Here is a 55,565-nt window from a genome sequence, read left to right on the forward strand (position 1 = left end):
GCAGCTATATGGTTTCTGGTATCTGGAAGATGCTTTGGCAAAGCTGTAGCATTTGCTAGCGCCGCTTTGTTTGTTTTCAATGCCTTAGCACGGCCACCCCTTTCCCCGGCGGAAGACCTCAATTCGCTTTTCGTCGTGCTTTTTTGAAGCTCTTTTGTCAGGCGATCATTGGTCCATTCGCCGCCTTCGACGGTGAAAAATGGTTCAATATCGGCGCGCATCGCCTTCCATTTTTTGATTGACAGGCAAGCGCAACGCGACAGTTTGGCGTCGTCATCTGGCAGGCTGCCGCCAGCGTTCCACATGGTCATGAGCAGCAGCAGGTAGGCGCCGTGCTGCTCGCAGGACAGGTGGCGCGTGTCTCCCAGGTAGTCGGAGACGTAGAGTTGCATGAAGGGGCGTTCGCTCATGAGTTGTCCCTTATCGATGAGTGCGCAATCGAGCACCAAAGGCGGACATCGCTTGTCTCGCCGTTGCGGTTCTTGCGGATGAGAAATTCCATAGCCCAGCGTGCGTCTGCGAGCCGGTTAGGATCGGCGTCGGGGTCTTGGCCGAGGTAATAGGCGTCTCGGTACAGAAACCCGATCACATGGGCGTCCTGCTCGATCTCACCGGACCAGCGAAGGTCTGACATCACCGGGCGCTTGTCATCGCGCTTCTCGACCTCGCGGGAGAGTTGGCAAAGCAGGACCACACAGCAATCGAGTTCCTTGGCCAATGCGCGCGCCCTGCCCGACACTTCACCGGCCTCGGCAACCTTGTTGCCCGCATAGCGATCAGAAGGCGTTACGAGCCCCATATGGTCGATACAGATGACGCCGAGCGTGATGCCCTCCGCGGCCATCTCTGCCTTGAGGCGGCGGGCTTTGACCGCGATCTGGGCGAAGGTCAGGCGGGCGCTATCATCGATGTGGAATGGCAACCGCGAAAGGGCCTGCTGTGCGGCCCCGATCAGGTCATCATGCTTTGGGTCACTCATGCCTTTGAGCAAAGCGCCGAAATGCGGTGCCGAGGTCGCGTCGCAGGCGTCGGACACCATGCGCGCCGCAATCTCCTGCTTGGTCATCTCCAGCGAGAAAATGGCAACCCCGGCGCCGCCTTGTGCGGTGCGCCAGAGCGAGGAACACATGTAAGCGGACTTGCCCATGCCAGGGCGGCCGGCGATCACATAGAGCTGGCCCCGGCGATAGCCGTTTAGCTTGCCGTCAAGAATGCGAATGCCAGTGGTTGCGCCCTTCGGAGCGTCTGGGTTGCGCATGTCATCGAACAGTGCCTCAGTCGCTTGCCGGAGGCTTGCACCGGCCTTTTCCTCGCGGACCTCCATCAAGGCGTCCAGATCGGCAAGACAGGCGGTGGCGACCTCATAAGGGTCAGCCTCGAATGTCTCAGTTTCGGTTGCTTTGCGAGTGCTCATTTAGTCCTCCTTTGGAAAAACGGTATCGATGTGCACAAAGTCATAGGAGCGACGGCCAAAGAGGCGCGGCTCATGCTCGGCAACACGGCGTTCGATATGATCGGGGTTAGCTCTCCGGCCCGCTCGGCGGCTGGGCTGGCTGGTTCGGCAGATGCTCGCTCTTGCGGGCCAACCGGCGCTGCCAGAAAAGCCGCAGCCTCCTCAACAACAGCCCTGCCAGCCTCCGAAGTAACGAGGGCGCGGGTGATTGCGATTTCGTGGGCAAGATGCGCCTCCTGGCTTTGGACTTCGGCCGCAACAGCCAGTTCAAGCTTTTTGTAAAGGTCAGCCCAAATGCGCTTCGGTTTGCGGTAGCGCAGCGACCACAAGAGGCTTTCGGGCAGTTTGTGCTTACGGGAGGCGCGGGACCGAGCCGCCTCGACGGTATCGCCGGGGCCGCGATGTTCTCGCTGCTCAAGCCAATCGGCCCAGGTGCTGGCCTCATCAACAACAGACATGTCAGTCATTGGCGTTTGCTCCGGGAGCAAAGAATATTTGCGCATGCGTCAATCCGTTCTCGTTGGGGTCAAAGCCAACGAGAGACGGATCGAGCGAAAGGCGCAGGTTGAGATGATGATCGATGTCAGCCCGGAATTGAGAGCTTGGCTGACAAGGAAGGGATTGAGCGCCGGATCGGCGGGAACCGATGAAGGCGCTGGAATGAAAAGGCTGGCGAGCGACAGTGAAGCGCTCGGCCAGCAAGTGACGAAAAGCCCGAGGGAGGAGGAGGATTCCGGCCTTCCGAACGTACCCAGCCCGAGGCGTCAGACCCGGCCTGTCTTGCGCGTAGTCAACGGCAAGGGAGGACGCACACATGGCGCACGAGTTGCCCCGCTCGGTGTGCGCCCTTCTTTGACGTTGGTGATTGGCGGCAAGGTTTGACCCCGCCACCAATCGAGCCGCGCATGCCATTTCAACGGCTGACCAAGCGCGGCCATAGATGGGCGAAAGCGCAGAAGCCATCACTCAAAGCCCCCGACGATCATCATGGCGTGCATGGCAAACAGCACGAGAGCGAGCCCGTAGACCATTGCCCAGAGAACCGGCGCGATATCGATTGAAGGGCGACGGGCGCGGGTCATCACTCGTAATCCGCAGCCGGGATCATGCCGAGAGCGCCCATGTAAAGTTCAAGGATCGCCTCTTGCTCCTCGTAGGGACGCGAGAGCGGCTCGCAATGGACCTGCTGCTTTACACTGGGCTGAGGCGTGGGGATTTGGTTCAGTTGGGTCGGCAGCACGTGCGCAATGGCGTCATACGCTATCGGGCAACGAAAAATGGCGTCGAGATCGTATTGCCGATGCTTGGCGTTCTGCAGGAGACTATCGACGCCGGGCCAACTGGCGACCTCACGTTCCTTGCGACCACGAAGAACACCCCGTGGAGCAAGGAGGCTTTTGGAACTTGGTTTGCTAAGGCATGCAAAGAGGCAAAAGTGCCAGGCCGTGCCCACGGGCTACGAAAAGCAGGCGCGACGTTTGCAGCCGAAAATGGCGCCTCAGATCACCAGTTGATGGGTATTTTTGGCTGGACGAACGCGGAACAGGCAGCCGTCTATACGCGCACCGCGAGCCGCGCGAAAATGGCAGCTGCGGGCGTTGGCATGCTGATACCAGGGCCAGAACACGACGACGAAACGAGAACATCTATTCCCGCACCTATCGATCCGGTGCGGGGTTTAGGCGTAAAATCGCAATGATTACAATGGCCGAAACTGTATGTTGCGATCCTCCCGGGATCGCCATATGCTTTCGGGTGTCGCCTAATTCCCGCGCGCTATCTAGCCCGTCCTTACCACTCCAGTACAATCTTGCCCTTCTCGCCGGCCGCGGCGAGGGAGAAGGCTTCGGCGTAGTCGGTGGCGGGCATGCGTTTGGTGATGACTTTGCGGACGTCGAGGCCGGATTCGAGCATGGCGAGCATCTTGTGCCAGGTTTCGAACATTTCGCGGCCGTAGATGCCCCGTAGCGTGATCATGCGGAACACGATCTTGCCGAGGTCGAAGTTAAAGCTCTGCGCCGGGACGCCGAGCAGCGCGATGCGGCCGCCCATGACCATGTGGTCGATCATCTGATCGAGCGCGGCAGGCGCGCCGGACATTTCGAGGCCGACGTCGAAACCCTCCTTCATGCCGAGCTTGTTCATGACATCTCGCAGGTCTTCCGTCGCGACATTGACGGGCACGACATCTGCGACTTCGGCGGCGAGCTTGAGGCGTTCGGGATTGACGTCGGTGATGACAACGTGGCGGGCGCCGACATGGCGGGCGACGGCAGCGCCCATGATGCCGATGGGGCCAGCGCCGGTGATCAGGACGTCTTCACCGACGATGTTGAACGCAAGCGCGGTGTGGACCGCGTTGCCGAGCGGATCGAGGATGGCGCCCATTTCGTCATCAATGCTGTCGGGCAGCGGGATGATATTGAAGGCGGGGATTTTGACATATTCGGCGAAAGCGCCAGGCAGGTTGACGCCGATGCCCTTGGTGTTGGGATCGAGATGGAACTTGCCGGCCCGGCTGGCGCGACTGTTCATGGTGACGACGTGGCCTTCGCCCGAGACACGCTGACCGATCGTCAGATTGGTAACCTTGGCACCCACGGCGGCGATGACGCCGGAATATTCGTGGCCGGTGATCATGGGAACCGGGACCGTCTTGGCGGCCCATTCGTCCCATTTGTAGATGTGGATATCGGTGCCGCAAATGCCGGTTTTGTGGACCTTGACCAGAACGTCCTCGGGCCCGATTTCGGGCACAGGACGATCTTCCATCCATATGCCCGGTTCGGCCTTGGCTTTGACGAGTGCCTTCATGGTCAAATAATCCCCAGCTCGCGCCCGGCATCCTCGAAGGCGCCAATGGCAAAATCGATATCGGTGTCGTCGAGCGCCGCCGACATCTGCGTGCGAATGCGCGCCTTGCCCTGCGGTACGACGGGAAAGAAGAACCCAGCGACATAAACGCAGCGTCGGTCGAGAGCCTTGGCGAGATCCTGCGCGCGGGTGGCTTCGCCGAGCATGACAGGGATGATCGGGGTTTCTCCTGGCAGCAGCTCGAACCCGGCCTTGCTGAGGCCGTCGCGGAAGCGTCTGGTGTGGCGCATCAGGAGGTCACGGCGGTCATCTGCGGCCTTGGCGATTTCAATGGCTTTGAGGGAGCCAGCGGTGACGGCGGGGGCGAGTGCGTTGGAAAAGAGGTATGGGCGCGCGCGCTGGCGCAGTAGGTCGATGACGGGTTGCGGGCCGGTGATGAAGCCGCCCATGGCGCCGCCCAGCGTCTTACCAAAGGTGCCGGTGATGATGTCGGGCTCAGCGCCAGTGAGGGCACCGCTCCCCCTGCCCTGCGGACCAAGATGGCCAGTGGCGTGGCAATCATCGACGGCGATGATGGCGCCGTAACGATCGGCCAAAGCGCGGATTTCCGGCAGCTTGGCAACATATCCATCCATGGAGAAGACGCCATCGGTGACGATCAGCTTGAAGCGCGCGCCATCAGCGTCGGCCTGCTTCAGTTGGGTCTCGAGTTCGTCCATGTCGCTGGTGGCGTAGCGGTAGCGCTTTGCCTTGGAGAGGCGCACGCCATCGATGATCGAGGCGTGGTTGAGCGCGTCGGAAATGATAGAATCTTCGGGGCCAAGCAGGGTTTCGAACAAGCCGCCATTGGCGTCGAAACACGCGGCGAAGAGGATCGCGTCGTCCTTGCCGAGATAGGCGGCGACGGCGCGTTCCAGCTCGCGATGCAGGTCCTGCGTGCCGCAGATGAAGCGGACCGAGGCCATGCCGAAGCCGTATTGATGCAGCGCCGTTTCGGCGGCTGCGATGATCTCGGGATGGTCGGCCAGGCCGAGATAGTTGTTGGCGCAGAGATTGATCAGCGTTCTGTCGCCAACCGCGATACGGCCACCCTGCGGCCCGGAAATCTCGCGCTCACGCTTGTAGAGCCCGGCAGCCTCGATTTGGGAGAGGGTCGAACGAAGATGGTCGAGAAAGGCGACAGTCATAGCAGTTCCTCCATTGTGGAATAAAATCCGCTATAACGGACTTCCTGTCAATCCACGGCTGAACTATCTTGGCGGGACCCGATGACCGGGTTAGGAACGGCGCAACGGGGAGAAAAACACGGTGGACGCACCCAATATCGGTCCGATTATCCAGCGCGAGCGCAAGGCGCGGCATTTGACGCTGGATCGCCTGGCGGCGCTATCGGGCGTGTCACGCTCCATGCTGAGCCAGATCGAGCGCGGCGAATCCAATCCCACCTTTGCGGTGCTGTGGGGACTGACGCAGGCGCTCGGGATCGAGCTGGGCGACCTGATCAATGGCGGAATCGCGCAACGACAGGCTAATCCTGTCGATGTGGTGACGGTGGCCCATACCCCCGAAATCAAGAGCCCCGAGGCCCAGTGGCTGTTGCGGATCTTAAGCCCGACGACGATGGCGGGACGGGTGGAGTGGTATGACGTCGAGATTGCACCGGGCGGCAAACTAACCAGCTCGCCCCATGCCCCGGGCACCCACGAGCACCTGACCGCGCGCAGCGAGGGACTGTCAGTGCGGACGGCACTGGGGCAGCAAAGCCTCAAGACCGGCGAAACGGCACGCTATCGGGCCGATGTGGAACACGAGATCACCAATGGCAGCGCCAAGCCGGCTCGGGCGCTGATGGTGGTGGTGTACGAGACTTGAGGGCATTCGCTGGGGTTTTCGCTCAAGACAGCTCCAGCATGGCGGCGACGAGGTCGACCGTATCATCGAAGCTTCGTTGCCCGTCGACCGTGAGGGACGGCAGTTCAAGCTTGCGCAATTCTCCTTGCAGCCTCTCCGTAAACATGGCGTCGCGTTCAAACAGATTGCGCAGCGCATCGGGCGGACGGCTGGTTTTGCCGGCAATGTCCCACAGGGTACCGCGACGCTCGAAAGCCACCGCACGAAACTCCGGCGTCGGCAGCAGCCAGAGTGCCTGCGTCGGTCGGGCAAGATGCGGTGCAACAAGGTGCGGCAGCAAGCGCAGACCTTCAACGAGGACAGGTTTGGACCTGGGATAGGCGCGCAGATCGCGCAAGATGAGCTCGAACGCTTCCCCCTCAAACCAGTGAAAGCTCTCCAACATGTCGCGCGGGTCGCGGGTGAGCCAACGCTCGTCCATGGACATGCGTTTGAAGCGCTCCAGTTGCGGCGCCTCTTCAGTTGTCGACTGCTCTGCATGGGTGAGCATGGTGGTATCGGTGGGATAGAGCGCTATGCCAAAACGCTCCGCGAGACGCGCAGCAATCGTTGATTTGCCACCGCCACTGCCGCCGCCAATCCAATAAACCTGAGCGAACTCTTCTGAAGTAGCGGCGGTCATGGAATGGTTCCGGTGGGTTCGAGACGAGGTCACAGATCACCACAATCTTGCAGATCGCACTACTCAACTGTGACTGAGGGTCGCTCCGGAAGTGACTCTTCGTCGGCCGACACGGACGGCCATCATAAGCGCCAAGCCGAGAATTAGTCCGTCATAAGATGACCTATGATCGAAGCCACGTACCGGACTTCTTTCTTATCCACGATAGCGAGTGTTCGCCGGATGTAGACTCTTCACCGGAATTCACATGGTCGGGGAAAGACCGCATTTTATGGATTAAATTCTTACTTGGTTCGTCGACTCCCTCCAGACCGGCGGCATGAATACCAATCGCCGAAAATTCTCCCGACGCCCCGTTGATATCAAGGCCACCGTAGTTGGCGATTCAGGGATGTCCAGGCTGGCCGCCGCCGTGCTCGATCTGTCCGAGAGCGGGGTTCGCGTGCGGCTGGTTGAAGAGGAGCTAATTCCTACAGAGTGCTACATTCTGTTCGGCAATCGTATGGAGCCCTGCCGACTTGTCTGGCAGACGAGCCGATCGGCCGGACTGGTTTTCACCGCGTAGCGCGCTGTGGTGCTTCAGTTCAGATCGCGGGTCAGATCCTTCACGAAATCCAGAAATACCCGCATCTTGGCGGGCATCATGTCGTTGGGGCGATAATACATATAGAGCGGGAAACGCTCTTCCGCCCAATCGGGCAGTAGCTGAACAAGGCGACCGTCATTGACGTAATCACGCGCGTAGAGTTCGAGCGGCTGGGCGATGCCCAGGCCGCCCAGACAAGCGCCAAGCAAGGCCCCAGTGTCGTTGACCATCAGACCACCCCGCGCGGGGACGTCCACGACCTCCTTGCCCTGGTGAAACTGCCAACCAAACGGTCCGCCGTGGCTGGGGTCGCGCATCAGGATGCATTGGTGGCCGGAGGTCAGTTCAGAGGGATGCGTCGGCGCTCCGTGCGCCGTAACGTAGGACGGTGCTGCACAAGTCAGCACGCGCGTCCGCAGGAGCAGATGGCTGCGCAGCGATGAGGGTTCGGGCTCGCCAAAGCGGATCGCAACATCAAATCCCTCGGCGACCAAATCGCCCATTCGATCACGCACAGCCAGATCAACCACCAAGTCGGGGTAGCGGGCGAGGAATGGCTGCAGCCTCGGGGCCAGAAAATAGCTACCGAATGCGGTATCGACATTAATGCGCAGACGGCCACGAACCACACTCGTGGTGCCAGCAGCCTCGGTCGCCGCATCCTCGATGCCTGCCAGGAGTGGCGATACTTCCTCAAAGAAACGTCGCCCCTCCTCGGTCAGAACGACAGAGCGCGCTGTGCGATGAAACAGCTTGATGCCCACGCGCAGTTCAAGCCGGGCTACGGCGCGACTGACACCCGATTGGGTCAAGCCCAGAGCCTCGCCCGCGCGAACAAAGCTGCCCGCCTCGACCACGGCGGCAAGCACGCCGATGCCGTTGAGCAAGCGACCATCAAAAGCCATATCTAGGCCGATTATTTGTCATCATAAGCTCGATCTATATGCGTTTTGGTACCGCATTGGAAAGGCCTACATATGCTTCGACGCAAACAGACGGCTCATTGGGAGCCGACAGCGCCAAGGAAAGGCCCTGAAATGTCGAGTACCCAAACTAAGACTGCCATCGTAACCGGCGCTTCGCGCGGGATCGGCGCGGCCATTGCCGAACGGTTGGCGCGCGATGGCTTCGCTGTCGTCGTCAACTACGCGGGCAATAAGGAGGCGGCAGATGCGGTCGTCGCCAAGATTGTGGGCGCTGGCGGCAAGGCCATAGCCGTGCAGGCTGATGTGGCAAATTCCGCTGACACCAAACGCCTATTTGCCGAAGCCGTGAGAGCTTTTGGCGGCGTCGATGTGTTGGTCAACAATGCCGGTATCTTGAGCCTCGCCAAGATTGGCGAGAGTGACGATGCGCTGTTTGACCGCCAGGTCGCGACCAACCTCAAGGGCACGTTCAACACATTGCGCGAAGCTGCGGCGCATCTGCGCAATTGCGGACGCATTATCAACTTCTCGACCAGCGTCGTCGGACTGAAGCTAGAAACATACGGCGTCTACGCAGCGACCAAGGCGGCTGTCGAGACGCTGACCGCAATCATGGCCAAGGAAATGCGCGGACGCTTGATCACTGTCAACGCCGTTGCGCCCGGACCGACGGCAACCGATCTGTTCCTCAACGGCAAGTCGGACGAGTTGGTCGACCGCATGTCCAAAATGAACCCACTGGAACGCCTCGGCACGCCAGAGGACATCGCCAGCGCCGTGTCGTTCCTCGCGGGCCCCGACGGCGGCTGGATCAATGGTCAGGTTCTACGCGCCAACGGCGGGATGGTTTGAGGTCAGGCGCTCTGTTGACGGGAAATGCGTCTTAGAAGTCGAAGCCCATCTGGGAGACTGCCTTTGGAGCGGCAGGCACTTGTTCGGCACTAGGCGTTGGTTTCGGGGCTCTTGGAGCTTTAGACTTTTTGTCTGCGGGCGCCGCGACAGCTGGGGTGGGCTCAGCAATGGGCTCAGGCGCGACAACCGGAACCTCGGTGGCAATCACCGGCGCTGCCTCTGACTCAACCACAGCAGTCTTGGACGGCGGCGTAATTTCTGCCAGCCAATCGGCGACCGGACGCAGCTTGGTGGGGTGCAGCGCGTAGCGGTTTTCGCGGCCGCTCTTTTTCTCGCTGATCAGACGCGCCTGTTTGAGCACGCGAAGATGCCGGGAGATGGCAGGTCGGCTGATCTTGAACGATCCCGCCAGCGTGTGGACCGGCTGGGGGCCATCGCGCAGGATTTCGATAATGCGGCACCGCGTTGGATCGGCAAGCGCGACGAGAACGTTGATCGGTGGCATAGTGGCTCCAACAGATGTGCATCTGCAGTAGTAACGGCCATGTTACCCGTCAAGCGCCAAGCCCTTGCGGACAAGGGTTATTCACCAAAGGAATTGCAAGGAACAGCCCGCGCCGCGCGTTGAACAACGCAACGCAATAATATGGACAAGAAGCTGTCGCAGGATCGGCCCGAAGGAGATTGCCGTGCCCGATACGAAGTCCAGCTATTCATGGTGGAGCCGCCAACACCGCCCCTACTCCGTTGGAGAGCTGGTGGCCGATGGCATAGTCCATGGCCTGGGCCTCTTGGTGGCGATTGCGGCTGGGTCGGTCCTACTGGCTTATGCGGTGTTCGTGACGGCGCCCGAGGCGGTGCCAGCGCTGCTGGTTTATCTCGGATCGCTGCTGGCGGTGCTTGGCGTCTCGATGGCCTATAATCTTTGGCCGGTGTCCCCGGTCAAAAAAGTGCTGGCGCGGTTCGATCAGGCCGCCATATTCCTTTTCATCGCAGGGTCCTACACGCCGTTTCTCGCGGTAATGGGCGGAACAACGATTGGCACGATCATGACCACATTCGTGTGGGGCGCGTCGCTGATCGGTGTTGCGCTGAAGCTGATCGTGCCGGAGCGCTTCGGGCGACTGGCTATCGTCTTGTATCTAGCGATCGGCTGGAGCGGCATTCTGGTGTTTCAGTCGCTAGCGCAGTCGCTGCCGCCAACCACGATGTGGCTGGTACTGGCAGGCGGCGTCACCTACTCGCTCGGCATCATTTTCCACTTGTGGGAAAAGCTGAAATTCCAGAACGCGCTATGGCACGTGTTTGTGGTGGCGGGGGCGAGCCTTCACCTGTGGGCGGTAATCGACTTCATGGTCATTCACCGGCTGTAGTCAGTTGGCCTTGGGCACAACGCGCGGATGATCCATCGTGTCGCCGGCCTTGAGGCCGATTTCGACCGAGCGGCCCCCGGGGATTTCCAGCACGAACTGCACCGGGCCATCGGAGGGAATCGAGGTCGGGTCCTGCGGACGCGCGTTGACGTGGATGTTTTTCACCACGCCATTGGCATCGATAAAGATCATGTCGAGCGGGATGAAGGTGTTGCGCATCCAGAAGGCGACCGGGCCCTGCTCCTTGAAATCGAACAGCATGCCAGCGTCGTCGGCCAGTTCGGTGACGAACATCAGGCCCTTGGCACGGCTTTCAGCGGTATCGACCACTTCAACGTTGAAGCTGTAGTCGCCCGTTGCCGAGTGCAGCACCAGCTTATTGTCGTCTGCCAAGGCCGAGAGCGGCATGGCCAGAGCGGCCACAGCAATGATCGCACCGGCGCGGCGCAGCACTGGAGCAAAGCCTTGGGCAAACAACATCATATGAGATTTCCTAGTGGGAGGACGGCGCGTCGCCCCAACCATCGGGCCGGATTTCGGCGACCATAAGGCCTTTCGGGCCATTGCCGTAGCGCACCAGCACATATTGGCCTGGGCGAAGTTCGGTGATGCCGAAGCGGCGCAGCGTTTCCATATGCACGAAAATGTCCGGAGCACCTTCGCCCGCCGACAGGAAACCGAAGCCACGAATGCGGTTGAACCACTTTACCTCAAGGCGAACCATGCCCGAGGTCGCTTCGACCACGACATGGGTGCGCGGCGCAGCCATCTGGGCTGGGTGGCGGGCGGTCGAATCATCCATAGAGACGATTCGGAAGGCCTGCAGACCGCCGGGGCGATTGAGCGCCTCAACAACGATGCGCGAACCTTCATAGGCCGTCTGGTAGCCGTCGCGGCGCAGGCAGGTGACGTGCAGCAACACATCGGCCATGCCGTTATCGGGCACGATAAAACCGAAGCCCTTGCCGGCATCAAACCACTTGATTGAGCCTGAAACCTCAATGGTATCGAGGCCAGCGTCTCCCGCATGAACGTCAGCATGGCCCTCCGCCCCTGTCTCCCCAGACAGATGCGCAGCCTCGTCGCCATCGCCAGTGTGCTTGGCCCCCATAGTCCCCAAAGCCCTTCGTACTCGCCCCGCCGCCGCGAGGTACTCCACATTACAGAGCCACACTGTGTCCGATTCAAAGGCAGTTGTTAAGAGTCTGTTTGGATTTGGCTCGGTTGCCCTCAAGGACTGCGCTTGCTAGGCCACACTACATCCAATTTCAGGAAGGATATTTGTCATGAAGTACCTGCACACCATGGTTCGGGTGACCAATGTCGAGGACAGCCTCAACTTTTATTGCAAGGGCCTGGGTCTCGAAGAGGTGCGTCGCCGCGAAAATGAGAAGGGTCGCTTCACGCTGATTTTCCTCAAGGCGCCGGGCGATGAGGGTGGTGAAGTTGAGCTCACCTATAACTGGGATGCCGAGGCCTATTCCGGCGGGCGCAATTTTGGCCACCTGGCCTACCGCGTCGCCGATATCTATGCGCTGTGCCAGCACCTGATGGATATGGGCGTCACCATCAACCGTCCGCCACGCGATGGGCACATGGCTTTCGTGCGCTCGCCGGATGGCATTTCGGTCGAACTGATTCAGGATGGCACTCTGCCCCCGCAGGAACCCTGGGCTTCCATGCCCAATACCGGCCAGTGGTAGTTTTCCACTGATGATAAGGTAACTTTTCGCTAACCGTGGCGCTTAGCGCGCGGTTAGCGAAACCGATCGTATTTTAGCGACTTCAACCCACTGACCAAGTTTTGTTGCGAAAACGCAACACCGGTCGTTTGGAAGCCGCTCATGCGTACCACTTTTCGCTCCATAATTGCTGTTGCCGTCTGCGCGCTCTCGCTGGGCGCCTGCGTGCCCATGGCAATGTTCGCCAGTTCCAGCGGCTCGGGCTATGCGGGCAAGAAGAATGACTGGGGCACCATCGTCGCCAGCAATGACGTCAACGCCTTCTGCATCTCGCCCAAGCTGCGATTCCTGATTTGGGAATTTGAGGGCGAGTTCGGCCGCAAGGTCGTGATGCATTCCGGTTATCGCGATGGACAGCATAATGCGGCGGCCGGCGGGGCGGACAATTCCTATCATACCAAGTGCATGGCGGCGGACTTCTATATACCCGGCGTCGACAAGCAGCGTCTGATCGCCTTCGCCATGCGCACCAGCAGCGTTGGCGGGCTTGGCTGCTATCCGGGCCGCCCCTTCATTCATGTCGACGTTCGCGACCGTCCGCGCGGCTATAATCGGCCGGTCACTTTCTCGGGCTGTTGAAAACTTCAGGTTGGCGAAAAAATTTGCGCAAATGGGTTGCGCATCTGAAATCCCCCAACTATACGACCACCAGCGCTTAGGCGCCCTTCGTCTATCGGTTAGGACGGCACCCTTTCACGGTGCAGAGAGGGGTTCGATTCCCCTAGGGCGTACCAATCTTCCTTGCTAGCGGAAGAGCTGCAGCTAGCACCTAATCCTGCCCCAGAGCCTAATCTCTGGGGCAAGGATTACGAACCAGAGTTCTCTGCCAGCCAGACACTCCGGCGCCGGGGATGGAAGACCCATCACCTCCCCTAGAACACGTCCGATGGTAAGTTGATGCGGCTTTAATATCGCATCTGCAGGATTTGGTTACGCGCCCATCGTCTATCGGTCAGGACGGCACCCTCTCACGGTGCAGAGCGGGGTTCGATTCCCCGTGGGCGTACCAAACCAATCTCTCCTTCCACTCCATATGTTGCACGCGATTCTTCACGTTGCGAATTATCGTCGTCGCATGGCGTTTGCGTGCGCTGCCAGATCGTGCCCAGTCCTCATTGATCGTCACTAGACGATAGAATGATGGGGCGCGACGATATTTCGGGTTGCGAAAAACCGTTAGTCAGTTGAAAAGCAAAGCAGAGGCGCTCGAAACGCCTTTTCCGATTCATAATCACGCCATTGAAAGGTCACCCCTGCGACAATGACGTCATCCGTATTGCTAACGCTCGTTTTAGTATTGCCGTTTGTTGCCAGCTTGCTGGCGGCCGTTTTGCCATCAAACGCTCGAAACGCTGAAGCCTGGTTAGCCGGCACGGTTGCATTGATTGGCCTGGGCGTGATGATCTGGCTGTTCCCCCAAGTGGCGGACGGCGGCGTGGTTCGTCACGAGATCGAATGGATCCCGGCACTGGGGCTGAACCTCGTGCTGCGACTAGACGGGTTCTCCTGGCTTTTCGGTGTTCTGATCACCGGCGTTGGCTTCCTGGTGGTGCTTTATGCGCGCTACTACATGTCGCCAAAGGATCCGGTGCCGCGTTTCTTCGCGTTTTTCCTCGCCTTCATGGGCTCTATGTTCGGCCTCGTCGTTTCGGGCAACATCATCCAGCTGGTGGTGTTCTGGGAACTGACCTCGATCACCTCGTTCCTTCTGATCGGCTACTGGTTCCACCTGTCGCAGGCTCGTGACGGCGCGCGTATGGCGTTGACGGTCACTGGGCTTGGCGGCCTTGGCCTGCTGGTGGGCATGCTGATTATCGGCAATATCGTGGGCAGCTACGATCTCGACGTGGTGCTGGCATCCGGCGATTTGATTCGTGAGAGCTCGCTCTATTTGCCGGCGCTGCTACTGGTGCTGCTGGGTGCACTGACCAAGTCGGCGCAGTTCCCGTTCCACTTCTGGCTGCCGCACGCCATGGCTGCCCCGACACCTGTGTCGGCCTATCTCCATTCGGCAACGATGGTGAAGGCGGGCGTGTTCCTTCTGGTGCGATTCTGGCCCGTGCTGGCCGGGACCGACGCCTGGTTCTGGATTGTAACGACAGCGGGGCTCGCAACGCTCATCTTCGGGGCATATGCCGCGATATTCCAGACGGACCTCAAGGGTCTGCTGGCATATTCGACGATCAGCCACCTCGGTCTGATTACCACCCTGCTGGGCATGTCCAGCCCGCTGGCCACCGTGGCCGCCATCTTCCACATCGCCAACCACGCCACCTTCAAGGCGTCGCTGTTCATGGCAGCGGGCATTATCGACCATGAAACCGGCACGCGAGATATTCGAAAACTCAGCGGGCTCTTCAAGTTCATGCCCTATACGGCGACCCTTGCCATGGTCGCAAGTGCGGCGATGGCGGGTGTTCCGCTGCTGAACGGCTTCCTGTCAAAGGAAATGTTCTTTGCCGAGACCGCAGTTCGCGACGCCAATCCATTCGTCAATTTTGCGCTGCCTGTTGGCGCGACACTCGCAAGCATGTTCGCGGTGGTCTATTCGCTGCGCTTTGTGCACGGCGTGTTCTTCGGACCGCCACCGGAAGGCCTGAGCAAGGTTCCGCACGAACCCCCTGCCCTGATGCGCCGCCCGATCGAAATCCTGGTGCTCGCCTGCCTGCTCGTCGGCATCATTCCCGGCATCACCATTGGGCCTTATCTGGCTGCCGCCGTTGTCTCGGTGACGGGCCCAGATACGCCTTACTATAGCCTTTCGGTCTGGCACGGCTTCAACTTCGCCCTCGCCATGAGCGGCGTGGCATTGGTTGGCGGCGTACTGCTTTATCTGGCTCTGTTCCGTTACCTGGCACGCGGCATTGATGGACCTCCGATCATTCGCCAGCTCAAGGGCCAGCGTATTTTCGAGCGCGTCATGCTGACCGTGACGTCCAAGTGGTCGCGTTCGCTCGAGCGCATCCTCGGCACGCGTCGCTTGCAGCCACAGTTGTTCCTGCTGTTCTTTGCAGCCATCGTCGCGGCGATTGCAGTGACGACAGGTCGTCTGGGCACCATCAATCTGTCGCTGGCAGGCTTTGACCCGGCATTCGCCCTGCTCTGGCTGGTTGGTATCACCTGTGCTGTGATGGCAGCGCATCAGGCCAAGTTCCACCGTCTTGTGTCGCTGGTTCTGATGGGCGGCACCGGCATCGTGACCTGCGTCACTTTCGTCTGGTTCTCGGCTCCAGATCTGGCCGTCACGCAGCTGCTGGTGGAAATCGTGACCACCGTGCTGATCCTCTTGGGTCTGCGCTGGCTGCCCAAGCGCGTCGAAGACATGCGCAACGAGAAACTGGTGCGGCAGGCCCGTGTCCGTCGCTATCGCGATTTCGGCCTCGCCGGCGTTGCTGGCCTCGGCATGGCGGTGCTGTCCTATGCGGTGATGACCCGTCAGATTCCCGAGGGCATTTCGGCGTTCTTCCTCGAAAACTCATACAGCCTTGGCGGGGGCACAAATGTGGTCAACGTCATGCTGGTCGATTTCCGTGCCTTTGACACGATGGGTGAAATCACCGTGCTGGGCATTGTCGCGCTGACAGTGTTCGCGGTGCTGCGTCGTTTCCGTCCTGCAGCCGATTCCATTGACAAGCCTGAACAGCAGCGCATCCAGAATGCGTTCGATGCACGGTCGCCCGAGCGCGAACTTGGCTCGACCGTCAATGACTACCTGCTGATCCCATCGGTCATCATGCAGTGGATGTTCCCCGTGATCATCGTGCTGTCGGCCTACCTGTTCCTGCGGGGCCACGATCAGCCCGGTGGCGGCTTTGCGGCTGGTATCGTGATGTCGATCGGCTTTATCCTGCAATACATGGCCGGTGGCACGCGTTGGGTCGAAGATCGCCTGCGTATCCTGCCAGTGCTGTGGATTGGCACCGGCCTGCTGTTGGCGCTGTTTGTCGGCGTTGGGTCGCAGATACTGGGCTATCCGTTCATGACGACGGCGTTCCAGTACGCGGAGATCCCGTTCATCGGCAAAGTGCCGATGGCGAGCGCTCTGTTCTTTGATCTGGGCGTGTTCAGCCTTGTGGTTGGCGCAACCGTGCTGATCCTGATCGCTCTGGCTCACCAATCGGTCCGCTCGCCAAAAGTGCAGCGCCATGCGGTGCAGCCCGTTCGGGCGGCCGAAGTGTCGTCCGACGCACCGGTGGAGACACGCTGATGGAACTCGTTCTTGCAATCGGCATCGGCGTTATCTGCAGCTGCGGCGTCTATCTGATGCTGCGTCCGCGCACCTTCCAGGTGATCATCGGGCTGTCGCTGTTGTCCTACGCGGTCAATCTCTTCATCTTTGCGATGGGGCGCCTGACCATGAATGGCGCACCGGTGACCGGCCAATATGGCGTCGACGCAAGTCACTACGCCGATCCGGTGCCGCAGGCACTGGTGCTGACAGCCATCGTCATCGGCTTTGCCATGACGGCGCTGTTCCTTGTGGTGCTGCTGGCCGCGCGCGGCCTGACCGGCACTGACCATGTTGATGGTCGGGAGCGGCCCTGATTATGACTAGCCTTTTTGACCACCTTGTCGTCTTCCCGATCCTGCTTCCACTGGCGGCGGGCGCCATCATGCTGTTCATCGAAGATCGCCGTCGCACGGCGAGGGCAATGATCAGCGTTTTCACGACGGGGCTCCTTGTTGCCCTGTCGGTGATGCTGGTGATGCAGGCCTCCAATGATGGCAGCGGCGCCGCCGCCGTCTCCGCCTATCCTATCGGCAATTGGCCGGTGCCTTTTGGCATCGTTCTGGTCGCCGACCGCTTGTCGGCCATGATGGTGCTGCTGACCTCGGTGCTGGCCATCGCTGCGCTGATCTATTCGCTAGCGCGCTGGCATGCGGCTGGCCCGAGCTTCCACAGCCTGTTCCAGTTCCTGTTGATGGGTCTCAACGGCGCATTCCTCACCGGCGACATTTTCAATCTCTTCGTGTTCTTCGAAGTGATGCTCGCTGCATCCTACGGTCTGGTGCTGCATGGTGTCGGCGTGGCCCGCATCAAGGCGGGGCTGCACTACATCGCCATCAACCTGGCAGCGTCGTTCCTGTTCCTGATCGGCACTGCGTTGATCTATGGCGTCACGGGCACGCTGAACATGGCTGACCTCGCAGCCAAGGTTGCGCTGGTGCCAGAGCTCGATCGCGGGCTGCTGGATGCCGGCGCCGTCATCCTCGGTCTCGCCTTCCTGATCAAGGCTGGCATGTGGCCACTCGGCTTCTGGCTGCCGACGACCTATTCGGCCGCGAGCGCGCCGATTGCGGCGGTCTTTGCCATTATGACCAAGGTCGGCATCTACGCCGTACTGCGTATCTCGACATTGGCGTTCGGCGCCGATGCCGGCGCGTCGGCAGAGCTTGGCCAGACCGTGTTGCTCATCGGCGGCATGGCGACGATTGCCTTTGGTGCCATCGGCGTATTGGCATCGCAGACCACAGGACGCCTGGCCGGCTATCTCGTGCTGGTCTCGTCGGGCACTTTGCTGGCCGCCATCGGCATGGGCAATCCTGCCGTGACCGGTGGGGCAATGTTCTATCTTGTGGTCTCGACCTTGGCGATCAGCGCGTTCTTTCTGCTGGTGGAACTGCTCGAACGCGTGCGTATCGAGGGCGGCGACGTCCTTGCCGTCACGCTCGAAGCCTATGGCGATGACGACGAAGGAGCCGAGCAGGACGAAGTGGGTCTGGCCGTTCCGGGCGCGCTGGCCGTGCTCAGCATCAGCTTTGGCATCTGCGTGCTGTTGCTGGCTGGCTTCCCGCCGCTGGCCGGGTTCCTCGCCAAGTTCGCGATGATTTCGGCCATGTTCAATCCGGCTGGACTGGCTGATACGACGCCGATCAGTGCCTCTGCCTGGTGGCTTTCGGGCCTGCTGATCTTTGCCGGCTTTGCTGCATTGGTGGCACTGACGCGTACTGGCATAAATACCTTTTGGGTGGCAGTTTCGGAAACACCGGCACCCGTCCGCGTCGTTGAAATCGCGCCTGTGCTGCTGCTACTGACGCTGACGATCATCTTGACGATCATGGCCGGTCCAGTGACCGACTATATGCAGGCGCTAGCCAATTCGCTCTATGCGCCAAACGCCTATGTCGGGGATGTGCTGGCCACGCCGCTGGTTGTTGAAGTTCAGGGGGCCACGCCATGAGCCGTATCCTGCCCTATCCCCTGCTGGCGCTGTCTTTGCTCATCATGTGGCTGTTGCTGCAGCAATCTTTCAGCGTCGGCAACATCCTGCTCGGCAGCGTTCTGGCGGTACTAGCCAGTCGCGCCATGGCAGCGCTGCGGCCCGATCCCGTCAAAATCCGCAAGCCGCTCAAGATGGTGCAACTGTTTGCCATCGTGGTGGCAGACGTGGTGCGGTCCAATATCGCGGTCGCGCAGATCATTCTGCAGGGCCGTAAGCGCGAGCAGACCTCGGGCTTTCTGACGTTGCCGCTAGAACTGCGCGACAAGTCTGCACTTGCCATTTTGGCCTGTATTCTCACCGCAACGCCGGGCAGTGCCTGGCTTGAATATGACACGCGGCGAAACACAGTCCTCATTCACGTGCTGGACCTCGTCGACGAACAAGCCTGGATCGACACCATCAAGAATCGCTACGAAAAGCTGCTGCTGGAGATTTTCCAATGAGCGGAGAAATTCTCTTCTGGTCCCTGCTGCTGTCGCAGTTCCTGCTGGGCCTCGCCATGGTTGCAGCGACCTATCGCATGATCCGTGGCCCACGTGCGCAGGACCGCATTCTGGGGCTCGACGCGTTCTACGTCGCGGCGATGTTGATGCTGGTGTTGTTCGGCATTCGCATGGGCACATCGGTCTATTTCGAGGCGGCATTGGTCATCGGCATTCTGGGCTTTGTCGGCACGGTCGCTTTGGCCAAATTCCTGATGCGCGGCGAGGTGATCGAATGACCGAGATTCCAGTCTGGCTTGCGGTCCTCGTTGGCCTGCTCTCCGTCATCGGTGCGTTGGCGACGCTGCTTGGCTGCATTGGCCTGGCACGCTTTGAGAGCTTTTACGAACGCATCCACGCCCCTACTTTGGGCACGAGCTTCGGTAGCGCGGCCATTCTGGCGGGCTCGATCCTCTACTTCTCGGTGATGGGCCAGCGTCCAGCTGTGCATGAAGTGCTGATCCTGATCTTTGTGACCCTGACCACACCGGTTACACTGATGCTGCTAGCCCGCGCTTCGCTCTATCGAGACCGCGCCGAGCAGAATGGCGCCGTGCCGCCATCCTATGGGCAGGACATCGTGGCCGACATGCAGGCCGAACGGGACGGGCAACAGGCTCCGAACAATAGCTGATCCCGCCGCGTTGCTAGGCGCATATTCCTAGTGACGGCACGCTCTGCTGCAAAATTGCTCTAGGTGACTGATCGCGCCATGCGGTAAACCTCTGTAGCGCGATTAGCGTGCGCGTTGAGATCAGCAAGCATGTCAGACTTTCCCAAGAATGGCGGCCGAATGGGCGAAGCCATCCGCGCCTATCCCTGGACAACACGCCGCTTGGTCCGATCGACAGCTGGCCGGTTTCGCTGCGCTCAATTGTGCAGATGATGGTCAACCAAAAGCAGGGCATGTGCCTGTTCTGGGGACCTGAGCTGACTATGCTCTATAACGAAAGCTACGCGCCAATGCTGGGCGGCCTCGAGCCTCGGGCACTTGGCGGTGCGTTCAAGGAGGTCTGGGCAGACGTCTGGACCGCTATTGAGCCATTCGTCAAAACCGCTCTGTCCGGTGAAGGCACATTCTCAGAAAACCTACGCCTGATCATGGACCGAAATGGTTTCGAGGAAGAGACCTTTTGGACGTTTTCCTACAGCCCAGTCTACGACGACCACGGTGAGATCGCCGGCATTCTGAACGTTACCATCGAGACGACACAGATCGTCGTCTCCAAGCGCTCGCAGGCAACGATGCAGCGCGAGCTGGTACACCGGGTGAAGAACTCCCTGGCCGTCACGTCGGCCATCGTCAACCAGTCACTGCGCAGTGCGGTTAGTCTCGAAGAGGCGCGCGACACCATTTCCCGCCGCATTCAGGCACTTGGCGACGCGCAAAGCCTGTTGGCCACCTCCGCGGCCGAAACCGACATTGGATCGGTCGTTAAAGAGGCGCTGCGCCCGCATATCGACCGGGTTGGCCGAGCTGTCGCCAATGGATCGCCGTTGCGTATAAGCTCCGAGCAAGCCGTTGGGCTTTCGATGGCGGTCTATGAGCTGGCGACCAACGCCATCAAGTATGGTGCGCTATCGTCCGAGGCCGGCACCATTTCGGTAAACTGGGAAATCCAGGACGACGGCACCTTCCGCTTCAAGTGGCAGGAAGCTGGTGGGCCAGAAGTGCAGCCCCCTGCCCGCAACGGCTTTGGTTCCAAGTTGACCAACCGGATCGTCGGCACCTATTTCTCAGGTCAAGGCGCGACGGAGTATCATCCTGAAGGCGTGCGCTACGAGCTGGTTGGCCGTCTCGATGTGGACAAGCAGCACGACTAGCTAAGCGAGTGCCTTGGCCGCGATGTGATGGCGACCGATGGGCACGATCATCGGCGTGTCGGACACCGGATCAATCACAACGCGTGACGCCATGCCGAAGACATCGGCAACAACGGCTTCGGTCATGACATCGACCGGCCTGCCCTGCGTCACCAGTTGCCCCGCTTTCATGGCGACGATGTGGTCAGCATAGCGGCAGGCGAGATTGAGGTCATGGAGTACCACGACGACCGTGCGGCCATTGTTCTTGACCAGATCAGTCAGCAGATCGAGCACTTCGACCTGGTGGTTGATGTCGAGGAATGTGGTCGGCTCATCAAGCAGCAGGAGGTCAGTCTGCTGCGCCAAAGCCATGGCAATCCAGACCCGTTGGCGTTGCCCGCCGGAGAGTTCATCCACCGGCCGGTCGGCAAGTTCGAGCGTATCGGTCGCGCGCAGGGCCTCGGCAACTGCGGCGTCATCTTCAGGTGTCCAACGGCGGAACCAGCCCTGATGCGGATAGAGTCCGCGACCAACCAGATCGGCAACCACGATGGCGTCGGGAGCGATGGGCGATTGCGGCAGGACACCAAGGATGGTTGCGACCTCGCGTGTGGCCATCTGGTGGATGGGCTTGCCGTCGAGATAGACCGCGCCCTTGGTGGGCGCCAGCAGTCGCGCGAGGCCGCGCAGCACCGTCGACTTGCCACAGGCGTTGGCGCCGACGATCACGGTAAGCTTGCCGGGCGGAATTGTCAGGCTGAGGTCGTTGACGACGCGGCGTTCGCCATAGGCGAGGTCAATGCCTGCGGCCATCAGCTGGTGATCAACGCTCATTTCATGCTCCCAGGGACCATCAGTTTACACGGCCCGCCCGGTTCGACACTACGAGAAGCCAAAGCAGGAAACCTGCGCCGAACACGCCAGTCACCACGCCGACGGGTAGTTGCACCGACGGCAGCGCGTGTTGGGCGACGAGATCGGAGCCAAGCATGACCAAGGCGCCGACCAATGCCGCCAGCACGAAGCCCCGTCCGCTCCCAGCGAGCAGGTTGCGGGCAATCGGACCCGACACGAAGGCGACGAATGTGACCGGACCAGCAGCCGCTGTCGCAAAGGCGGCGTAGCCGACACCGATCATCATTAGCGCCAGTCGGGTGACTTCGACGCAGGCCCCAAGCGCCGTCGCCGTGTCGTCGCCCATCTGCATGGCGTCTAGCGTGCGAACCAATAGGATTGTGCTCGGCAAAAGGACGAATAGCGCCAGTGCAAGCGGCCAGACATCGCCCCAGTTGGAGGCGTTCAGCGAACCGACTAACCAGCCAAGCGCCTGCTGCACTTCGGTGAGGCGCGCACGTGTGAAGAGGTATGAGATCGCCGCAGCCATCATGGCGGACATGCCGATACCGATCAGTACGATACGATAGGCGGTGACGCCGTTGCGCCAAGCCAGCGCGTAGATTGCAAAAGCAGTCAGTAGAGCGCCGACAAGGGCACCGAAAGACACGGCAAAGCCGGACAGACCGAGCAGGATGATGCAGGCGACTGCCGATGCGCTGGCGCCATGCGAAATGCCGATAATGTCTGGGCTAGCCAAAGGGTTACGCAGAAGCGTTTGGAAAATGATTCCGGACAGCGCAAAGGCTATTCCGGTCAAGACCGCCAGTGTGGCGCGCGGCAGACGCACGTTGAGCACGATGAAGTCGATGCCCTTGTTGATCTCGCCCGTGAAGGGCGACAGCAGCGAGCGGATAACGCCGTCGACCGGCACGGGGTAGTCGCCAAGATAGAGCGTCAGAGCGAAGGTCAAGACCAGAGCAATGCTCAGGCCGACGGTGATGGCATTGCGGCGATGGGCCAGACTGGTCCGGATGCCGTGGACTTTGGCGATATCGTCAACGCTGGCCATCAGAGGGACGCCAGCTTGCGACGGCGAACCAGCGCGATGAAGAACGGCGCGCCGATAAAAGCGGTGACGATGCCGACCTGCACTTCGCCCGGCGGCGCGATAATGCGACCGATGACGTCCGCGCCCAGCAGCAGGATGGGCGCGAGCAGCATGGAATAGGGCAATATCCAGCGATAATTCGGACCTGTCACGGCGCGCGCAAGATGCGGCACGGTGAGGCCGACGAAAGCGATTGGACCGGCGGCTGCGGTTGCTGCGCCCGCAAGGATGACCGCGGCGAGACCCGCGATGGCGCGAGAGCGGCCGACATTTTGTCCGAGCGAGCGAGCTACGTCTTCGCCCATGGAAAGCCCATCGAGCATACGACCGCAGGCCAAGGCCAGAACGATGCCGACTGCCAGAAATGGCGCCACCTGAACCACGATATCCATGCCCCGCCCGGCCAACGAGCCGACTTGCCAGAACCGGATTTCATCGAGCGTGCGTGGGCTGGTGAGCAGAATGACGCTAACGACAGACTGGAGGGCGGCAGTTATGGCCGCGCCCGCCAGAGCCAGTTTGACGGGCGTTGCCCCTTCTCGACCGAGTGAGGCAACGGTGTAGACCACGAGCATGGCCACACCGGCGCCGAGGAAGGCCAGCCAGACGTAGTTGCTGAGCTGTGTGATGCCCAGAACGGCAACACCGAGCACGACGAACATTGCCGCACCGGCATGAATGCCCAGAATGGATGGATCGGCCAAGGGGTTGCGCGTTGCGCCCTGAAGCACAGCGCCAGACAAGCCTAGGGCCGCACCAACGAGCAGACCGACCACGGTGCGCGGCAGGCGCAGGTCCCAGATGATGCGGTGATCGGTTGATTGTGGATCATAGGCCGTCAGAGCCGACCAGACCGAACTCAGCGTAATGGGCCGCGCACCGACCGTGATCGACAAAAACGCGACCACGATCACAGCCGCGACAAGGCAAAGGAGGCCGAACGCGAGTGCGGCCCCCTTGCGGTTCAACGGTGTGGCGGCGTGGGAGGCCATGCCTACTCGGTCAGGTTCTCGTCGGCAGCATTGATTGCCGTGGTCAGCTTGTCGAGCGCGCCCGAATAGGCGGCGTAGTTGCGGATCCAGTAGGCGGGCCAGTCGGTGACGGCACCGGCGGCAGCGGCCTTCATCAGCGTCCAGGTTGGCTGGGCGACGGCGATCTGCATGGTCGACGGAGAGCGGTTGTCGACGATGATGAGATCAGGCTGATACTTGTCGGCGTTTTCCCAAGACAGGGTTTCCCAGTAGCCGCGATCTTCAGCGATTGCAGGATCGATTATGTTGAGGCCCCAAGACCTGAAGTCGAGCAATTCGGCCGAGGCTTCGGTGGCGGCGATCGACAGGGAATCGGTGCCGGCCCAGAGGGCAAGCACGGTCAGATTTGGCTTGGCAGCGGTCGCCGCCTTGAATGCTGCCAGCGACGTTTCAAAGCCTGCCTTGTTTTCGGCAATGGTCGGATTACTGAGATCGGCGCCCAGGCTGGCTGCGATCACTTCATAGTCTTCGACTAGCTTGAGGATGGAATCCCCATTGGTCGGGCCGGTGATTGGCGCCAGGGGCGTCAGCGCATCGACCACCGAGGTGCCGCCGCTCCATGTGGTGTCGAGCGGCCAGTATTCGGCAATGATCAGTTCCGGATTGAGCGCGGCAGCCTTTTCGATATCCACCTCGCCCCAAGTCTGGCCAATGATCTGGATGCCGGTCAGGTCGAGGCCTTCGAGCGCCTTAGCGTCTTCGACAGGGCTATCGGCATAAATGCCGACCGGACGAATTCCCAGTGGGATCAGGCCTGCCGCTGCATCCTGGCTGGCAATGATGCGGGTCGGGACATTGTCCAGCGTGACCGTATTGCCGAGGCTATCGGTGTAGCTCCACGGCTCAGCAATGACCATTGCAGGCATCAGCGCGAGCGCGGCGGCGGAAACAACAAGCAGGGTACGGATCATGATCAGCTCATGCATGGATTGGATTTGCCGCTACCTAGTGCGCAATAAGATGATCGGTCAAGTCATGTTTGTTATCGTTGATCCATCCGCCCCGAGGTTTCGTAATAGACTAGTAGAGGTGGAACAGGCGATGTATGCGATAGCCATGACCGAACCAGATACGGGCCCCATGAGACCGTTTCCCGACGTGGACGACCCGGCGGGACTGGTGGCGCGCATTGCGACCGGCAAGGACCGCTCCGCGCTCGCTGCTCTGTTTGGCCTTTATGGTCCGCGCGTCAAATCCATGATGCTCAAGCTCGGGGCCAGCGACGCCCTGGCCGAAGATCTGGTGCAAGAGACATTCCTCACCGTTTGGCGCAAGGCAGCGCTGTATTCAAATCAGCGCGGTGCGGCCAGCACCTGGATTTTCACCATTGCCCGCAATCTGCGGATCGATCAACTGCGCCGCCAATCCAACAAGCCCTACGAGGACCTGGAGAAGGTGACGCTGGCTAGCGATGCGCCGCTTGGCAGCGTAATGATCGAGCAGCAGCAGGTCATCGAGCGGGTGACCAAGGCTTTGGCCCTGCTGCCGCAAGAGCAGCAACAGGTGGTGCAGCTCAGTTTTATTCAGGACATGCCACACGCCCAGATCGCCGAAACCGTCGGCATTCCGCTGGGCACCGTAAAATCGCGACTTCGCCTCGCATATGAACGGCTCCGGCCCATGCTGGACGATCTGCAATGACCATTCAACATCATCCTGACATCACCACCCTGATGGCGTTCAGCGCCGGTACTCTCGAGGGGCCGTACGCGACCGTGATCGCCACGCATCTTGCCATGTCGCCCGGTGGGCGCGAAACGCTGCGCCATATCGACACCATTGGTGGGGCGCTGCTAAGCGCCGAGCCAAGGGCGGAGATTTCGGTGGGCGCATTGGACCGGCTGATGGGCGCGCTGGGCGATGAGCGCATTGTGGTGACGCCGCCCGATGAGCGGGGAACTGATAGCGTGCCCCTGCCCTTGCAGCAGTATCTGCCCGGCGGTCTGGATGCCGTGCGCTGGCAGTGGACCGGACCGGGCGTGGCGACGGCTGATCTTGACTGGGGCGACGATGGCAAGTCGCGGCTAATGCTACTGCGCGTCGGCGCGGGTCGCCGCGTACCTGAACATGGGCATGGTGGGCATGAGCTGACGCTGATCCTGCAGGGTGCCTATAAAGACCGGTTCGGCGTGTTCGCGCGTGGCGATATTGCAGACCACGACGAGGACGTCGAACATCAGCCGATTGCGGAGCCGGGCGAAGATTGCATCTGTCTTGTGGCGGTAGACGCCAAACTGACCTTCCGGGGACGCCTGATGCGGACTCTGCAACCGCTGTTTGGAATGTAACAATGCAAGCTGGCGTAGCCTGGATTATTGGTGGCGGTTCGGGCATCGGCGCGGCCGTCGCCAAACTGCTGGCTGAACGAGGCTGGACGGTCGCTATCTCCGGTCGTCGTGTCGAAAAGTTGGCCGAGGTCGCCAAGGCCAATCCGGCCATTCGCCCCTATCCGCTCGATGTGACGGACGCTGATGCCATTGCGGCAACCATCAAGACGATTGCCAGCGATCTCCGCCGAATCGATCTTTTCATATTCGGGGCCGCGGCCTGGCAGCCGATGGATGTGGGCAATTACGATTTCGACAAGTTCGCCAAGATCGTCGACACCAATTATCTGGGCGTATTGCGGGTGGCCAATCCGTTACTGGCGCAAATGGACAAGCAGGGCGGCGGGCATTTTGCCGTCATCGCGTCGGTGGCTGGCTACTTTGGCCTGCCCCGTTCGGCCGCCTATTCATCGACCAAGGCCGGGCTGATCAACCTGCTCGAAACGATGCGAACCGAACTGGCGCCGCGCAAAATCAAGGTGCGGATGATCGCGCCGGGGTTTGTGAAATCCGAACTCACCGACAAGAACGATTTTCCGATGCCCTTCCTGATGGAAACCGACGATGCGGCCAACCGGATCGTCGATGGGCTTACACAATCCAATCGCTTCGAGATCGCGTTTCCGAAGCGGATGGTCTGGCTGATGAAGACGGTGCGGTGGTTGCCCTATCCGGTGTTCTTCTGGCTGACGAGCAAGATGCTGCCGAAGGGCTAGACTGGGCTTTTGGGAAGAGTACCCCCACCTAGCCTCCCCCTGAAAAGGGGGAGGAATCTGGCCAGTGGATTTGACGAAATCTCGCCCTGCGCTCGATCGGCCCCTCCCCCTATCAGGGGAGGTTAGGTGGGGGGGTATCCCCTACCAAAACCCTCAGGCCGGCTTGCGATACTGATAAATCCCAACGTCGATCGAGCCTTCCGTAAAGCCCGCTTCGCAATAGCTCAGATAGTACACCCACTTGCGGCGGAACAGTTCGTCATAGCCAAGTGGCGCGATCATCGGCCAGCGTTCGAGGAACCGGTCGCGCCACAGCTTCAGCGTCTTGGCATAGCTCAGGCGGAATGTGTCGACGTTCTCCAGCACGAGACCGTATTTCTCGCCGAACTCTTTCATCACCGTCTTGGTCAGCAACATGCCGCCCGGGAAGATGTAGCGCTGAATGAAATCGGGGCCGCTGCGATAACCGTCAAAATCGGCTTCGTTGATGGTGATGGCCTGGATCGCGGCCGTGCCGCCCGGCTTGAGCCGATCATGCACGGTCTGGAAATAGCTTGGCCAATTGTCTTCGCCGACGGCCTCGATCATTTCGATGGAGCCGATATGGTCGAACTGGCCCTCGGTGTGACGATAGTCTTCAAACACCAAGGTCGCGAACTGATCCAGTCCCTGACGCGCCAAGCGTTCCTGACCGTATTTGAGCTGTTCGGCCGAAAGGGTAATGCCGCGCAGGTTGGCTTTGTAGTCGCGCGCCACGGTTTCGGCGAAACCGCCCCAGCCGCAGCCGATTTCGAGCACGCTAGAGCCTTCGGTGACGCCGGCCATATCGGCGACGCGGCGGTATTTCTCGTGCTGGGCTTCTTCCAGGCTCTGATCGCCGGAGGTGAACACCGCCGAGGAATAGGTCATGGATGGATCGAGCCATTGGCCATAAAAATCATTGCCGAGGTCATAGTGCTCGGCAATGTTTTTCTTGGAGCCTTCGAGCGTATTGCCGCGCGACAGGTGATAGTGCAGATCGCCGGCGGCCTTGCGGAAAAAGCCGGGATTGGCCTCTTCGAACATGTCGCGGTTCTGCAGGAAAAATCGGAACAACGCGGTGAGGTCATCGACCTCGATATCGCCATTCATATAGGCCGAGGCGAAGCCTACTGTGCCACGCCGCATCGTCTCGCGGATAACGCGAAAATTGTTGAGCTTGAGCACCGAGTGCTCGCCATTGGCCGAGTTGCCCACGGTGCGGGTTCGGCCGTTGGGCAGGATCACGGTGACCGAGCCATATTTGGGATGGCCTATCATTTTGAGGCCAATACGCTCGACTGCCCATGAGGCAAATCGGGTCCAGAGAGTTACGCCAGTATTGCTATCTTCAACTACGGATTTCGTCATCGGCCCGCTAATCCAAATTGTCGCTAAACTTCTCGGCGGCGCTTGAGATCACGCCGTAATTTCAGCGTCGGCGGCACGCCCTTGACCCATAAAAGCAGGGCCTCCCAGTGTATGCCGAAGACCACTTTAGCCGTCATAAACGGATATGCAAGCAGCAGTTTAAACAGCGTCCCGTCGGTCAACGGACGCTCCCTGCCTTCAAAATATGCCGTCAACAGACCGCCCTCATCGGTTGAAAGCGTGATGCCCAGGAACACCGTTTCGCCCGGTGGCCGGATGGAAAACCGGTAGTTTCCCTCAAGCGTATTGAACGGCGACACGAAGAACGCCTTCTTGGCATCGTGCTGGATGACCTCGCCCTCGGGCGCGACCGGCGCTTGATAGAAGTGGTGCTCACCGAAGGTGTTGCTGACTTCGTAGACCAGAAAGCGCGTCGTTCCTTCTGCGTCTTCGCAGAAGTAGACGGTGATGGGATTGAAAGCGAAACCGAAGATGCGCGGATAGGCTAACATGCGAATACGGGCGATATCGGTGCCCCCGGCTGCAGCCGCCTTGCGTCGAACGAAGTCGGCAATGCTGGAGCCGTCGCGTTGACCGAAGTCCTTGGTGAACAGGGACACAAGGTTGAATCTATTCAACGAGAAGAGGCGCAGTTTCTCATTCATCGAGTCAAGCTGATCGAGATCGACCAGCAAGGAGAAGACCCGGTAGCGTAAGGAGTGACGCTTGGGGCGGGCGCGTTTGTGCACCACGTCGCCGACGTAGATCGCGCCAGCCTTGTTTGCGCGATCGCCTACTCGGCCGCCCACAGCCGCTGGTCTCCTTCGACCCAGTTATGCGCGATGCGACCGCGCTGTTCGCTAACCTGCCACGGGCGCTGCACCGGACCGATGCGCTCGGCCACCTCGAGCCCAGCCTGCAGGCCATCCTCGTGGAAACCGTAACCCATCCAGGCACCGGCAAACCATGAATTGTTGACGCCCTGAATCTGCCATAGCTGCGGCTGCGTGGCGATGGCCTTGGCGTCGAACAATGGATGCTCGTAGTCGATCTCATACATCACCGTGTCCGGTGCGATGTCACGATGCGGGTTGAGCGTCACGAAGATGTTCTCCGTCGTCGGCAGCGGCTGCAGCTTGTTCATCCAATAGGTCAGGCTCAAGCCACACTCGCTCCCGCTATCGCGCAGATAGTTCCACGCCGACCACAGGTGACGCCGTTTGGGCATGAAGCTCTTGTCGGAATGGAGCACCGCGCGGTTGCTCGTATAGCGGAAGGCCGAGAGCAGGCGCTGTTCGGCCTCGCTGGGATCAGCAATCATCGCCAGTGCCTGGTCGGCGTGGGTTGCAAACACAACCTTGTCGAAATGGCGGTGGCTGCCATCCTCGAAATAGATTTCGACGCCATTGGCGTGGCGACGGACTGATGTGATCCGGGCATTGAGCACGGTTTCCATCTGCGTCTGCGCCAGGAGCTTGTCGATATACTGGCGCGAGCCGGATGTTACAGTGCGCCATTTGGGACGACCCGAGACCTGAAGCAGCGAGTGGTTTGCGAAAAACTCAATGAAGGTGCGCGCGGGGAATTCGAGCATGCCGCGTGACGGAGTCGACCAGATGGCCGCCGAAATCGGCAGGATGTGGTCGTCGACAAAAGCGCGGGAATAACCGAACCGCTGCAGGAACTGACCGATCGACATATCATTGGAGCAGAGCGCCATCTGCTTGGGGGCTTCGCGGAAGAAGCGCATGATATCAGCGACCAGCTGCCAGTGGCGTGGCCTGATGATATTGCGGCGCTGTCCGAACAGGCCCCAGAGATACTCGCCGGAATACTCCATCTGACCTTCACCCACCGACACAGCAAAGCTCATGAAGGATTGAGCGGTCTCGACTTCGAAGTGGTCAAAGAAGGCCGTGAGGTTGGGATAATTCTTTTCGTTATAGACGATGAAGCCGGTATCAACCGGAACCGGACCCTGCGGCGTGGGCGCCATGACGGTGTTGCTGTGGCCGCCAAGAACCGCGTTCTTCTCGAATAGCGTTACGTTCTGCGACTTCGACAGCAGCCAAGCCGCTGAAAGTCCAGAGATTCCCGAACCGATAACGGCGATATTCGAGGCGCTCATAGTCGGGGTGTTCTCCGCTTGTCAGTGCAACTTGTACGGTCGGAGATACGGCGTGGATCAGTGAGAAGTTTCTTTTATGGCTTAGGTTTAGCGATGTCGGTCAGGCGGAATTGAACCTGCTCGCGGCCCTGATAATGGTCGATGGAAAGCGCACCTGCAAAGTGCATAGGCGCATCGGTGCCGCGCAAAAGTGTATCGCCGATTGCCGTGGTTGCGGCACGGAAGGCGATTGCCTTTAGCCGCGCACCATCTTCGGAGGTCAGCGTGAAGCTGACATGCCCGCCCTTGCCGACGACCTGCGCAAATCTGGCGCGGTGCGCGGGGAAGGCAAAAAGTGGTCCCGGATTGCCCGAGCCAAACGGCCCTGCCCGTTCCAGATCATGCACGAGGTCGAGCGAGGCACCACGCGCGGTAAGCGCTGCATCAATCGGCAAAGCCGTGGCGGCGCGGGCAGCGGCAACGTCGACAGAGAGTTTTTCGGCGAGGAACGACCGGAACGGACCGAGTTGGCCAGTCTTGATGGTGACGCCAGCCGCCATGGCGTGGCCGCCGCCCTTGGCCACCAGTCCCAGATCGACCGCTTCGATCACAGCGCGGCCAAGATCGACGCCCGGCATAGAGCGGCCCGAGCCGGTGCCTGTACCGTCGGGTTGCAGGGCAATGGCGAAGGTGGGGCGTTCGAACCGATCCTTGAGGCGTGAGGCGATAAGGCCGGCAACACCAGGGTGCCAATTGGCCGACGCCAGCACGAGGACCGGCGGGCCTTCGCCATTGCCGATTTCCAGTTCGGCGACGGAGATAGCCTCTTCGACGGCGTCGACTTCAATGCGCTGGCGCTCGGTATTAAGCTCGTCCAGCCGTGCTGCGATTGAGAGAGCGTGGTGTTCGTCCTCGACTGTCAGCAGTTCGGTGCCCAGAGCGGCATTGCCGATGCGACCGCCGGCATTGATGCGGGGGCCGATAAGGAAGCCGAGGTGATAGGGATTGAGCGGGCCTGACACGCGGGCGGCGAGCGCCAAAGCGGCCATGCCGAGATTATCGCCCCGGCGCGCCACTTCCAGCCCGCGCACCACAAAGGCGCGGTTGAGACCAACCAGCGGCACCACATCGCAGACCGTCGCCAGCGCGACCAGATCGAGCAGCTTGAGCAGATCGGGCAGTCCGGTATCGCCACGGTTACGCAAGGCGCGGTTGACGGCGACCAACACCATGAAGGTGACGCCGGCAGCGCAGAGGTAGCCAAGGCCGGAAATATCGTCTGGGCGGTTTGGATTGACCAACGCATTGGCGTCCGGCAGTTCGTGGTCAGCCAGATGGTGGTCGATCACCAGCACATCGACACCGCGCCCACGGGCGTGGGCAATGGGCTTTTCACTGGTCGTGCCGCAGTCGAGCGTGATGATCAGCGTGGCGCCGGCTTCGATGAGCTTGTCCATGGCCGCGATGTTGGGGCCATAGCCTTCATAGATGCGGTCGGGAATATGCACCTGCGGCTCAATACCAAAGTGGCGCAGATAGCGGGCCATCAGCGCGCAGGAACAGGCGCCGTCCACGTCATAGTCACCGAATAGCGCGATGTCCTCGTTGTCGGCGATGGCTTTGGCCAGCCGGTCAGCGAGCGGGTCCATGGCCGTCAAAGTCGACGGATCGGGCATCAGCCCGCGAATGGTGGGTTCGAGATACGCGGCAGATTCGTCGAGCGACACACCACGCGCGGCCATAATGCGCGCGAGGATTTCGGGGATGCCGCTGCGCTGAGAAATCGCCGTCGCAGTGCGGGTGGTGGTGGCATCAAGACGGTCGACCCAGGCCCGGCCAGTCACGGATCGGGTAACGTCTAAGAATGGGCGCGGGGCGTCGAACATGTTGCAGAGTTAGGCGATTTCCAAGCACCGGTCGAGCAAAAGCTAGGCGGGCAAAGGCGGACCGACCACCTCCATCCCATGCAGCCGACTTAACTGCCGAAACTGCTCCGACATCGGATCGAGCATTTGCGACGTAAAGAATGCTTCCATCGTCCCGGCGGGCCTAAACATCACCATCAGACGACCCGTCGCGGTCGTGTTACGGAAGGCGTGCGGCACGCGCCGTGGACCAAAGATCATGTCTCCCGGGCGCAGCTCGAAAAACTCGTCGCCAACCCGAAACCGAAACGCGCCTTCTTGGACGAAAAATGTCTCGTCTATGTCATGGTGATAGTGAAGCGGCGGGCCGCCGCTGCCGGTGCGAACGGTATCGATGACGAGCAGCGCACCGTCGGAATCGCTGGATGTGATTTTGGTATCAAACCTGCCGTTCAGGAAATTGATGGGATGGCCATGCCGATCCGCATCCGCACGCACGACGAAAACAGGAGTTGGCATAACCTTGCTCCGTTACCGTTCAAGGTACAGAGCCTCCTCCTGCCACCCAAGGGTGTCAAGCAAATGCTACCGCGCGTGCTGCGCCTTGATCCAGCGGACTGTTTGGCTCCAACTGCGCATGACGATGGTGCTGGTCACCACCGAGTTGCGGCGCAGGCGGACGCCTTCCAGCAAGGTGCCGTCAGTGATGCCGGTGGCAGCCACCAGAACGTCGCCGGCGGCGAGTTCTGTCACGTCATAGATGCGATTGGGGTCCTCGATGCCCATGGCAAAGGCACGTTCGCGCTTGGACTGGCTATCGAGGATCAGCTTGCCCTGCATTTGCCCACCGATGCAACGCAGCGCGGCAGCGGCCAACACGCCTTCCGGCGCGCCGCCAGAACCGAGATAGATATCGATTCCGGTATCCTCGGTGTTGACCGCATGGATCACGCCGGCGATGTCACCATCGCTTATGAGTTTGACGGCCACGCCGGTGGTCCGCAGTTCTTCGATCAGTCCGGCATGACGCGGACGGTCGAGCACGATGGCGGTGATTTCACTGATCGGAACGCCCTTGGCCTTGGCCAGTGCCTTGACGTTTTCCGTCGCGGTCCAGTCGATATGAACCGTGCCGGGTGCATATTCGGCGCCGATGGCGATTTTGTGCATATAGACGTTGCGGGCAACGTTCAGCAGTCCGCCGCGTTCGGCCATGGCCAGCACGACGATAGAATCGGGCTGGTTCTTTGCGCAGAGAGTGACGCCTTCAAGCGGATCGACGGCGATATCGACCTCGGGCCCCTCGCCCGCGCCGACGGCCTGGCCGATAAAGAGGTCGTCGCACTCATTCTCTTCGCCTTCGCCGATGACGATGCGGCCCGAGATCGACACGCGGTCGAGTTCGGCCTTCATCGCTTTGACGGCGGCTTCGTCGGCGGCCTGCTCGTTCCCCTTGCCGCGCCATTCGGCGGCAGCAGTTGCTGCGCGTTCAGTGACGCGCACCAGTTCCAGTGTCAGGCTGCGATGCAGATGGGCGGGGCTCTTGTCGCCCTCTGCCTTGCTCAGTTTCATGCGTCCTCCCGGGGCCCAATCGCCCCAGACGGCCTAGAGCGTTTCGATCCGGATCAATTGTGGCTCACCCACGATAAACCCGTCAGCGGCGATCTGCGCAAGCGATTCACGCACAGACGCTTCCAAAGTCTGTTGAGTGATCAACACCACAGTGCGGGTTGGCGAACCATCGGGCGCCACTGCCTTAGCGTTCAAATCGGAACGCTGGATGACAGAGTCGATCGAAATGCCGCGCTCACCCATGCGGGTGGCGATGGCAGCGAGGGCACCAGGTACATCCTTGGCGCTGAGGCGGATGTAATAACCGCCGTCATGGGCGCGCATAGGCGCCTGCTTATAGGGCAGCAGTTCTTCGACCGGGACGCCCAGCGGCGGCACGCGGGTGCCACGGGCTATGTCGAGGATATCGGACAGGACCGACGCAGCGGTAGGCGGACCACCAGCACCGGGACCGGCCAGTAGCAGCTCATGCACGTGGTCGGTTTCGAGGGCGACGGCGTTCATCACGCCATCGACGCCGGCAATGGCCGAGCCCTTGGGTACGAAGGTGGGGTGCACGCGCTGCTCGATGCCTTCATCGGTGCGCTGCGCAATGCCCAGCAGCTTGATCTTGTAGCCAAGCTCTGCGGCCACCTTGATGTCGTGCTGGGTGATCTTGGAGATACCCTCGACGCGGATCTGGTCGGGCGCGATTTCGTAGCCAAAGCAGAGCGTCGCGAGAATCGACAGCTTGTGCGCAGTGTCGAAACCTTCGACGTCAAAGGTCGGATCGGCTTCGGCATAGCCGAGCGCCTGCGCGTCCTTGAGGCAGTCAGCAAAGCTGATGTCCTCATTGCCCATGCGGGTCAGGATATAGTTGCAGGTGCCGTTCATGATGCCGAACACCTTGGCGATGCGGGCCGAGCCGAGACCCTCGCGCAGCGTCTTGATGACCGGAATACCACCGGCAACAGCGGCTTCAAAGCCGAGCTGAGCGCCCGACTCTTCGGCCATTTTGGCGAGCGAAACGCCGTGCTTGGCGAGAAGGGCTTTATTGGCGGTCACGACCGGCCGGCCGATTTCAAGCGCAGCTTTGACCGCAGCGAATGCCGGACCGTCTTCGCCGCCGATCAGCTCGACGAACAGGTCGATCCCATCGGACTTGGCCAGCGCCACCGGGTCGTCGAACCAGTCGAGGCCAGAAATATCAATGCCGCGGTCGCGGGAACGCGAGCGCGCGGCAACGGCCGTCACAACGAGTTTGCGGCCAAGTTTTCGCGTGAGTTCAGCGCCATCCTTTTGCAGGATGCGCACCAGCGTCGCGCCGACATTGCCGAGACCGGCAACGCCCACGCGCAGCGGTGGCAGCGTCTCACCTTCGCCGAATTCCTGCATCGCCTTGAGGATGCGGGCGCGCGTATCGGAACGCGGTTCGCGGCCCTCGCGCAGGTCAAACACGAACAGCGGATCGCCCGCGACGGTGCGGCCGAACCGTGTTGGCGTCCAGCCACGGGCGGAGATGAAAGATTCTACGGCTTGGCGGAAAGACTGGATATCACTCATGGTGGCGCCATCTGCATAGGATTTCGCCTAGCCGTCAATAGGAGTTTGGTGTTTGGCAGCGCGGCAAGATGCCATCGCACAAGATACCGCTCTAAACGCCCGATTTTTATGCATCAATTGCGCTACGTTGCGCCGACCTGAGCGCTCAACGCTTGGCGACGTTGGTGGCCGCATCGACCAGCACATCCAAATATGTCGGGAAGCCCCAGCGCAGAGACAGCACGCTTGGCGGCGATACGGCAGCGACCTGCTCGGTGCCGACAAGCGCCGCGAGCCCGCCATTGATGATGGGCGGATACGACTTTGCCTGTGGCGTTGCCAGCCAGGCGTCGAGGGCCGACTGCTCCTCGTAATAGGTCACGAAGATATCGCCTTCGAGCTTGTCGAACAGCTCATAGCTCAGCGGATAGAAGTATTGACCATCGGCGGGCGCGAGTGCGGCGACGCTTGGGTTTAGCTTCAGGCCAAGATCAGTCAGGAACCGGATGCGGGAATCGAGCGGCGCGTAGACGGCGATGGAGCCGTCATAGTCGTTAGCACTGGCGAAGCTGATCTCGGACAAAACCGGGTGCTTGGCGAACTCGTCGGCCAGCCAACCTTCGGTATCAGCGACCAGCGCTTCAGCTTCATCGGACTTGCCCAGCGCCTTGCCCACGGTGCGGGCGATGTCTTGCCAAGAGCTTGAATAGGCGTCGCCGGAATATGCCACCGTCGGCGCGATCCCAGACAGCAAAGCATATTGGTCCTCGGTGACGCCGGAGAACGCGGCGATGATCAGGTCTGGGTTGAGAGCGGCGATCTGCTCGAATGGTGGTTCGCCCGAATTGCTCATTACCGTCGGCGCGCTGGCACCCAGCTTTTCGAGTGCAGTCTCAAACCATGGTTGGATACCATTGTCGCCGCCGCCGTAGGACTGAAAAGGAATGCCGACGGGAACGACGCCGAGCGCGATTACCGCGTCTTCATTGCCCCAGCCCCAAGTGACGACGCGTAGCGGCTCGGCCTCGATGGTGGTTGAGCCCCAGACATGCTCCAGCGTTACCGGAAATTCCTGCGCTAAGGCGCTGCCAGATATGAGGGTGAGAGGGATAACGAAAGCAAACGAGCGGAACATGGCGCACCTTTGGATGGGTTTCGCCATGCCATACAAAACATGATTGGCAATGTCATGAAAAAACTGTAGCCAGCCGCCGGTACGGTCACATCTCGATCGTGAGTGGAGTTTTTTATGACATTGAGAATTCTCGCCCTGCCGGTGGCCATCAGCCTGCTCGCGCTTGCGGCGTTTGCACCCGTAGCGGCAATTGCCGACGAATTCCCGGTCAGCGTCGATCATATCTATGGTCCGACGATCATTCCGGCAGCGCCCGTGCGGGTGGTGACGCTGGGCTGGATGACGCAGGATATCGTCGCCGATTTGGGTATTATCCCCGTCGGCACGCCCAAGGTCACTTGGGGTGATGACGGCACGGGCCTGCTGCCGTGGTTCGCCGACACTATCGCGGCCATCGCGCCGGAGCGCTCTGCTCTGCTCAGCATTGATGACGGAATTCCCTTCGAGGACATTCTGGCGCTTGATCCCGATGTGATCCTCGCGCCGATGAGTGGCATCGACGAGAACGACTTTGCCCGCCTGTCCTCAATTGCGCCGACTGTCGCCTATGAAAAGTCCGCTTGGGACGGTCGCTGGCAGGACGTGACGATGACTATCGGCAAGGCGCTAGGCAAGACCGCCGAGGCCGAGCAGCTCATCGCCGATACCAATGCCGCCGTTGCAGCCGAGCGCGCCGCGCATCCTGAATTTGCCGACAGGACTGCGATTTTTAGCTACATCGTGCCCGGCTCGGGCATCATGCATGTCTATTCGCCAGACGCGTCACGGGTGCAGATGCTGGTCGATCTGGGCTTTTCGCTGCCGCCCGAGGTTTCTGCTGCGACCGACGGCATTGATCTGAGCACTGAGAGGCTTGCCACGATCGATACCGACGTACTGGTTGCCTGGCACAATGAGCCCGAAGAGATCGAGTATGTGAAGACCGACCCGGTCTACAGCCGCTATCGCCCGGTGGCTGAGGGTCACTATGTCGGCATTGCCGATCCGAGCATGGTGATGGCCGTCGTGGCGCCCTCCCCGTCAGCCATCAGATGGTCGCTGCAAATTTTGGTCAACGACCTGGCTGAAGTGCTCAAGAACTAACGCAAAAGTGCCCAGATTATCCGGGCTCTTTTCATTTCGATTGATTGCAGTGATTAGCCGACCAACGGCACCACATTGCCCTGCCCTGGCTTGGAGCCGAGCAGCTTCTTGATATTGCGCGCCGCCTGACGGATGCGCTGTTCGTTTTCAACGAAAGCAAGGCGGATATACTGGTCGCCATATTCGCCAAAGCCCACGCCTGGCGCGACGCCGACACCGGTTTCCTTGATCAGGAGCTTGGCAAATTCGAGCGAGCCAAGATGAGCGAACTGGGCTGGGATTGGCGCCCAAGCAAACATCGTCGCCTTTGGAACTGGGATGTCCCAGCCGGAACGGGCAAAGCTCTCGACCATCACGTCGCGGCGATGCTTGTAGATCTTGCGCACTTCTTCGATCACGTCATCGGAGCCATTGAGCGCTGCCGTTGCCGCGACCTGAATTGGGGTGAACGCGCCGTAATCGAGGTAAGACTTCACGCGAGAAAGCGCAGCAATCAGCCGCTCATTGCCGACGGCAAAGCCCACGCGCCAACCGGGCATCGAATAGGTCTTGGACATCGAGGTGAATTCGGCCGTGATGTCGATCGCGCCCGGAACCTGCAACACCGATGGCGGTGGAGAATCTTCATCGAAATAGATCTCGGAATAAGCGAGATCGGACAGGATGAAGATGTCGTGCGCCTTACAATACTTGACGACCTCGGTGTAAAAATCGAGGTCAGCCGTATAGGCGGTCGGATTGGCCGGGTAGTTCAGCACCAGCGCAATTGGCTTGGGGATCGAGTGCCGCACGGCACGGTCCAGCGACCGCATGAAATCTTCGTTCGGATCAGCCGGCATCGAGCGGACGACGCCGCCAGACATGATGAAGCCGAAGGAATGGATCGGATAGGTCGGGTTTGGCACCAGCACCACGTCGCCGGGGGCGGTGATGGCCGAAGCCATGTTGGCAAAGCCTTCCTTGGAGCCGAGGGTCGCGACAACCTGCGTGTCGGGGTTCAGCTTCACGCCAAAGCGGCGACCATAATAGCTCGCCTGTGCCTTGCGCAGGCCGGGAATCCCGCGCGACGACGAATAGCGGTGGGTGCGGCCGTCCTTGACCGTTTCCTGCAGCTTTTCGACGATGTGCTGCGGCGTGGGCATGTCCGGATTGCCCATGCCAAGGTCGATCACATCGACGCCTTCGGCGCGGGCCTTAGCCTTGAGCGGATCGATATGGGCAAACACGTATGGGGGAAGACGGCGGATTTTGTGGAAGTCGTCGCTCATGATTTCCTCGGCGGTCCTGAGACCTGAACTGGGCCGCGACGCGCCGTTAGGGGTCGCCACGCCTCTCTTTGAGGCCGTGATTATCGCGGAATTATGGTTGTGAACGGGTTAAACAACCCCATTTTCGGGGCGCTTTGTCGTGTTCGGCTCTTCCCGGCCCGATGGGGCCACGCGGGAAGAGCTAGCGGGCGTTCGCCGCTGCCCCAAAGGCAGCCGCAGACACTGCACAGCCGGCGAGCGAGGCTCCAACCTTAGCAACAGTGTACAGAGACTGCATGTCCCTTGCCCTTCAGATGCGATTTTTGTAATGAAATCAGCTATCGACAAGGCCGTTCTTAAATCGTCCTCCAGCTATTGTAAATGGCCGGTCGGAAGCCAACCTTCGGCTTGAGAGCGGCATACGGTGAGGTAAGACTTTGAAGCGCATTGCCCTGGTGACGATCGGCACGCAAGGCGACGTTCAGCCCTATCTGGCGCTTGCCATCGCGCTGAAGGAAAAGGGATATTCGGTTATTCTCGGGGCCTCGGAAGAGTTCCAGAGCATGGTCGAAGGCTACGGAATCGAGTTCCACACGCTCGGCCCATCCATTCAGGCCTTCCTGCTGCAGCAGCGATTCGAGAATGCGATGAGCCAGTCCATGCTCATCAATGGCCCGTCCCTGCTGCGCCAAGGCCAGCAGATCGTCGACACCGCTGCCCGCCACGCATGGAATATGTGCCAGGGCGCGGACATGTTGATTCTGAACATGAACACCAGCTTTGGCATCGACATTGCCGAGGCGCTGCATATTCCGGCCATCATGGTCGGCCTGCAGCCGCTCAATTCGACCAGCGAATTCCCGCTCTGCATCTATTACGATTACGGCGCTGATTTCGGACCGGCCTTCAACAAGCTCAGCTACACGGCGATGACCGTGCAGCAGATCTATTACAACCTGCCGCGCAACAAGCTGCGCCGTGAGTTGATGGGGCTAGATGCGCGCAAGAAGGGCGGCTTCTTCCGCAATACCGACGGCACCTCGCTGACGACGCTTTACGCCTATTCCGCGACCATCTCCCCTCGCCCGCGTGACTGGCCCAAGAGCGCCATCGTCTCGGGTTATTGGAACCTCAAGGATCGCAGCGACTGGCAACCGTCGGAAGAATTCCAGAAGTTCCTCTCGGAAGGCGATGCGCCCGTCTATATCGGCTTTGGTTCGATGCCATTCGGCGCCGAGCGCAACACCAAGATCCTCAAGGAAGCCGTCGCCATGTGGGGCGGCCGTGCCGTCGTGGCGCGGGGTTGGGGCGGCATCAATCCGCACGACCTGCCGAGCACGATCTTTGCTATCGAGAAGGCGCCGCACGACAAGCTGTTCAAATACGTCTCGGCCGTGGTCCACCATGGCGGGGCGGGCACGACCTCCGCGGGCCTCCACCTCGGACGCCCGACCTTTGTGGTGCCGCAGACGGTCGATCAGCCCTATTGGGGCCGTCGCGTCTATGAGCTTGGCTGTGGTCCAAAGCCTGTGCGCCTGCGCAAGCTGAACTCGGAAATCCTCGCCGGCGCCCTGGCAGATCTGACGACTAACGAAGACTATCGCCGCAACGCTGCCGACATCGCCGAGCAACTGCATGCCGAAGAAGGCACCGAGAAAGCCATTAAGGTCATCGAACGCGTCATGGACAACTATGTGCCACGCGTACCCAAGGCCAAGAAGCTCAAGAAAATCAAACCGGCGCTCAAGCTGGTTGGGTAGTGGCAGGTGCCAGCCTTAGCACAGCGGTACGCCCTCGTGGTTCGAGGGTCGCTACGCTCCCACCTCACCATGAGGACTACTGAAGCACCTCACCAAGAGTAGCCCTCATGGTGAGGTGCGCGTTCTTCGCGCCTCGAACCACGAGGGCGTGGCACGATGATCCAACAAAAAAGGGAGGCTTTCGCCTCCCTTTTGCATGCTTTGGAACCCCGCCTTATTCGGCTGGAACCGCTTCGGCGCTATCGAGCGCGTCGATGCTTTCGCCGCGGTCATAGACTTCCTGATTGAGGATGCCCTGGCGCCTGGCGACGATGGTTGGGACCAGTGCCTGCCCCGCGACGTTGACCGCGGTACGGCCCATGTCGAGGATCGGGTCGACTGCGAGCAGCAGGCCGACGCCTTCAAGTGGCAGGCCCAGGGTCGAGAGGGTCAGCGTCAGCATGACGGTGGCGCCGGTCAAACCAGCCGTTGCTGCCGAACCAATGACCGACACGAAGACGATCAGCAGGTATTCCTGGATGCCAAGCTGGATGCCGAAGAACTGGGCCACGAAGATGGCCGAGATCGCTGGGTAAATGGCGGCGCAACCGTCCATCTTGGTGGTCGCCCCCAGCGGCACGGCGAAGGCTGCGTATTCACGCGGCACGCCGAGGTTCTGCTCGGTGATGCGTTCGGTCACCGGCAGCGTACCGATGGACGACCGCGACACGAAGGCGAGCTGAATGGCCGGCCATGCGCTCTGGAAGTAGCGGATTGGGTTGAGGCCATGGGCCTGCAACAAAACCGGATAGACCACGAACAGCACGAGGGCGAGGCCGATATAGATGGCGGCTGAATACCAGCCCAGCTGCGCCAGTGCGTCCCAGCCATAGACCGCAACGGCATTGCCGAGCAGGCCGATGGTGCCGATTGGTGTCAGGCGGATCACCCACCACAGGATCTTGTGCACGATCTTGAGGAAGGCGCGGTTGAAGGCGAGGAACGGATCGGCGGCAGCGCCGACTTTGAGCGCTGCAATACCGACCACGATCGAAACGACCAGGATCTGCAGCACGTTGAAGTTGAGGCTGGTGGTCGCGCCGCTATCGGTGACGCGGGTCGACGCCTGCAAGCCCAGGATATTGGACGGGATCAGGCCCTTAAGGAAATCGAGCCACGAACCTGTCGACGATGGCGCACGGGCAGCTTCCGCAGCGACTGCAGTGTTGAGGCCGGGCTGGATGATGAGGCCGAGCGCAATACCGATGGCAACGGCGATCAGTGCCGTGATGGCGAACCACAAAAGGGTCTGCCAAACCAGCTTGGCGGCATTGTTGAGTTCGCGAAGGTTGGCGATGGAGGCGACGATGGCCGTAAAGACCAGCACTGGCACCAGAGCGCGGAGCATTGACACGAAGGTCGAACCAATCGTGGCCAGCGTCTGGGTCAGCCAGTTGGCATTGCCGGCGGCATCGGGGCCGATTTCGCGGGCGATGTAGCCCAGGATGAGGCCGATGACCATGGCGGCGAGCACCTGGAAGCCAAAGGATCGATAGAACGGCTTGGGCGCGCGCGGCGCCCGAGCTGCGGAGAGAGTGGTCGGGGACATATGAAACCTGCGGATTGCCAGAGGTATTCGCTCAGTGTCTGAGCGTCATGCCTCAAAATTAGCCACAATCTACGCCTCTGCGCCGGAAAACTCTGCGCACGAGCTTCCATATCCCGGTACGAAAGAGAAAAATCGCCTCACCAGATAGCCGTTATGAGCACGTTATGCCTCAGGCGGATCGGGCGCGGCTGAAAAGCGTGGAGAGTCCTGCAATGGCAACGGGCACGAAAACAGCGGCGCAGAAGGCCGTAACGAGTAGGCCGTTGCCCACGTCGAGCCAGACCAGCACACCCAAGGCAACGCCTGCAAGACCGAATGCCAACCCGGTTAGGCGATGGACAATCCGCCAGCCCCTTTCGCTGCGAATGGGCCACGGCATACGCAGCCCGGCATAGGTGTGTCGTTCAGCCTCGAACAGGACGATGCCGAGAACGAGAAGGGCGACGCCGAACCAGAGGCCGGTGAAGCGGACGAAATCGAGGTCGGAACCGATGCCCGTCAGCAAGAGGCCAAGTTGCGTCGACGCGACGACCGCCATTAGCAGTGTCAGCGAGGGATCGAAGATATGCTGGACCTTGGCGTAGTGGTTTTTAGTGAGCAGCCGGCCAATGAGGAAGAATGCAGCCAGCAGAACGATCTGCACCATCGGCGCTACAATCAGTGTCGTGTCACGTGGCCAGATCCAGTCGGGACTATTGCCGGCCCAATGCGCTGCAAAAGCGAAGTCAGCCGGAATTCGATAATAACCCACGCCCGTTATCGCCACGGTGACGGCCAGGAGCAGTAAATGGAATCGTGTCACAAGCGAGCGCATGTCAGCTAGATAAGCCGCTCGCCGCGAAAAACCAGATGGAGTTTGTTGCCATCTGGATCGCGCAGGTAGGCGCCGTAGTAATCTGGCCCATAGTGCACCCGAATTCCCGGTGCGCCATCATCGGTTCCGCCGTTAGCGAGCCCTGCCGCATGGGCGGCATCAACAGCTTGTGCCGACGCAGCGAGAAATGCTGCCATTCCCGGCGCTGGTAGGCTGTCCGTTGTAGGGTGAATAGACATAAAAGCGCGGGAGCGATGCCCCCCCCCGACCCAGCACACTGCTGGCGGTCCACCGTCGGGCGCAACCACGCGGCGACGAAGCCCTAAGGGCAATAGAACGGCATCGTAAAAGCTGGCGGCGCGATCGAGATCACTGGCACCGACGGTGATGTGGCTGAACAAGGCGCGCTCCACAAAAGAAAAGGGCCGGTCTCCCGGCCCTTCGCATAAATCTGGATTTGAAGCTTAGCGCTTCGAGAACTGGAAGGACTTGCGGGCCTTGGCCTTGCCGTACTTCTTGCGTTCGACGACGCGGCTGTCGCGGGTCAGGAAGCCACCCTTCTTGAGGGTCGGGCGCAGGGCTGGCTCAAAGAAGTTGAGTGCCTTGGAGATGCCGTGACGAACGGCACCGGCCTGGCCGGACAGACCACCACCAGCAACAGTGACGACGACGTCGTACTGGTCGGTGCGTTCGGTCGCAACGATTGGCTGCTTGACGATCAGCTGCAGAACTGGCCGCGCGAAGTAGGTTGCGAATTCGCGACCGTTGACGACGACCTTGCCCTTGCCTGGCTTGATCCAGACGCGAGCAACGGCGTTCTTGCGCTTGCCGGTTGCATAGGCGCGGCCCTGAGCATCGAGCTTCTGCTCGTGAATCGGTGCAGTGTTGATCGCAGGAGCGACGGTCGAGGTGCCGAGCTCTTCGAGGGAGTTGATGGTTTCAGCCATATTACTTCACCCGCGCATTCTTGGAGTTCATCGCAGCAACGTCCAGCGTGGCTGGGTTCTGCGCTTCGTGGGGATGCTCAGCGCCGGCATAGACGCGGAGGTTCTTGAGCTGAGCACGAGTCAGCGGGCCGCCAGGCATCATGCGACGGACGGCGTTCTCGAGCACGCGCTCTGGAAAACGACCTTCCAGCAGCTGACGAGCAGTACGGTCCTTGATGCCGCCGGGGAAACCGGTGTGCCAATAAAACTTGTGCTGGTCCAGCTTACGGCCGGTGAGCTTCACCTTGTCGGCATTTATGACAATGATGTTGTCGCCCATGTCCATGTGTGGGGTGAAGGTAGGCTTATGCTTGCCGCGCAGACGCGAAGCGATGATCGAAGCAACACGACCCACGACGAGGCCATCGGCGTCGATCAGGATCCACTTCTTTTCGATCTCGCTCGGTTTTGCCGAGTAAGTGCTCATGCTTGAATTCCCTAGATTTCTTAGGCTTGCGGCCTTCATCAATCGAGGAAAGCAGCGTGTTCGTGGCGTCGTTTATGGGGGATTCCCGACAACGTCAAGGGGGTCAATTTATATCAGCAAAATCAACAACTTATGGATGCGGTATTATAATACCGCACCTAGTGACCGCTTTTTCGTCATGTCTGCCAGATAGGCGCAGATGCTCGATGCCAGAATGAAGGCTAGGCCCTGATGGCCAACGGCCAGATCGATCTGGATCATCGACAGCAGTGTCGCGATACCGAGGCCGACCTGCGCCACAACGAGCACGGCAATCACGGCCATCCATCGGTGAACGCCGCCCAACCCTGCCCTGCGCATCTGCAGGATCAGCAGCACGAAGGTCACGATGGTGATGAGATAGGCCAGGATGCGGTGATTGAACTGCACTGTCAGGCCATGCTCAAACATGCTGCGCCACGCCGGATCATAGGCACCGAGCCCATCAGGGATCAGCTTGCCTTCCATCAGCGGCCAGGTGTTGAACCCCATGCCGGCATCGATGCCCGCGACAAAACCACCGGCCGCGATCTGCAACACCAGCATGGCCAAAAGGATTGCGATGGACGTAACGTTGAAGCGCGTCACGACACCTTGCGTCGGTTGCGGCCGCATTCTTCGAGCGACCCAGATCAGCGCCAGCAGCAATAGTGCGGCGGCGGTCAAATGGGTCGCGAGTCGGTATTGCGACACGGAAGTGAGTTCGGACAGACCCGACGACACCATCCACCAGCCGAGGAAGCCCTGAAAGCCGCCGAGCAGGAAAAGCCCCACCAGTGGCAGCGCCATGTCGCGCGTCAGGCGTTTCTGGACGAGGAAGACGACAAAGGGAATGGCGAAGGCGAAGCCGAGCATGCGGCCGAGGAAACGGTGGATCCACTCCCACCAGAAAATACCCTTGAAGTCCTCAAGGGTCATCCAGTGATTATAGACCTCATACTGCGGAATCAGCTTGTAGCCGGCGAACTCGGCCATCCACTCGGCTTCCGACATCGGCGGGATGATTCCCGAAATGGGCCGCCACGTCGTGATGGACAGACCTGACCCGGTAAGGCGCGTCATGCCGCCTACCATCACCATACAGAGCACCATGAAGGCCATGACGTAGAGCCAGATTCGCACGGGGCGCAGGCGGTCATGGGCGATGGTAGTTTGGGTCAGTGCGGCATCTTGGATCGTGGTCACGGCAGTTTCCCGGTGTCGGTCGAGAGGCCGGAGTGGTATGCCCGTGTCGAATTTCCCGCAATAGCCGCGATGCCGCACATGACACAGCGCAACCGAAAAGCCCTCGGCATCTTGCTGATCCTTGGCTCGATCATCGCCTGGCTATCGATTTTCACGTCGATCTATCTGGCGTTTCCGCCCGATCTGCCGATCTGGATCCTGATGCCGTATTTCATCGTTGCGGGCATGGGCTGGCTGTATCCGGCCATGCAGATCATTCGGTGGATGGCGAAGCCCGACGCCTGATCAGCCAGTCAGCTTGCCCATCACCGTGAACACCGCGCCGGTCGCATAGACGTCGACATAGCGATACGCCTGGAAGTAGCCGTTGAGCGAGACGCGCGGCAGGGCATGCAGTGTTTCGGCATGGTGGGCATATAGCCCCCCGGGGCGAGTTGTGACGCCGGACTTAAAGCCCAGATCGCGCGCCAGATCGTATTCGCGCTCACCCGCCGAAAGCGGCCCGCCAAGCGGATATGAGAAGTGCTCCGGACGTTTGCCGAACTGGGCGTTGATGATGTCGGCCGACTGGGACATTTCGCTGCTGGCTTGTTCTTCCGACAGCTTGGCCAGTTCGTAATGATGCACGGTGTGCGCGCCGATGGTGCAGAGCGGGTCATCGGCGAAGGTGCGCAATTCCTGCCAGTCCATGATCAGAGCACGGCATTGCTGGTCGAGATCATAGCCATAGGAAGCGGCGAAGCTGCGAACGAGCTCGACGCGGTTCATCTCGGGCATTTTACGCAGTAGCCAATAGAGGCGGTTGAACGCGGCGTTTTTCTCCGCCGTAGTGCGGCTGTCGAGATAATCCGTGTCATCGCCCTGCGTGATGGCAATGGCATCCTGCCGCGCGATAATGTCCTCAATCGCTTGCCACCAGATCTCCCCTACGCCATCGACCAGCGCGGTCGGCACATAAAGCGTGAAGGGCGCACTGTGCGCGCGCAGGATCGGCAGCGCGAAGACCAGATTGTCCTTATAGGCGTCATCAAAGGTCAGGACGACAAAACGTCGACCGGCCTCAGGCGCGGTGACGCGCTCGATGGCTTCGTCGAGACTGACGATGTCGATATCCAGCTCACGAATACGTTCGATGACGTAGTCGAGAAAATCGGGCCGAACTTGCAGGATGGCGTTTGGTGAAAAGTCGGCGGGCTTGTCATGCAGGACCCGATGCAGCGTGAAGATCACGCCGCGCGATTTGGATAGCGACCGAATGAGCCCTGGCAGCCGGGACAGCCACAGGGCTTCGAACATAGCTCGGATCGCCGCATATTTGGCTGACATAGCAGCTCCTGTCAGGCTGCAACACGCGCCGGTGCCGCCGCGATCTCGCAGCGATCAAAGCCAGATTCCAGTAGGCGCGAGCGCGTTACGGCAACCTCGTCGAGGTCATCCTCGGGGCCAACCACCAGCACCAGACGCCCCTCGACACCCTCAAACATCGGGAGGCTTGAGCCCTTGCCGACGCGCCCTGTCATCAGCACCACGACTTCGTAGATATCGCCCAGCGCCTCGACCAATGTCAGCGGCTTCCCCGAATTTGGTGCGATGAACCGAGCGGTGCCCCATGGGACTTCGGCAAAGCTGTTGTCGGCAGATTTGTGCACGACATCGCCAAAGCTGGCGCCATCGGCGCTGAGGTCGGACATGCCGAGCTCGTCTTCTCGACGACCACTGCCAGCGTCCACCAGCGCAACGCTCAGGCCGCGGCTAAGGGCATCGCCAACCAGTTCCTCGGCCAGCACTTCGCAGTTGACGTTCGAGCCATGTGCGGCGAGCAGCACCAGATGAGTACGGCCAAGCACCAGGTCCGATGACAGGTCGGCCAGCGCCACCACCTTAGGTCCCTCCGCACGCGCCACGACGGGAGCGACCGGCGCCGCCTCGGCAACTATCGGCGCATCGTCTGGCACACTGGTGACCGCTGCCAATACAGGCGCAACATCAGGCTCGGCCGCTTCGGAAGCAGGATCAGTCCATTTCTGTTCGGGCTCAAGCTCGCCTTCATTGAACGGCACGCTATCCAATTCATCCTGGCCACGGCTTGGCGCTGCGCCGGGGATTATAGCGCGGCCGGAGATCAGCTCGCCAAAGATGACGAGGCCGAGTTGGGTCGCCAGAGCAACGATGCCTACGGCAAGCAGAATGAACGCCGTCTTGGGCGATGCGGGAGAGACAGCGGGTGCCGCTTCAGTGACAACGCGCACGTCCGGCAAAGCCGAGCTGGAGTCGACGCGGGACACTGCCTCGCTATAGCGCTGCAGATAGCCTTCGAGCAGGTCGCGCTGCGCCTTGGCTTCGCGTTGCAAACCATCAAGCGTCACAGTGTCCTGTGTAGCCGTCGAGGCGGAGGACTTGGCGCGGGTAAGGTCGGCCTGTAGCGAGGTTTCAAGATCGGCTTCAATCTGTGCTTCCGCTTCAAGCGCATCGGCAACGCGACGGCCTTCGATGCTGATCTGGTTGTTGAGTTCGGCAATCTGGGCAGCAAGTGCAAGAATGGCAGGATGATTGCGCAGCAGGGTCGCAGAGCGCTGGGCCATTTCGCCCTGCAGTCGCGCCTTCTCCTGGCTCAACTGCTGGATAATGACGGACTGGCGCACATCGCTGATGCCGTCGATGGGCTGGCCGCGCTGGATCATGCCGCGAATGAGCGCGGCCCGCGACAGAGCCGCGTTCTTGCGCTCCTGCGCCGAACTGATCTGGGTGGCGACAGTCGACAGCTGCTGATCGAGCAGGCTGGTGTTGTTGGAGCCGATGAACAGGTCGTTGTTGACCTTGAAGGTCGCGACAGCAGTTTCGGCCTCCATGACGGAGACGCGCAGCTTGGCGATTTCTTCGCTCATCCAGCCCGACGCTTCCGCCGTGTCAGACAGTGAAAGCGAGGCTCGACGCGCGACGTGGGCGGCGGCGACAGCATTGGCGATATCGGCAGCCAGCTGCGGGCTGGTCGAGCGCACCAGCACCGAGATGATGCGCGAGTCGCGTTCCTGAATGACCGTCAGGCGCTCATAGAGATTGCTCAGCACAGTCTCGTCGACACTAACGGGCGTCGAACGTCGGCCCAGCAATTGCGTGACGACGCCGAGCGGCGAAAAGCCCCCTGCACTGCTGGTGCCGTTGAATTCAGGGATCGAGCGAAGGTCCAGCTGGTCGATCACGCGCAGCAGAGTGTCACGCGACTTGATCAGTTCGATCTGGCTCGACACGACGCCTGCTTCGCCGCCGGTGACGGATGGGGCCTGCTCATTGGAGGCGCGCGTATAGACGTTACTGCGGGGCTCAACCAGGATCGACGCCGAGGACTCGTACATCCGCGGCATAAACATCAGAATGACGAATGTGGCGGCCAGCAGCAGCCCAGTGACAAGCAGAATCCGAGGCAGCCGCCGAACGACCGCCCCAAGCACTGCTGCCACATTGATCCGAGCGTCGCGCACGACCTGCGACTCAAACGCCATTATTCACCCTCGCACTATGACCAGAGTTATTGCGACTGCGTGGTAAGTAATCCGTTAATCGCCCACCATTGGGAGCAATACGGTACGCAAGGAAGGGATTTATTAACCATGAATGCGTGAGATTGGTGCATCTCGAAAGTGCCGGGGATTCTCATGCGCTGGATGCCCATTCTCACAATTGCACTGATGCTGCCTCTGGCGGCGTGTGCCTCCACGCGCCCCGCCACCTACTTGGTCGAGACCAAGGGCCCCTACCAACTCGATACCGGCGACTCGGTTCGCGTTTCGGTTTACGGCGACGCCGAGCTCACCAATACCTACCGCGTTGACGATAGCGGCTCGATCTCATTCCCGTTGGTTGGCCAGGTTCCCGTGCGCGGCACGACGACAAAAGTCGCCGCCAGCCGCCTCGCCGGGGCACTCGCTAATGGGTATATGCGCAACCCCAACGTTGCTGTTGAAGTGGCTGAATACCGGCCCTTCTTCATTCAGGGCGAAGTGCGCAATGCCGGTCAGTTCCAGTATGTTTATGGCATGACCGTCCGCGCCGCGATCAGCACATCGGGCGGCTTCTCAGATACAGCCGACCGCAACCGCGCTCTGGTTTATCGTCAGCAGGGCGATCAGATGGTCAAGGGCACCGTCGATCTCGACTTCCCGATTTATCCCGGCGACACCATCGTCATTCTGGAACGCTGGTTCTGACGGGGACGACGATGGCCCAGCCCAATCTGCGCATCCTGCAGGTCATGCGGGCGCCTGTGGGCGGCCTGTTTCGCCACGTCGCCGATCTGACCCGCGCGCTAGCCGCCAATGGCCATGAGGTTGGGCTTGTCGTCGACAGTCTCGCCAATGATGGCCAGACCGAGCAAAAACTGCACGACCTGCTGCCGTATGCCAGCCTGGGCATTCATCGCTTCGCTATGCCGCGCACTTTGGGTAAGGGCGATCTCAAGACGCCGTTTGCCGTCCGCAAACTAGCCCGCGCGCTGAATATCGATGTGCTCCACGGCCACGGCGCCAAGGGCGGCTTTTATGCGCGCCTCGCCCGCCTCGGCGGCAGCAAAGCGGCAACGCTCTACACGCCTCATGGCGGCGTGCTGCACTTCTCCAAATCCTCGCTGTCTGGCCGCGTGTTTCACAAACTCGAACGCCTGCTGATGAAGCAGACCGGCGCAATCATTTTTGAAAGCGCCTACGCGCGCGACACGTACTCCGCGCTGATCGGCAAACCCACCTGCCCCACTGAGGTCATCCATAACGGCCTGAGCCCGGACGAATTCATTCCAGTGGCACCGTCTACTGACGCGGCTGATTTCGTGTTCGTCGGAGAGTTGCGCGACCTCAAGGGTATCCATGTGCTGGTCGAGGCGCTCGCGCCGCTCAAACGCCCCGACGCCAGACCTGCAACGCTGGTCATGGCCGGTGACGGCCCAAGCCGCGCAGAACTCGAAGCCCAGATCACCAAGCTGGGCCTTACCGAGCGCGTCAGCCTGCTCGGTGCACAACCGGCCCGCCCAACCTTCGCGCGCGGCCGCATCGCCGTCGTGCCGTCGCTGGCAGAGTCCCTGCCCTATGTCGTTCTGGAAGCTGCTGCGGCTCAACTGCCGGTCATCGCCACCCGCGTCGGCGGCATCCCCGAAATCTTCGGCGCCACCTCGGACAGCCTTGTTCCTGCGGGCAACGTCGACGCCCTGCGCACCAAGATGCAGGACACTTTAGACGACCCTGCCGCCGCCAAGGCCGAGATGTTGGAACGCCTCAAGCGCATCGAAAGCAATTTCTCGCTTGCCACGATGACCAGCGCAATCGAAACCCTCTACCACACGGTATTGAAACGAGGTTAAGCCTCGCGCTTCACTGAGTATAAACGCCTTGCTGCGACGATGTCGGCAAGAGTTCTGTACCGGTAGCGTACCATGTATCGAGTTGACCCCAAGCAGGCCGTGCAGGAGCACGTTTTGAAGCAGACCGCCGCAGGCGACTCCGGCCGTACCCTGTCGGCTCCCGCTGAGGCTATTATTGCAGCCCCGGTCGAGCGGACAATTTCGGGCTCTGTGGTGTCGGGCGTGGCGCAGGTTATTGAATCCGCGCTGCTCGCCGTACTGGGCTACGGCATTTTCCTGTTCTACGTCGATATCGGCAGTCCATCCTTCTACGTTCCGGTCGTTTTGGCCTCCTGCCTTCTGGCCAATATCCTATTCAACGCAGCGAGAACGCACCGCATCACGGCCTATCGCACCATCTTCAACCAAACTGGCCGCGTGCTTGTTGGCTGGACGCTGGTCATGACCATGCTCACTGTCGGCATTTTCTTTTTCAAGGCGGCCGATCTGGTGTCGCGGGTCTGGGTCATTACCTGGTTCATCGGCGGTGCCGTCCTGCTTGTCGCCTACCGGATGACGTTACGCGCTATCGTCATGCGCTGGACCCAACAGGGTCGCCTGCGTCGCCGCACCGTCATTGTTGGCGGCGGCAAGGATGCCGAAGCCTTGATTGATCAGATCCGCGATGGTGCCAGCAATGACATCGAATTGCTCGGCCTGTTCGATGACCGCATCGATGACCGGTCGCCCGAAACGGTCGCCGGTTACCCCAAGCTCGGCAAGGTCGCCGACCTGATCGAGTTTGCTCGCCGCACTGAGGTTGATCTTGTGCTGGTTTCGATGCCGCTATCGGCCGAAAAGCGTGTGCTTGATATGCTGACCCAGCTCTGGGTGCTGCCGGTCGACATTCGGCTGTCCGCGCATATGAGCAAACTCAAGTTCACCCATAAAGCCTATTCCTATGTCGGCGACATCGCCGTGTTCGACATGGCGGACCGCCCTATCTCGGACTGGAATCTGGTGTTCAAGTGGGTGTTCGACAAGCTGGTCGCCGTCACTGCGCTGATCCTTTTGTCCCCCATCATGATCATCACCGCCATTGCCATCAAGCTTGAGAGCAAGGGCCCGGTTTTCTTCATGCAGAACCGGCATGGCTTTAACAACGAGCTGATCAAGATCTACAAATTCCGCTCGATGCGTACTGACATGCTTGACGCGTCGGCATCTAAGCTGGTCACCAAGGACGATCCGCGCGTCACCCGCGTCGGCAAGTTCATCCGCAAGACCTCCATCGATGAGCTGCCGCAGCTGTTCAACGTGCTCAAGGGCGAGCTGTCGATCGTTGGGCCCCGTCCCCATGCCCTGCAGGCCAAGGCCGACAACCAGCTTTATTACGAAGCCGTCGAAGGCTATTTCGCTCGTCATCGCGTCAAGCCTGGCATGACCGGCTGGGCGCAGATCAATGGCTGGCGCGGCGAAACCGACACCATCGACAAGATCATGCAGCGCGTAAACCACGACCTCTATTACATCGAGCACTGGTCGCTGCTGTTCGATTTTTACATCGTGATGATGACGCCCGTGTCGCTCGTCTCCAAAAACGAGAACGCTTATTGAGCGCCACCGGCACCTTCACTAGCGGTACTGCAAAGGCCGGGCCCGAAGGGCTCGGCCTTGCCTTCATTCGCCAGCGTGCCCACCGGTTGCTCGACCTGATGGTCGGCTTCTGGATTTTTACCGGCGGCCTCGTGCTGTTCGAGCCTTCGCCCTACGAGCTGACATTCCTTGCCGTGCTGCCGCTCGCGCTGATCGCTGGTATCGGGCTTTACCGGTCCACCTTCGGCCTCTTCGCCATCATGGTGGGCTTTACCCCCTTCGCGTTGATCGCCTGTTTTCAGGTGCGCCAGACGCCGCTGCCAAGTGCACTTATCTTTTCCATCGTCACTATCTTCTTGATGCTGACGGCCTATTTCATCGCCAACTACGTTGCCGAAGCCACTGAAAAGCGCATGCGGATCGTGATGAACGCCTATACGGCTGCGGCGGTCGCCAGTGCGCTCATCGGCACGCTCGGCTATCTCGGACTCATCCCCGGTACCGAAATCTTCACGCGCTACGGACGCGCCAAAGCCGCCTTCAACGATCCCAACGTGTTCGGCCCCTTCCTCGTGTTGCCCGCCATGTATGCGCTGCAACGCGTCCTGCTGGGCTCCGGACGAAAAGCCTTCTTCGCCGGCGGCATTTATCTCATCTTATTCATCGGCGTCTTCGCCAGCTTCTCGCGCGGCGCGTGGGGCCATTTCGCGGCGTCGTCGCTGATCGTGCTGGTGTTGTGCTTCTGGCTGGAATCGGCGGCGCGCGACAAGGTCCGCATAATGATCATGTCGCTGGTCGGCGCGGCGATGCTGGTCATTGCGCTGGGCGGGTTGCTCAGCATCCCATCCGTCGCCGCCCTTTTCGAAGCCCGCGCTGCCAGCCAAAACTACGACTCCGGCGAGACTGGCCGCTTTGGTCGTCAGGGCTATGCGTTCGAATTGGCACTGGCCAATCCGCTCGGCATAGGACCCGGCGAGTTCAGCAAGATGCGCGTCGTCGAAGAGCCGCACAACGTCTATGTCTCGGTCATGCACGTCTATGGCTGGGGCGGCGGGGCGCTCTACTATCTGATGGTCATCCTCACCCTGTGGCGCGGCATCGCGGCCCTGAAACGCCCCTCCCCTTACCGGCTGATGATGATCCCGCTCGTCGCCACTTTCTCGATGCTGGTGGTAGAATCCGCCATCATCGATAGCGACCACTGGCGACACTATTATCTGGTCGTCGGCCTGATCTGGGGCATCGCCACAGCCATCAACAACGACCATCGTCGGTCGGCTGCGCGCGACCGCATGCTGGTCTAGGACCAGATCGGCCCACGCAGAAAGCGCACGGCCAGCTGCACCGTGCCATCGGCAAAACCAGGCGTGTGCTGTTGCGCCAGGACGGTTTCCGCATGCGAACCGATCCAGGCCAGCAAGGCCATGCGGCGCAACATCACCATGGCGTCCATGGCCGCGATATCTTCGGCGCTCAACGGCCGAATAGCCAGATAGCCCTCCAGCCATGCGGCCCGCAACGCCGGAACCGCCGCATGGGTTTCGTGGAAGGAAATGGCCGCCGCGAAGTCGAACATGAACCAGCAGAAGCCGCAGTCATCGAAATCGATCAGCGTCACGCGATCGCCATCGACCAGCAGATTGCCAAGCCTCATATCGGCATGGATCAGCCCGTAGCGGTCAGCCTCGGTCCCATAGGCTTTCAATTGCCCCCGCAATGCGTCCGATAGCTCTTCGAGAACGAGCCTGTGCGAGTTTTCGACGCCCGGCGCGATCCGCCAGTCTCCCCACAGGCCGTCAGGATCAAGGATCGACGCCGCTTGCCAGACCTGTCGCTCAAACCGCTCTGGCGGCGTCCAAGCGCTGACATGATCATGCAGCTCCGCCGCATAGCCACCTAGCGTCCGGAACAGGTCATCCAGATCGGAATGAGGGCTGGGCTCCTGCCCCGGCGCAAACCGGAACAGCACGGCCAGCCGCTCACCATGCGGCGTCTCAAAGCTCTGCAGCAAAGCCCCGTCGCGGCCGATGATCGGTTCCGAAATCGGCAGCGTCGTATCCCTGCGCAGCGCCATCAGCCATGCCAATTCGCTCTCTATCGACGCCCTCGACTGGTATCCCGGCCGATGCACACGCAAAACGAAGCTACCCAGCACAGGCGTATCGATTCGAAAGATCAGGTTTTCGGAGTGATTGATGAGCCGCACACAGCTGCCATCCAGTCCAACCCAGGACGACAATGCGGGTTCGACATCGACAGCCGTAATCGGCATGGGGCAAAGCTCCAGGCTTGGGACCTGCGGGGCAACTTGGCCAATTAGAAAGAAAATGGTCGGAGCGGCCGGATTTGAACCGACGACCCTTTGTCCCCCAGACAAATGCGCTACCAGGCTGCGCTACGCCCCGACTGCGCGGAGACATACGGAAACAGGGGTTTTGAGGCAAGCCCCTTTTCCAGCTTTTAGGAACGAAAGTCGAATAGGTGTTATTTACTATGGCTTCTGCAACGTGTGCGGCCACCGCACTCTCAGACCGCTCTGGGTCTTTATTTCACGCCAGCTCCACCTTCTAGCAACTCAAGTCGCGGTCCAATTGTTGGACATGCCAGTGTTGGTACTTTCCCCCCAGTACGACATCACTTCGTTAAGCACCACGAAGAACTGCACCAAAATTTTTGGTGATACACTGCTCTTCTCCCTACACGACGCAAATACGCGATACCGCCACTTTGCTTTGCGACATGCCCGCGCACTGATGATCGGCACCAATTCATTGGTTTCCCAAATACATAATATCAGCGCAGTTCTTTGTCCCACGGTATCTAGTACGCCCCGCACGATAACTTCGGCCCACGTCAAAACACGCCGCGCTGCAACTGGCGCTATTGGATGTGTATGCCGCTTGAGTGGAGGGGTGCTCTTGCCATACCAACGCCGCCCGCCGCCCCAGGAATTCGCTCGGGTGGAGGAAATATCACGAGAACTGGTTCGTCTCGAAAGCAGCGCCAAAGCATTGCGGCGCGAACGTGATCTACTGCTTCAACAAGGGCGAACTGTACCGGAAACTACTCCGGGAGAAAGATATCTCATTGCCAAACAGCTTAAGGCGAGTGGGGC

At 60.4% G+C, this 55,565-nt stretch carries 58 protein-coding genes and 3 tRNA genes (2 of these 61 cut by a window edge); 28 read left to right on the plus strand and 33 right to left on the minus strand.

Annotated features, from left to right (window positions below; genetic code table 11):
- The 3 genes in view from ABIE28_RS08775 to ABIE28_RS08785 are tightly spaced (each overlapping or abutting the next) and all read right to left on the minus strand, a layout consistent with a single transcriptional unit that may run on beyond the window.
- Positions 1-410: the 5' portion of a YdaU family protein gene (locus tag ABIE28_RS08775; RefSeq protein WP_354062025.1), read on the minus strand. Its footprint begins 388 nt before the window's first position; the window shows 410 of its 798 coding nt (coding positions 1-410); it begins with the start codon at positions 408-410; its stop codon lies off the left edge, out of view.
- Positions 407-1,414, minus strand: coding sequence for a replicative DNA helicase (locus ABIE28_RS08780; protein ID WP_354062027.1), 1,008 nt, complete (start codon positions 1,412-1,414; stop codon positions 407-409). Before ABIE28_RS08780 ends, ABIE28_RS08775 begins: the two co-directional genes overlap by 4 nt.
- Positions 1,411-1,920, minus strand: coding sequence for a hypothetical protein (locus tag ABIE28_RS08785; RefSeq protein WP_354062029.1), 510 nt, complete (start codon positions 1,918-1,920; stop codon positions 1,411-1,413). The genes ABIE28_RS08780 and ABIE28_RS08785 overlap by 4 nt, the downstream gene beginning before the upstream one ends.
- Positions 1,921-1,954: 34 nt before the next feature.
- On the opposite strand from ABIE28_RS08785, the gene ABIE28_RS08790 reads away from it, so the two are divergent.
- Together ABIE28_RS08790 and ABIE28_RS08795 are read left to right on the plus strand one after the other, a co-directional pair.
- Positions 1,955-2,335, plus strand: a complete 381-nt coding sequence (locus ABIE28_RS08790; protein ID WP_354062031.1) for a hypothetical protein — start codon at positions 1,955-1,957, stop codon at positions 2,333-2,335.
- A 262-nt stretch (positions 2,336-2,597) separates the two neighbouring features.
- Positions 2,598-3,152: a tyrosine-type recombinase/integrase gene (locus tag ABIE28_RS08795; RefSeq protein WP_354062033.1), complete on the plus strand. Its 555-nt coding sequence runs from the start codon at positions 2,598-2,600 to the stop codon at positions 3,150-3,152.
- A 92-nt stretch (positions 3,153-3,244) separates the two neighbouring features.
- On the opposite strand, the gene tdh is transcribed toward ABIE28_RS08795, so the two are convergent.
- Together tdh and ABIE28_RS08805 are read right to left on the minus strand one after the other, a co-directional pair.
- Complete coding sequence (gene tdh / locus ABIE28_RS08800; protein ID WP_354062035.1) at positions 3,245-4,267, minus strand: L-threonine 3-dehydrogenase; 1,023 nt, start codon at positions 4,265-4,267, stop codon at positions 3,245-3,247.
- 2 nt (positions 4,268-4,269) lie between these two features.
- Positions 4,270-5,454, minus strand: coding sequence for a glycine C-acetyltransferase (locus ABIE28_RS08805; RefSeq protein ID WP_354062037.1), 1,185 nt, complete (start codon positions 5,452-5,454; stop codon positions 4,270-4,272).
- Between the two features lie 121 nt (positions 5,455-5,575).
- Between ABIE28_RS08805 and ABIE28_RS08810 the strand changes: the two genes are divergently transcribed.
- A complete protein-coding gene (locus ABIE28_RS08810; protein ID WP_354062039.1) occupies positions 5,576-6,139 on the plus strand; it encodes a helix-turn-helix domain-containing protein in 564 nt (187 codons plus the stop codon).
- 22 nt (positions 6,140-6,161) lie between these two features.
- On the opposite strand, the gene ABIE28_RS08815 is transcribed toward ABIE28_RS08810, so the two are convergent.
- Entirely contained in the window at positions 6,162-6,800 is a 639-nt protein-coding gene (locus tag ABIE28_RS08815; RefSeq protein WP_354062040.1) for a hypothetical protein, read from the minus strand.
- A gap of 319 nt (positions 6,801-7,119) precedes the next feature.
- On the opposite strand from ABIE28_RS08815, the gene ABIE28_RS08820 reads away from it, so the two are divergent.
- Complete coding sequence (locus tag ABIE28_RS08820) at positions 7,120-7,365, plus strand: PilZ domain-containing protein (RefSeq protein WP_354062041.1); 246 nt, start codon at positions 7,120-7,122, stop codon at positions 7,363-7,365.
- A 14-nt stretch (positions 7,366-7,379) separates the two neighbouring features.
- Here ABIE28_RS08820 and ABIE28_RS08825 read toward each other — a convergent pair whose 3' ends face one another.
- Positions 7,380-8,291: a LysR family transcriptional regulator gene (locus ABIE28_RS08825; RefSeq protein WP_354062042.1), complete on the minus strand. Its 912-nt coding sequence runs from the start codon at positions 8,289-8,291 to the stop codon at positions 7,380-7,382.
- 132 nt (positions 8,292-8,423) lie between these two features.
- Between ABIE28_RS08825 and ABIE28_RS08830 the strand changes: the two genes are divergently transcribed.
- Positions 8,424-9,164 (plus strand): SDR family oxidoreductase, encoded by a 741-nt coding sequence (locus ABIE28_RS08830; RefSeq protein ID WP_354062043.1) that lies wholly within the window; start codon positions 8,424-8,426, stop codon positions 9,162-9,164.
- A 31-nt stretch (positions 9,165-9,195) separates the two neighbouring features.
- Here ABIE28_RS08830 and ABIE28_RS08835 read toward each other — a convergent pair whose 3' ends face one another.
- Complete coding sequence (locus ABIE28_RS08835; RefSeq protein ID WP_354062044.1) at positions 9,196-9,669, minus strand: ArsR/SmtB family transcription factor; 474 nt, start codon at positions 9,667-9,669, stop codon at positions 9,196-9,198.
- 184 nt (positions 9,670-9,853) lie between these two features.
- Here ABIE28_RS08835 and trhA point away from each other — a divergent pair, with 184 nt between their 5' ends.
- Positions 9,854-10,537: a PAQR family membrane homeostasis protein TrhA gene (trhA, locus tag ABIE28_RS08840; RefSeq protein WP_354062045.1), complete on the plus strand. Its 684-nt coding sequence runs from the start codon at positions 9,854-9,856 to the stop codon at positions 10,535-10,537.
- On the opposite strand, the gene ABIE28_RS08845 is transcribed toward trhA, so the two are convergent.
- Positions 10,538-11,020 carry a DUF192 domain-containing protein gene (locus tag ABIE28_RS08845; RefSeq protein ID WP_354062046.1) on the minus strand — a complete coding sequence of 161 codons (483 nt, stop codon included), beginning with the start codon at positions 11,018-11,020 and terminating at the stop codon, positions 10,538-10,540. It abuts the gene before it with no gap.
- 10 nt (positions 11,021-11,030) lie between these two features.
- Positions 11,031-11,648: a cold-shock protein gene (locus ABIE28_RS08850; RefSeq protein WP_354062047.1), complete on the minus strand. Its 618-nt coding sequence runs from the start codon at positions 11,646-11,648 to the stop codon at positions 11,031-11,033.
- A gap of 175 nt (positions 11,649-11,823) precedes the next feature.
- Here ABIE28_RS08850 and ABIE28_RS08855 point away from each other — a divergent pair, with 175 nt between their 5' ends.
- The 11 genes from ABIE28_RS08855 to ABIE28_RS08905 all read left to right on the plus strand — a co-directional run bounded on the left by ABIE28_RS08855 (position 11,824) and on the right by ABIE28_RS08905 (position 20,809).
- A complete protein-coding gene (locus ABIE28_RS08855) occupies positions 11,824-12,240 on the plus strand; it encodes a VOC family protein (protein WP_354062048.1) in 417 nt (138 codons plus the stop codon).
- Between the two features lie 141 nt (positions 12,241-12,381).
- The gene (locus ABIE28_RS08860; protein WP_354062049.1) at positions 12,382-12,858 is read left to right on the plus strand and encodes a YcbK family protein; all 477 of its coding nucleotides are present in this window, start codon (positions 12,382-12,384) and stop codon (positions 12,856-12,858) included.
- Positions 12,859-12,938: 80 nt separating this feature from the next.
- A tRNA-Glu gene (locus ABIE28_RS08865) sits at positions 12,939-13,013 on the plus strand.
- A 200-nt stretch (positions 13,014-13,213) separates the two neighbouring features.
- Positions 13,214-13,288 (plus strand) — tRNA-Glu (locus tag ABIE28_RS08870).
- A gap of 252 nt (positions 13,289-13,540) precedes the next feature.
- Positions 13,541-16,486, plus strand: coding sequence for a monovalent cation/H+ antiporter subunit A (locus ABIE28_RS08875; protein ID WP_354062051.1), 2,946 nt, complete (start codon positions 13,541-13,543; stop codon positions 16,484-16,486).
- On the plus strand, positions 16,486-16,824 hold the full coding sequence (locus ABIE28_RS08880; RefSeq protein WP_354062053.1) for a Na+/H+ antiporter subunit C: 339 nt from the start codon (positions 16,486-16,488) through the stop codon (positions 16,822-16,824). The genes ABIE28_RS08875 and ABIE28_RS08880 overlap by 1 nt, the downstream gene beginning before the upstream one ends.
- Positions 16,825-16,826: 2 nt before the next feature.
- Positions 16,827-18,461 carry a monovalent cation/H+ antiporter subunit D gene (locus ABIE28_RS08885; protein ID WP_354062055.1) on the plus strand — a complete coding sequence of 545 codons (1,635 nt, stop codon included), beginning with the start codon at positions 16,827-16,829 and terminating at the stop codon, positions 18,459-18,461.
- On the plus strand, positions 18,458-18,946 hold the full coding sequence (locus ABIE28_RS08890; RefSeq protein ID WP_354062057.1) for a Na+/H+ antiporter subunit E: 489 nt from the start codon (positions 18,458-18,460) through the stop codon (positions 18,944-18,946). Before ABIE28_RS08885 ends, ABIE28_RS08890 begins: the two co-directional genes overlap by 4 nt.
- The gene (locus ABIE28_RS08895; protein ID WP_354062059.1) at positions 18,943-19,224 is read left to right on the plus strand and encodes a K+/H+ antiporter subunit F; all 282 of its coding nucleotides are present in this window, start codon (positions 18,943-18,945) and stop codon (positions 19,222-19,224) included. Before ABIE28_RS08890 ends, ABIE28_RS08895 begins: the two co-directional genes overlap by 4 nt.
- Positions 19,221-19,619 carry a monovalent cation/H(+) antiporter subunit G gene (mnhG, locus tag ABIE28_RS08900; RefSeq protein ID WP_354062061.1) on the plus strand — a complete coding sequence of 133 codons (399 nt, stop codon included), beginning with the start codon at positions 19,221-19,223 and terminating at the stop codon, positions 19,617-19,619. Before ABIE28_RS08895 ends, mnhG begins: the two co-directional genes overlap by 4 nt.
- A gap of 302 nt (positions 19,620-19,921) precedes the next feature.
- Positions 19,922-20,809 (plus strand): HWE histidine kinase domain-containing protein, encoded by an 888-nt coding sequence (locus ABIE28_RS08905; protein ID WP_354062063.1) that lies wholly within the window; start codon positions 19,922-19,924, stop codon positions 20,807-20,809.
- On the opposite strand, the gene ABIE28_RS08910 is transcribed toward ABIE28_RS08905, so the two are convergent.
- The 4 genes from ABIE28_RS08910 to ABIE28_RS08925 are packed head-to-tail and all read right to left on the minus strand — an operon-like array spanning position 20,810 to position 24,678.
- Positions 20,810-21,625: an ABC transporter ATP-binding protein gene (locus tag ABIE28_RS08910; RefSeq protein ID WP_354062065.1), complete on the minus strand. Its 816-nt coding sequence runs from the start codon at positions 21,623-21,625 to the stop codon at positions 20,810-20,812.
- 19 nt (positions 21,626-21,644) lie between these two features.
- A complete protein-coding gene (locus tag ABIE28_RS08915; RefSeq protein WP_354062067.1) occupies positions 21,645-22,697 on the minus strand; it encodes a FecCD family ABC transporter permease in 1,053 nt (350 codons plus the stop codon).
- Complete coding sequence (locus ABIE28_RS08920) at positions 22,697-23,728, minus strand: FecCD family ABC transporter permease (RefSeq protein ID WP_354062069.1); 1,032 nt, start codon at positions 23,726-23,728, stop codon at positions 22,697-22,699. Before ABIE28_RS08920 ends, ABIE28_RS08915 begins: the two co-directional genes overlap by 1 nt.
- A gap of 2 nt (positions 23,729-23,730) precedes the next feature.
- Positions 23,731-24,678 carry an ABC transporter substrate-binding protein gene (locus tag ABIE28_RS08925; protein WP_354062071.1) on the minus strand — a complete coding sequence of 316 codons (948 nt, stop codon included), beginning with the start codon at positions 24,676-24,678 and terminating at the stop codon, positions 23,731-23,733.
- 169 nt (positions 24,679-24,847) lie between these two features.
- On the opposite strand from ABIE28_RS08925, the gene ABIE28_RS08930 reads away from it, so the two are divergent.
- Genes ABIE28_RS08930 through ABIE28_RS08940 form a run of 3 tightly spaced genes read left to right on the plus strand, consistent with a single transcriptional unit; the run spans position 24,848 to position 26,810 of the window.
- Positions 24,848-25,408 (plus strand): sigma-70 family RNA polymerase sigma factor, encoded by a 561-nt coding sequence (locus ABIE28_RS08930; RefSeq protein WP_354062073.1) that lies wholly within the window; start codon positions 24,848-24,850, stop codon positions 25,406-25,408.
- Entirely contained in the window at positions 25,405-26,055 is a 651-nt protein-coding gene (locus ABIE28_RS08935) for a ChrR family anti-sigma-E factor (protein WP_354062075.1), read from the plus strand. Before ABIE28_RS08930 ends, ABIE28_RS08935 begins: the two co-directional genes overlap by 4 nt.
- A 2-nt stretch (positions 26,056-26,057) precedes the next feature.
- Positions 26,058-26,810, plus strand: coding sequence for an SDR family NAD(P)-dependent oxidoreductase (locus ABIE28_RS08940; RefSeq protein ID WP_354062077.1), 753 nt, complete (start codon positions 26,058-26,060; stop codon positions 26,808-26,810).
- Positions 26,811-26,963: 153 nt separating this feature from the next.
- On the opposite strand, the gene ABIE28_RS08945 is transcribed toward ABIE28_RS08940, so the two are convergent.
- The 8 genes from ABIE28_RS08945 to ABIE28_RS08980 all read right to left on the minus strand — a co-directional run bounded on the left by ABIE28_RS08945 (position 26,964) and on the right by ABIE28_RS08980 (position 36,399).
- Positions 26,964-28,199: a class I SAM-dependent methyltransferase gene (locus ABIE28_RS08945; RefSeq protein WP_354062079.1), complete on the minus strand. Its 1,236-nt coding sequence runs from the start codon at positions 28,197-28,199 to the stop codon at positions 26,964-26,966.
- Between the two features lie 23 nt (positions 28,200-28,222).
- Positions 28,223-29,008, minus strand: a complete 786-nt coding sequence (locus ABIE28_RS08950; protein WP_354062085.1) for a DUF1365 domain-containing protein — start codon at positions 29,006-29,008, stop codon at positions 28,223-28,225.
- Positions 28,993-30,327, minus strand: coding sequence for an NAD(P)/FAD-dependent oxidoreductase (locus tag ABIE28_RS08955; RefSeq protein WP_354062087.1), 1,335 nt, complete (start codon positions 30,325-30,327; stop codon positions 28,993-28,995). Before ABIE28_RS08955 ends, ABIE28_RS08950 begins: the two co-directional genes overlap by 16 nt.
- 74 nt (positions 30,328-30,401) lie before the next feature.
- A complete protein-coding gene (gene recJ / locus ABIE28_RS08960) occupies positions 30,402-32,192 on the minus strand; it encodes a single-stranded-DNA-specific exonuclease RecJ (protein WP_354062089.1) in 1,791 nt (596 codons plus the stop codon).
- A gap of 42 nt (positions 32,193-32,234) precedes the next feature.
- Positions 32,235-32,690, minus strand: a complete 456-nt coding sequence (locus ABIE28_RS08965) for a cupin domain-containing protein (protein ID WP_354062091.1) — start codon at positions 32,688-32,690, stop codon at positions 32,235-32,237.
- Positions 32,691-32,756: 66 nt separating this feature from the next.
- Positions 32,757-33,743, minus strand: coding sequence for a class II fructose-bisphosphatase (glpX, locus tag ABIE28_RS08970; protein ID WP_354062093.1), 987 nt, complete (start codon positions 33,741-33,743; stop codon positions 32,757-32,759).
- 33 nt (positions 33,744-33,776) lie between these two features.
- Positions 33,777-35,117 (minus strand): homoserine dehydrogenase, encoded by a 1,341-nt coding sequence (locus ABIE28_RS08975; protein ID WP_354066427.1) that lies wholly within the window; start codon positions 35,115-35,117, stop codon positions 33,777-33,779.
- 313 nt (positions 35,118-35,430) lie between these two features.
- Positions 35,431-36,399 carry an iron-siderophore ABC transporter substrate-binding protein gene (locus tag ABIE28_RS08980; protein ID WP_354062095.1) on the minus strand — a complete coding sequence of 323 codons (969 nt, stop codon included), beginning with the start codon at positions 36,397-36,399 and terminating at the stop codon, positions 35,431-35,433.
- A 114-nt stretch (positions 36,400-36,513) separates the two neighbouring features.
- On the opposite strand from ABIE28_RS08980, the gene ABIE28_RS08985 reads away from it, so the two are divergent.
- A complete protein-coding gene (locus ABIE28_RS08985; RefSeq protein WP_354062097.1) occupies positions 36,514-37,482 on the plus strand; it encodes an ABC transporter substrate-binding protein in 969 nt (322 codons plus the stop codon).
- Positions 37,483-37,535: 53 nt separating this feature from the next.
- On the opposite strand, the gene ABIE28_RS08990 is transcribed toward ABIE28_RS08985, so the two are convergent.
- Entirely contained in the window at positions 37,536-38,750 is a 1,215-nt protein-coding gene (locus ABIE28_RS08990) for an LL-diaminopimelate aminotransferase (RefSeq protein WP_354062099.1), read from the minus strand.
- Between the two features lie 416 nt (positions 38,751-39,166).
- On the opposite strand from ABIE28_RS08990, the gene ABIE28_RS08995 reads away from it, so the two are divergent.
- Positions 39,167-40,489, plus strand: coding sequence for a glycosyltransferase (locus ABIE28_RS08995; protein ID WP_354062101.1), 1,323 nt, complete (start codon positions 39,167-39,169; stop codon positions 40,487-40,489).
- Positions 40,490-40,703: 214 nt separating this feature from the next.
- Here the strand turns inward: ABIE28_RS08995 and ABIE28_RS09000 are convergent, their stop codons facing one another.
- The 6 genes from ABIE28_RS09000 to ABIE28_RS09025 form a co-directional block, all read right to left on the minus strand.
- A complete protein-coding gene (locus tag ABIE28_RS09000) occupies positions 40,704-42,077 on the minus strand; it encodes a dicarboxylate/amino acid:cation symporter (protein ID WP_354062102.1) in 1,374 nt (457 codons plus the stop codon).
- A gap of 169 nt (positions 42,078-42,246) precedes the next feature.
- Positions 42,247-42,828 carry an SdpI family protein gene (locus ABIE28_RS09005; protein ID WP_354062104.1) on the minus strand — a complete coding sequence of 194 codons (582 nt, stop codon included), beginning with the start codon at positions 42,826-42,828 and terminating at the stop codon, positions 42,247-42,249.
- A gap of 68 nt (positions 42,829-42,896) precedes the next feature.
- Positions 42,897-43,292: a VOC family protein gene (locus tag ABIE28_RS09010; RefSeq protein WP_354062106.1), complete on the minus strand. Its 396-nt coding sequence runs from the start codon at positions 43,290-43,292 to the stop codon at positions 42,897-42,899.
- 63 nt (positions 43,293-43,355) lie between these two features.
- Positions 43,356-43,838, minus strand: a complete 483-nt coding sequence (gene rpsI, locus ABIE28_RS09015) for a 30S ribosomal protein S9 (protein WP_354062108.1) — start codon at positions 43,836-43,838, stop codon at positions 43,356-43,358.
- 1 nt (position 43,839) lies between these two features.
- Entirely contained in the window at positions 43,840-44,304 is a 465-nt protein-coding gene (gene rplM, locus ABIE28_RS09020; RefSeq protein WP_354062110.1) for a 50S ribosomal protein L13, read from the minus strand.
- Positions 44,305-44,448: 144 nt separating this feature from the next.
- On the minus strand, positions 44,449-45,528 hold the full coding sequence (locus ABIE28_RS09025) for a COX15/CtaA family protein (RefSeq protein WP_354062112.1): 1,080 nt from the start codon (positions 45,526-45,528) through the stop codon (positions 44,449-44,451).
- A gap of 78 nt (positions 45,529-45,606) precedes the next feature.
- Here ABIE28_RS09025 and ABIE28_RS09030 point away from each other — a divergent pair, with 78 nt between their 5' ends.
- On the plus strand, positions 45,607-45,813 hold the full coding sequence (locus ABIE28_RS09030; protein WP_354062114.1) for a DUF2842 domain-containing protein: 207 nt from the start codon (positions 45,607-45,609) through the stop codon (positions 45,811-45,813).
- Here ABIE28_RS09030 and ABIE28_RS09035 read toward each other — a convergent pair whose 3' ends face one another.
- A complete protein-coding gene (locus ABIE28_RS09035) occupies positions 45,814-46,854 on the minus strand; it encodes a polysaccharide deacetylase family protein (RefSeq protein ID WP_354062116.1) in 1,041 nt (346 codons plus the stop codon).
- Between the two features lie 11 nt (positions 46,855-46,865).
- A complete protein-coding gene (locus ABIE28_RS09040; protein WP_354062118.1) occupies positions 46,866-49,028 on the minus strand; it encodes a GumC family protein in 2,163 nt (720 codons plus the stop codon).
- 153 nt (positions 49,029-49,181) lie between these two features.
- On the opposite strand from ABIE28_RS09040, the gene ABIE28_RS09045 reads away from it, so the two are divergent.
- From ABIE28_RS09045 to ABIE28_RS09060, 4 genes are all read left to right on the plus strand, one after another.
- The gene (locus ABIE28_RS09045) at positions 49,182-49,733 is read left to right on the plus strand and encodes a polysaccharide biosynthesis/export family protein (RefSeq protein ID WP_354062120.1); all 552 of its coding nucleotides are present in this window, start codon (positions 49,182-49,184) and stop codon (positions 49,731-49,733) included.
- Between the two features lie 11 nt (positions 49,734-49,744).
- Complete coding sequence (locus ABIE28_RS09050; protein ID WP_354062122.1) at positions 49,745-50,875, plus strand: glycosyltransferase family 4 protein; 1,131 nt, start codon at positions 49,745-49,747, stop codon at positions 50,873-50,875.
- A 72-nt stretch (positions 50,876-50,947) separates the two neighbouring features.
- Positions 50,948-52,471, plus strand: a complete 1,524-nt coding sequence (locus tag ABIE28_RS09055; protein WP_354062124.1) for an undecaprenyl-phosphate glucose phosphotransferase — start codon at positions 50,948-50,950, stop codon at positions 52,469-52,471.
- Positions 52,468-53,754, plus strand: coding sequence for an O-antigen ligase family protein (locus ABIE28_RS09060; RefSeq protein WP_354062125.1), 1,287 nt, complete (start codon positions 52,468-52,470; stop codon positions 53,752-53,754). The genes ABIE28_RS09055 and ABIE28_RS09060 overlap by 4 nt, the downstream gene beginning before the upstream one ends.
- On the opposite strand, the gene ABIE28_RS09065 is transcribed toward ABIE28_RS09060, so the two are convergent.
- On the minus strand, positions 53,751-54,722 hold the full coding sequence (locus ABIE28_RS09065; RefSeq protein WP_354062127.1) for a phosphotransferase enzyme family protein: 972 nt from the start codon (positions 54,720-54,722) through the stop codon (positions 53,751-53,753). The genes ABIE28_RS09060 and ABIE28_RS09065 overlap by 4 nt on opposite strands.
- Positions 54,723-54,778: 56 nt before the next feature.
- Positions 54,779-54,855: transfer RNA gene (locus tag ABIE28_RS09070), tRNA-Pro, on the minus strand.
- 201 nt (positions 54,856-55,056) lie between these two features.
- Between ABIE28_RS09070 and ABIE28_RS09075 the strand changes: the two genes are divergently transcribed.
- A protein-coding gene (locus ABIE28_RS09075) for a hypothetical protein (protein WP_354062129.1) crosses the window boundary here: on the plus strand, positions 55,057-55,565 show its 5' portion. The gene runs 328 nt beyond the window's last position; only the first 509 of its 837 coding nucleotides appear in the window; its start codon is at positions 55,057-55,059; its stop codon lies beyond the right edge, outside the window.

The organism is Devosia sp. 2618 (genome assembly GCF_040546815.1).
In the GTDB taxonomy this organism is placed as follows: domain Bacteria; phylum Pseudomonadota; class Alphaproteobacteria; order Rhizobiales; family Devosiaceae; genus Devosia.

Bases quoted from the DNA above. Each gene is read 5' to 3' on its own strand.
- ABIE28_RS08780 (WP_354062027.1), bottom strand. From the start codon at position 1,414: ATGAGCACTCGCAAAGCAACCGAAACTGAGACATTCGAGGCTGACCCT.
- ABIE28_RS08785 (WP_354062029.1), bottom strand. From the start codon at position 1,920: ATGACTGACATGTCTGTTGTTGATGAGGCCAGCACCTGGGCCGATTGG.
- ABIE28_RS08790 (WP_354062031.1), top strand. From the start codon at position 1,955: ATGCGTCAATCCGTTCTCGTTGGGGTCAAAGCCAACGAGAGACGGATC.
- tdh (WP_354062035.1), bottom strand. From the start codon at position 4,267: ATGAAGGCACTCGTCAAAGCCAAGGCCGAACCGGGCATATGGATGGAA.
- ABIE28_RS08805 (WP_354062037.1), bottom strand. From the start codon at position 5,454: ATGACTGTCGCCTTTCTCGACCATCTTCGTTCGACCCTCTCCCAAATC.
- ABIE28_RS08815 (WP_354062040.1), bottom strand. From the start codon at position 6,800: ATGACCGCCGCTACTTCAGAAGAGTTCGCTCAGGTTTATTGGATTGGC.
- ABIE28_RS08820 (WP_354062041.1), top strand. From the start codon at position 7,120: ATGAATACCAATCGCCGAAAATTCTCCCGACGCCCCGTTGATATCAAG.
- ABIE28_RS08825 (WP_354062042.1), bottom strand. From the start codon at position 8,291: ATGGCTTTTGATGGTCGCTTGCTCAACGGCATCGGCGTGCTTGCCGCC.
- ABIE28_RS08830 (WP_354062043.1), top strand. From the start codon at position 8,424: ATGTCGAGTACCCAAACTAAGACTGCCATCGTAACCGGCGCTTCGCGC.
- ABIE28_RS08835 (WP_354062044.1), bottom strand. From the start codon at position 9,669: ATGCCACCGATCAACGTTCTCGTCGCGCTTGCCGATCCAACGCGGTGC.
- ABIE28_RS08845 (WP_354062046.1), bottom strand. From the start codon at position 11,020: ATGATGTTGTTTGCCCAAGGCTTTGCTCCAGTGCTGCGCCGCGCCGGT.
- ABIE28_RS08850 (WP_354062047.1), bottom strand. From the start codon at position 11,648: ATGGGGGCCAAGCACACTGGCGATGGCGACGAGGCTGCGCATCTGTCT.
- ABIE28_RS08855 (WP_354062048.1), top strand. From the start codon at position 11,824: ATGAAGTACCTGCACACCATGGTTCGGGTGACCAATGTCGAGGACAGC.
- ABIE28_RS08860 (WP_354062049.1), top strand. From the start codon at position 12,382: ATGCGTACCACTTTTCGCTCCATAATTGCTGTTGCCGTCTGCGCGCTC.
- ABIE28_RS08875 (WP_354062051.1), top strand. From the start codon at position 13,541: ATGACGTCATCCGTATTGCTAACGCTCGTTTTAGTATTGCCGTTTGTT.
- ABIE28_RS08880 (WP_354062053.1), top strand. From the start codon at position 16,486: ATGGAACTCGTTCTTGCAATCGGCATCGGCGTTATCTGCAGCTGCGGC.
- ABIE28_RS08885 (WP_354062055.1), top strand. From the start codon at position 16,827: ATGACTAGCCTTTTTGACCACCTTGTCGTCTTCCCGATCCTGCTTCCA.
- ABIE28_RS08890 (WP_354062057.1), top strand. From the start codon at position 18,458: ATGAGCCGTATCCTGCCCTATCCCCTGCTGGCGCTGTCTTTGCTCATC.
- ABIE28_RS08895 (WP_354062059.1), top strand. From the start codon at position 18,943: ATGAGCGGAGAAATTCTCTTCTGGTCCCTGCTGCTGTCGCAGTTCCTG.
- mnhG (WP_354062061.1), top strand. From the start codon at position 19,221: ATGACCGAGATTCCAGTCTGGCTTGCGGTCCTCGTTGGCCTGCTCTCC.
- ABIE28_RS08905 (WP_354062063.1), top strand. From the start codon at position 19,922: ATGCTCTATAACGAAAGCTACGCGCCAATGCTGGGCGGCCTCGAGCCT.
- ABIE28_RS08910 (WP_354062065.1), bottom strand. From the start codon at position 21,625: ATGAGCGTTGATCACCAGCTGATGGCCGCAGGCATTGACCTCGCCTAT.
- ABIE28_RS08915 (WP_354062067.1), bottom strand. From the start codon at position 22,697: ATGGCCAGCGTTGACGATATCGCCAAAGTCCACGGCATCCGGACCAGT.
- ABIE28_RS08920 (WP_354062069.1), bottom strand. From the start codon at position 23,728: ATGGCCTCCCACGCCGCCACACCGTTGAACCGCAAGGGGGCCGCACTC.
- ABIE28_RS08925 (WP_354062071.1), bottom strand. From the start codon at position 24,678: ATGATCCGTACCCTGCTTGTTGTTTCCGCCGCCGCGCTCGCGCTGATG.
- ABIE28_RS08930 (WP_354062073.1), top strand. From the start codon at position 24,848: ATGAGACCGTTTCCCGACGTGGACGACCCGGCGGGACTGGTGGCGCGC.
- ABIE28_RS08935 (WP_354062075.1), top strand. From the start codon at position 25,405: ATGACCATTCAACATCATCCTGACATCACCACCCTGATGGCGTTCAGC.
- ABIE28_RS08940 (WP_354062077.1), top strand. From the start codon at position 26,058: ATGCAAGCTGGCGTAGCCTGGATTATTGGTGGCGGTTCGGGCATCGGC.
- ABIE28_RS08945 (WP_354062079.1), bottom strand. From the start codon at position 28,199: ATGACGAAATCCGTAGTTGAAGATAGCAATACTGGCGTAACTCTCTGG.
- ABIE28_RS08955 (WP_354062087.1), bottom strand. From the start codon at position 30,327: ATGAGCGCCTCGAATATCGCCGTTATCGGTTCGGGAATCTCTGGACTT.
- recJ (WP_354062089.1), bottom strand. From the start codon at position 32,192: ATGTTCGACGCCCCGCGCCCATTCTTAGACGTTACCCGATCCGTGACT.
- ABIE28_RS08965 (WP_354062091.1), bottom strand. From the start codon at position 32,690: ATGCCAACTCCTGTTTTCGTCGTGCGTGCGGATGCGGATCGGCATGGC.
- glpX (WP_354062093.1), bottom strand. From the start codon at position 33,743: ATGAAACTGAGCAAGGCAGAGGGCGACAAGAGCCCCGCCCATCTGCAT.
- ABIE28_RS08975 (WP_354066427.1), bottom strand. From the start codon at position 35,117: ATGCAGGAATTCGGCGAAGGTGAGACGCTGCCACCGCTGCGCGTGGGC.
- ABIE28_RS08980 (WP_354062095.1), bottom strand. From the start codon at position 36,399: ATGTTCCGCTCGTTTGCTTTCGTTATCCCTCTCACCCTCATATCTGGC.
- ABIE28_RS08985 (WP_354062097.1), top strand. From the start codon at position 36,514: ATGACATTGAGAATTCTCGCCCTGCCGGTGGCCATCAGCCTGCTCGCG.
- ABIE28_RS08990 (WP_354062099.1), bottom strand. From the start codon at position 38,750: ATGAGCGACGACTTCCACAAAATCCGCCGTCTTCCCCCATACGTGTTT.
- ABIE28_RS09000 (WP_354062102.1), bottom strand. From the start codon at position 42,077: ATGTCCCCGACCACTCTCTCCGCAGCTCGGGCGCCGCGCGCGCCCAAG.
- rpsI (WP_354062108.1), bottom strand. From the start codon at position 43,838: ATGGCTGAAACCATCAACTCCCTCGAAGAGCTCGGCACCTCGACCGTC.
- rplM (WP_354062110.1), bottom strand. From the start codon at position 44,304: ATGAGCACTTACTCGGCAAAACCGAGCGAGATCGAAAAGAAGTGGATC.
- ABIE28_RS09030 (WP_354062114.1), top strand. From the start codon at position 45,607: ATGACACAGCGCAACCGAAAAGCCCTCGGCATCTTGCTGATCCTTGGC.
- ABIE28_RS09035 (WP_354062116.1), bottom strand. From the start codon at position 46,854: ATGTCAGCCAAATATGCGGCGATCCGAGCTATGTTCGAAGCCCTGTGG.
- ABIE28_RS09040 (WP_354062118.1), bottom strand. From the start codon at position 49,028: ATGGCGTTTGAGTCGCAGGTCGTGCGCGACGCTCGGATCAATGTGGCA.
- ABIE28_RS09045 (WP_354062120.1), top strand. From the start codon at position 49,182: ATGCGCTGGATGCCCATTCTCACAATTGCACTGATGCTGCCTCTGGCG.
- ABIE28_RS09050 (WP_354062122.1), top strand. From the start codon at position 49,745: ATGGCCCAGCCCAATCTGCGCATCCTGCAGGTCATGCGGGCGCCTGTG.
- ABIE28_RS09055 (WP_354062124.1), top strand. From the start codon at position 50,948: ATGTATCGAGTTGACCCCAAGCAGGCCGTGCAGGAGCACGTTTTGAAG.
- ABIE28_RS09065 (WP_354062127.1), bottom strand. From the start codon at position 54,722: ATGCCGATTACGGCTGTCGATGTCGAACCCGCATTGTCGTCCTGGGTT.